Origin of the sequence: Marinobacter sediminum, assembly GCF_016820575.1 — a bacterium.
GTDB classification, from domain to species: Bacteria; Pseudomonadota; Gammaproteobacteria; order Pseudomonadales; family Oleiphilaceae; genus Marinobacter; species Marinobacter sediminum.
The window spans coordinates 909,031-965,004 of the sequence record NZ_JAEMQH010000002.1 but is presented as its reverse complement, the minus strand read 5'-3'; the positions used below and the strand labels follow the sequence as shown (position 1 = coordinate 965,004).

Genomic DNA, 55,974 nt, shown 5'->3' with positions numbered 1-55,974 from the left:
GGATACCGACAGCGAGGTGCATGTGATCGAGGCCCTGCACAAGCTGGCCGAAGCCGGTAAGACGCTAATTTTCTCAACCCATCACCAGGCACTGCTCACTCTGGCTGACCGGGTATTACTGGTGTCTGAAGGGGAACTGCGGGATGCGTGAGCTGCTGCCCTGGTTACGCCTGATTTTTCAGCGCTGGGGCCGGCTCTCAGTTGGCGGCCTGCTGCTCCTGATCACTGTGATTTCAGGTATGGGGCTTCTGGCGCTGTCGGGCTGGTTCATCACGGAGACGGCACTGACAGGCCTTCTGCTTGCAGCTGGAGTTCAGGCCTCAATCAACCTCTACACGCCCGGTGGTGGAATTCGTCTGTTTGCCATTGTCCGAACAGTCGGGCGCTATCTGGAGCGGGTCTATAACCACGATACGGTGTTACGCCAGCTGTCTGATATTCGAACCCGGCTGTTCCGGCAACTAGCGGCCACGCCTCGCAGTCAGCGTCTTGGGCTATCGGGCGCCCAGTGGCTATCGAGATTAACCCGCGACGTAGACGCTCTGGATACACTGTATCTTCGCCTGATCGCGCCGACTGCTCTGGCCGCAGTGGTCAGCCTGCTGGCCGTGTTTCTGGCCGCGGTTCTGTTCGATGTCCGGCTCGCCCTGTGGCTAGGATTGTTGCTGGCGAGCGCCCTGCTCTTTTCAACCATCGGGACGCTTTTACGAACGCGACAGACTTCCCGTCGGCTCAGCGATAGCGAGGAGGATTTGCGCACCCATATTATTGAGCACCTTGAAGGCTTTGCTGAGCTTACCGCCGCCGGGCGCACGGGTAAGCATGCGGCCTGGCTGATGCGCCAGGCACACGGGTTTGCCAAGGAACAAGCGAAAGTAGACCGGCGTGTAGGTTGGAACCAGGCGTTTACGCATTTGCTGATCAACCTTGCCGCTATAGCCGTGCTTTGGGCCGGGTTTGGGCTGTTTCAATCTGGGCAAATTTCAGGGCCGGTGCTGGTGTTGTTGCCCATTGCCCTGCTGGGACTGGCCGAGGTTTATGGGGGCCTGCCGGAAGCCTTTGGCAAGCTGGGCGCCAGCGAGACCGCCGCCATCCGCCTGAACCGGGATTCCCTGAGCGGTCCCGGCGAGCAGAAAATCCCTACCAACGAGCCATCAAAAGGCACGGCGCTGGTCGCAACAGAGCTTGGCGTGCGATACGACGATGCTCCGCCGATCCTCATGCACTTCAACCTGAACGTTGCCTGCGGGGAGCACCTGGGCATCATTGGTCACTCCGGAAGCGGGAAATCGACCCTTGCCGATGTACTGGCGGGTCTGGTGCCCGCGTTTCAGGGCGATATAGCGCACCTTCCACTGAGTTACCTGACTCAGAGCACGGTGCTGTTCGAGGATACCTTGAAAGCGAATTTGCGGGTGGGCGACCCCACGGCGAGCGATGCTGCACTATGGCGGGTATTGGAGCTGGTCGAATTGGGTGAGCGGTTCGCAAGTGAATCTGATCTGCTGGATACCTGGCTCGGCAACAGCGGAAGCCGGCTGTCCGGTGGCGAAGCCCGCCGGATTGCTTTGGCCCGGGTACTGTTGAATCCGGCACCCTTGCTGATACTCGACGAACCTTTTACCGGGGTAGATGTGCCCACTCGGGAGCGCATCTGTCATAACCTGCGTTGCTGGCTGAAAGGGAAAGCGGTGATTGCGCTGGGCCACGGGCCGGATGCCCTACCGGACACCGACCGCGTGATTCACCTGATTTCCTGAACCCGGTCATTAGCGGGTTTCCAGAACCTCAAAGGTCAGGCCCGCCTTGCTGGTCAAGCGGTCCATCAGACTACCATTCAGCAGGGAGGACGGCGTCCAGAAACCGCCCTCTTTCTCGGCGGGAATGTCGAAGGCCAGGCACATTCCGGCTTCGCCCAGCATCTTGCCGGTTGAACCGTAGCCCGGGTCCTGGTCGCCGGTTACCTTGGTGATGATGGTTTTGCCGTCCTGGGTACGGCCCACAAAGCGCAGGTCGTAGTACCCGGCTTTCTGGGCTTCCGGGCCGGGCCCTTCGCCGGGCTGCGGCACGAACTTCTCTACCAACCAGCGTGTGGGTTTGATCGCCGACGCCGTGAAGAAAGCGCCAAGGCCGCCGGTGATGCTGTAGGCGGCCAACCGCCCCTTCATGCCCCGGCCCGTCATCATCGCTTCATCGTAGGTGAATTCCTTCCCGTAACGCGCGTTCTGTAGCCCGTTGGAACGGTGGACGATGCGGGTGTTGATCGCACCCATCACAAACGGCGCCAGCCAGACGTCGAAAGTCTTATCGTACTCGGCGCCCTTGAGGCTGGGCTGGCGAGCCTCGGAGCGATGTCCCGCTGGAGAAATTGAAAACGGGTTAGCCAGTTCTTTGCGCAGTTTGGGATCCGCACCGGCTTCTTTGGCGATGTTCATCATGGAAGCGACGGTGCCGCCGGAGAACTCGCCCTTGAGCGCTTTTACCCGCATCCGGACATCCTGGCACGGTTCACCAAATGTCTGCTCGGCTTGTTGCTGCAGGAACCAGACACCCATATCGGACGGAATGGAATCGAAGCCACAGCAATGCACGATGCGTGCACCGGAGGCTTTGGCCTCGTCCTCATACCGGTCGACCATCTTGCGGATCCATTGCACTTCCCCGGTAAGGTCGCAGTAATCCGTACCTGCACGCACGCAGGCCTGAACCAGCGGCTCTCCGTACAGGGCGTAGGGGCCCACGGTGGAGATAATCACTCGGCTCTGGGCACACATGGCCTGAAGCGCCTGCTCATCAGCGGCATCGGCCAGGATGACCGGAAGATTTTTGGCCTTGCTGCCGAGATCGTTTTTCAGGGTATTCAGTTTGGATTCGGAACGGCCGGCTATGGCCCAGTTTACCGTTTTCCCTAGTCCGTAGGTCTCAAGCAGATATCGGGTGAGGATTTGGCCAACAAAACTGGTGGCGCCAAATACGACCAGATCGTAGGTCGTTTCTGCTGATTTAGTCATTGCTTATCCTTTGCGTTTTATATGATTAGGTTATGAACCGATCGTGCGTTGCGCGCGGGCATCCATCACGACCATAAACACTGCAACACCCAGACCCCAGAAGCCGTTAAGCAGCAGGCCACCCACCCAGGTCTGAGCAGACGCCTCAAGGCCTTTTAAAGGGAACACCACCAGCATGGCAACGGCGGTTGGCCCGATCGCACCCACCAGAACATGGCCGAGCCAGTACTTGGCCCCGGCCAAACGGCCAACAAGAAGCCAAAGCAACATACCCCAGAGCCCACCGAAGAAAGCCAGGGAGAGAACTGAGGGTACGCCCAGTGGCGGCACTGGCGATAAATTGAACGGTGCCATTGGCACCATGTCAGCCAGAAAGAACACCATGAACAACCCCTGGTGAAAGATCAGGGTTGCAATAAAACCGGCGAAAAAAGCCTTAATCCAGACCATAATGGGTCCCTGTCAGTGAATTATTCTTTAGTCTTAAGTAGTTGATTCTGCACAGCACCGCAACACACTGCAAATGTTATTGCCGATGCTGTGTCTGCGCCTGCATTCCATGCAAACCAAGTCATTCCCGTCGGCTGGGCCAATCGCTTACAGTCGTTAATCGGGCACACTGAGTTGCAGAACTCATGATGACGCCGAGGAGGTATAGATTGATCACAACTCTGGTGATAGTAAGCCTGATTCTTGCCGTCTTCAGTGGCTTTCTGTGTTGGCAGGTCATTGAGCAACGAAGGATGATCGGGCAGATGATGGAGTCCGACGACATTGACGGCGAAGCTCCCGACCCCGAGCTGGTGCTAACCCTACGAGTACTGGATCCCATCGCCATCGCCAAGCGGGAATCCCGCTCGGGTCGCATGCTTGCCGACAAGCTGCCGGTCATGGTGCGGAAAATGGTTTACCAGGAAGTGATGAAAGAGCTGGAGACCGAGATGGCGGAGCGGGAAATCGATGTTCAGATGCACATCGAATACCGCTAAGGGGCAATCGATATGATGAGCACTTCCCTGATCGTTCCGGCAATCCTGCTACTCGCTTCGCTGATCGCGCTGGGCTTCACGCTGAGCCAACTACAAGCTTCTCGACGGCAACTGAGGATTCTTAACGCTCGACGGATTGCCGCCCAGAGCAACATCCAGAAACGCCGGATGGAACTGCAGGAGGTCCGCAATCGGGCCAAACTGCTTGAGGACACGGTTTCCGGCGGCACCAGTGCTGTTGAAAAAGTTCATAGGGCGATTTCCAGCACCACATTTGGCCTGATCGACCTATTTTCCCGAGACGAGGAATTCCGCCAGAGCGCCCGAAAAGCGCGTGAAACCCACGATCAAACCAGCAAAACGGTGTACAAAACCGTCCGAACCACCAACAAAGCCCTGCACATTCTGGCCGACACCCTGATCATCGGTAAGGCGGAAAAACAACTTGCCTCGAAAAGGCCCGGCGCAAGCGACACCCCCAAGACCGGTAAATGATCCGTCTGGCGGCTATCAGAGCTTGGCGTAGTGCTGCAACACAACGTCTACCGTGACCGTCAGCTCGCTCAGCTTTGCCGCCCTCTCCCGGCCCTCGGCGCTGGCACGATAAAGATGTGGCGTCATCGCCAGCAAATCCGCAATCACCTCCTGCCCCCTCAGGGTCAGGGTGTGGCGAACCGACTCCGATGCGGCCAGTTTGAAGCCTTCCGGCGCGGCCTCATTCCTGGACTTTTCCGGTTTTAGCTCCGGGTAGATGATTTCCCGCAGCTCCCGAAGGTGATCCGGTCCTGCATCTACCTGCAACACAAGACCACCTGATTTCAGGACCCGATGGAATTCACCGTAAACCGGAAAGCCGAACAGGCACAGCACAGCATCCAGCGTGCAGGGCAATACCGGCAGGTTGGCGTTACTCCCCACCACCCAGCTCATCTGTTTGTCCTGCTTGGCAGCAGCCAGCACCGCCCACTTGGAAATATCCAGACCAACTACCGCAACCTCGCGGCTTTCTGGCTGAGATTCGGCCAGGCGCCGAGTGTAATAACCCTCACCACACCCGGCATCCAGTAGACGTACCACGTCCGATTCCGGCAAGCCGCCGGCCACAATTCGGTTCACAGCATCAGAGATGGCATCGTAGAAGCCGGCATTCAGGAAACGCTGGCGCGCGGCCACCATCTCTTTGCTGTCGCCAGGCTCACGGGACCGCTTCTTTTGCACCGGCAACAAGTGCACATAGCCCTGTCGGGCGATGTCAAAGCTGTGCCCGGATTCGCAGCGCCAGCTATTGCCATCGCGGTGCAAAGTCTGGCCATCGAGTGGACACGCCAGTGCGTCAAAAGGAGTGAGGGGCATGGGAAAGATTCCGGCTATCAGGATGGTTCGGTGACTCTGGCAGGTCTATTTTATGACCGCCCAACAAAAAAGGCACCCGAAGGTGCCTTTTTCAAGCGTCCAGAAAGTTACAGAACTTTCTTCAACTCTTCTTCCAGCTGCGGTACTGCTTCAAACAGATCCGCTACCAGGCCGTAATCAGCCACCTGGAAGATCGGTGCTTCTTCGTCCTTGTTGATCGCGACGATCACCTTGGAGTCAGACATACCAGCCAAGTGCTGGATGGCACCGGAGATACCCACGGCAATGTACAGCTGCGGAGCAACAATCTTACCGGTCTGGCCAACCTGCATGTCGTTCGGTACGAAGCCAGCGTCGACAGCAGCACGGGATGCGCCAACAGCAGCACCCATCAGATCGGCTACCTGCTCCAACATTTTGAAGTTGTCACCGTTCTGCATGCCACGACCACCGGAAACAACGATACCGGCGCTTGCCAGATCTGGACGGTCAGACTTGGCCAGCTCTTCGCTTACGAACTGGGACAAGCCAGCGTCTTTTACAACGTCCAGCTGTTCGACAGCTGCGGAGCCACCTTCACCAGCGACTGGGTCGAAAGCGGTCGGGCGAACCGTGATTACTTTGATGCTGTCACTGGATTTTACAGTGGCAATCGCGTTACCTGCGTAGATCGGGCGCACGAAGGTATCTTCGGACTCCACACGCATGATGTCGGACACCTGCGCAACGTCCAGCAGTGCAGCAACCCGTGGCATAAAGTCTTTGCCCACGGTACCGGCAGCGGCCAGGATATGGCTGTAGCCCTTGCCTACTTCGGCAACCAGCTCACCCAGGTTTTCACCCAGGAAGTGGCCGTATGCAGCGTTGTCGGCAACCAGTACCTTGTTAACGCCTTCAGCCTTGGCAGCAGCTTCTGCAACGGCACCGCAGTTCTCGCCGGCAACCAGTACGTCGATGTCTCCGCCGATGGCCTTGGCGGCCGCTACAACATTCAGGGTAGCCTGCTTCAGGCTGCTGTTGTCATGTTCAGCAATTACAAGGATGCTCATTTAGATCACCTTCGCTTCGTTCTTCAGTTTATCGACGAGCTCTGCAACGTCTGCCACTTTCACGCCGGCCTGACGAGAAGCAGGTGCTTCAACCTTCAGTGTGGACAGGCGCGGGGCGATGTCGACGCCCAGATCAGCCGGGCTCATGGATTCGAGCGGCTTCTTCTTCGCCTTCATGATGTTCGGGAGCGAGGCGTAACGCGGCTCGTTCAGGCGCAGGTCTGTGGTAACAACCGCCGGCAGGTTCAGAGACACGGTCATCAGACCACCGTCTACTTCGCGGGTTACGTTGACCTTCTCGCCTTCAACAACCACTTCTGACGCAAAAGTGCCCTGCGCCATGCCAGTCAGTGCTGCAAGCATCTGGCCAGTCTGGTTGTTGTCGGAATCGATGGACTGTTTGCCGAGAATAACCAGCTTCGGCTCTTCTTTCTCGACAACACTTTTCAGCAGCTTGGCCGCTTCGAGGGACTGAACCTCTTCGTCGGTTTCCACGTGGATACCACGGTCTGCGCCCAGGGCCAGTGCAGTTCGGATCTGCTCCTGTGCAGCTTTCGGGCCGATAGAGACCACCACGATTTCACTGGCAACACCCTTCTCTTTCAAGCGAACCGCTTCTTCAACCGCGATTTCACAGAACGGGTTCATTGCCATCTTGACGTTGGCGAGATCAACACCGGTGTTGTCCGGCTTGACGCGCACCTTTACGTTGTAGTCGATTACTCGTTTTACAGCGACCAGAACCTTCATAGATTCCTCGTTCTTCTACGATGGGTTTAAAGACTCGCAATCAGAAACACTCTTTTGCGACCCCGCAGCTGCGGACCTCGGAGTATTCTTGATTCCTGTAGTTTCGGTATGAAGCCAGAATTATGGGTCTTCACGCCGAACGTTACAAACAGCTTCCTCACGCGGGGCCTGCTGTCACGGCGGACTAATACTGCAGGCAAAGGGTGAACGGGTCAATAGGCCCGCTCGACGCGTCAGGAGCGATTTTCAGGCCAATCAGCCGTTGTTGACTCGGCCGGGCAGTGAGACGATACTAAAAAACGCCTCAGAACACACGATGTTTCGGTGTACACGTACAATGCCAAAGGAGAGGCAGAATTTCAAACAAACGTTTGTTTGATTCAGCAAATACGATATCCTTTCGGTTAATAGTCGGTGTGATCGGCTTTGGGCAGTCGTCTATAGGCAGTTTTACCGGTATGATGGCGCCCCAGAATTCCGCCTGCGGGCACACAATATCCATTAAAAGAAGTTTGAGGAGACCAACGTGGAACGCGAATCGATGGAGTTTGATGTTCTTATCGTCGGCGGCGGGCCTGCAGGCCTGTCGGCAGCTTGCCGTGTCATGCAGTTGGCACAGGAAGCTGGCGAAGAACTCACCGTATGCGTGGTAGAGAAAGGTTCCGAAATCGGCGCGCACATCCTTGCCGGTACCGTGTTCGAGCCCACTGCCCTCAACGAACTCTTCCCGGACTGGAAAGAGAAAGGTGCCCCGCTGAACACACCGGTCACCCGGGATGACATTTTCCTGCTGAAGAACCAGGAGAAAGCGACCAAGATTCCGAATGGCTTTGTGCCGAAAAACATGCACAACCACGGCAACTACATCATCAGCCTGGGCAACCTATGCCGCTGGCTGGCTGAACAGGCCGAGCAGCTGGGCGTTGAGGTTTACCCTGGCTTTGCTGCCTCCGAGACCATCATTGAAGATGGCCAGGTTAAGGGCATCATCACCGGTGATATGGGCGTAGCCCGTGACGGTTCCGAGAAAGACGGCTACATGCCAGGCATGGAGCTACGCGCAAAGTACACTCTGTTTACAGAGGGCTGTCGTGGTCACCTGGGCAAGCGCCTGATCAACGAATTCAAGCTGGACGAAGGCAAGGATCCGCAGCACTACGGTATCGGTATCAAAGAGCTGTGGGACATTGATCCTGCCAAACACGAGCCAGGCCTGGTTGTGCACACCACTGGCTGGCCGCTGAGCGAAAGCGGTACGACCGGCGGTTCTTTCCTTTATCACCTGGAAAACGGCCAGGTTTACGTCGGCCTGATCACTGATCTGTCCTACAGTAACCCGCACCTGAGCCCATTTGAAGAATTCCAGCGCCTGAAGCTGCACCCGGAAGTCTCCAAGTACCTGGAAGGCGGCAAGCGCGTGTCCTACGGCGCTCGTGCTATCAGCAAGGGTGGCTACAACGCCCTGCCGAAGATGAGCTTCCCTGGCGGTCTTCTGCTTGGCTGTGACGCCGGCACCCTGAACAGCTCCAAAATCAAAGGCTCCCACACTGCCATGAAATCTGGCCTGCTGGGCGCGGAAGCAGTCTTCGAGGCCCTGAAAGAAGGCAAGAGCGGTGAGGAAATCACCAGCTTCCAGCAGCGTTTCGAAGACAGCTGGCTTTACAAGGAGCTATACGCGGAACGTAACTTTGGCCCGGCCATGCACAAATTTGGCAACTTCGTCGGTGGTGCGATCGCATTCGTCGAGCAGAACATCCTGCGCGGCAGTCTGCCATTCACCTTCCACGACACAACACCGGATTACGCCACGCTGAAGCCGGCCTCTGAAGCCAAGCAGATCAGCTATCCGAAGCCAGACAACAAGTTGACCTTCGATCGCCTGTCCTCGGTGTTTATTTCCAACACCAACCACGAGGAAGATCAGCCGGTTCACCTGAAGCTGACCGATCCGGACATCCCGCTGAACGAGAACCTGCCGAAGTACAACGAACCGGCACAGCGTTACTGCCCGGCCGGGGTTTACGAAGTTATCGAGAAAGAAGACGGCAGCGGAAAGAAGTTCCAGATCAACGCCCAGAACTGTGTTCACTGCAAGACCTGTGACATCAAGGATCCTGCACAGAACATCAACTGGGTAACGCCGGAAGGTGGCGGTGGTCCCAACTACCCGAATATGTAAATTCGGTTAGCGAAAAAACGGCCCTTTGTTGGGCCGTTTTTTTGCCCTGATTTTCTTCCAGGCATAAAAAAACGGCTCCAGTTGGAGCCGTTTTCGCAGAAACTTCAGAAAAGCTTAGTGAGCGTGACCGTGCTCTTGCTCTTCGTCAGTCGCATCGCGCGCTTCGACAACTTCTACGTCGAAGTGCAGGGTCTGGCCTGCCAGCGGATGGTTGGCATCGATAGTAACGGTTTCATCGCCAACTTCTACAACGCGAACTACCTGGGGGCCGCCCGGAGTCTGCGCTTGGAACTGCATGCCAGGCTCGATGGTGTCGACGCCTTCAAATGCAGAACGGGGAACCGGCTGTACCAGCTCTTCGTTCAGCTCACCGTAACCTTCAGCCGGCTCAACAGATACCTTGACCTGGTCGCCAGGGTTCTTTTCATTCAGTGCACTTTCCAGTCCACCGATAATGTTCTGAGCACCTTCCAGGTATGACAGCGGCTCACGACCTTCTACACGGGAGGAGTCAAGCTGCTCTCCCTGATCATTGGTGAGCGTGTAATGGATGGTGACAACACGAGGTTGGGCCATGTGATCTCCTTGCGTGTCGCAATGACTGTTTAATTGAATTAAGGCAATCGAAAGTGATCTTGAACAGCCGGACTGCACAGAGGGACTGACGACCACCGGGCCTCGTTAGAGAGCCAGGCTCGTAACAAGTATGAAAACACAGTTTAACAACTGACTGAATGCGTTTTCTACCGTCATTGATGGGGACGCGGTAAGGGTTTTCAACCACCCTACCCGATTTTGTAGAAATTTCCGTTACTAAACACGCCGAGCTCAGGCCCAGCCTGCCCCTGACGTTCAACCACATGCTCTGCCAGATCGTAAAAAGCAGCGGTTAACAGTCTCGCTGTAACACCGTGGCGCACATGAATGATCGGGCGCGGCTCATCAGTGCCAGAGTAGCTGCCTACCTCCAGCGGGTGGTCATCACCAACCGCAAGAACTTCGCCAACGTTGGTGGTCAGCTTGATGACCTGTTCTGCCCCGTCAGCTTCCACTGTCAGGGAATGAGCCAATAAGGGGGCATCTTCCACCTGGATGCGCCATTTTTCCACCGGCGTGACCAGATAAAACTCGCCATCGTCTTCACGACGCAGGATGGTTGAGAACAGACGTACAATAGCCTCACGGGCAAGCGGCTCACCCTTGTAGATCCACTGACCGTCCCGGGACACGCGCAAATCCATGTCGCCGGACAACTCGGGGTGCCACTGATCAAGTGGCGGCAGTCCTGATTTGCTTGCAGTTTGCTCAACCTGACTGGCAATAGTTTCCGGATTCTGACTCATGCAACAACTCCCGCTAACATCGAAAGAACGGCTATAAGCCGCGCATCCACTCTGCCCGGAGCGGTGCCGCTCCGGGGTTGGTGATGGCGAAATTGACCTGCTCGAGCATTTTCTCTTTATCCCGCCCCAAGGTGCCCTTTAGAACGAGGTAGTTTGAAGCGTGGTCGCTCCGAAAGATCGTTCGGTCGAGATCCAGATGTTCCAGGAACAATCGAATCTCTTCGAACAAGCCCTGCTGGGACAGGGGTACGAAGTCATCCCCGAATCCGGATCGGAATCGCTCTTCCCCCTGAGGGAAACTAACGACCAGGGTCGACAGGTAATCGGGCTGGGTTTCGTTACACAGGGTTGCGGTGTTAATGGCGTGCTGCCGCGACAGACTCTCCCCGCCCAAGCCATTGAGCACCATCACCGAGCTGGTCAGGCCAGCTTTACGGATCTTCACCAGCGCCGAACGGGTGGATTCCCAGGATTCGCCCTTGTTTACCCGGTTCAAGACCTCGTCGTCTCCCGACTCCATGCCCACGTACAGAATCTGCAGACCGGCTTCTTTCAGCTGGGCTAGCTCTTCCACGGTCTTCTTGGCCAGATTACGGGGCAGACAGTAGCTGGACACACGCTGCAGGTCCGGAAATGCAGCCCTGAGATCAGCGAGAATTTCCAGCAACCGGCGGGTCGGCAATACCATTGCGTCGCCATCAGCGAGAAAGACCCGCCGCACGCCACCCAGGCTGCGGGCCGCCTTCTCAATGTCGGCGCGGACATCCTCGGGCTTGCGGGCCCGGAATTTCTTCTGGGGCTGCGTGTACATCTCGCAGAAGGTGCATTTGTTCCAGGAGCAGCCGTTGGTAACTGGTAATATCAGTGACTTGGCTTCACTTGGCGGTCGAAAGACCGGCTCGACGTAATCAATGGGGAAACTGTACATAAGAGTGACTCAGCACATCACAGTGGGTGCGTTAGAACGAAAATTAGGGCAGAAACTGGGCTTTCAAGTCGGCACAACCGGGTCCGACCACCGGCATATCCAATACCACCGCCTGGGAGGTCATGAACGGGATGCCATGACGATGACCATCCACCAGCAACGTTGAAAGACTGCCGACCAAAGGCATGTGTGCCACCAGTAACAGCGGCGAGGAGTTGTGCTCCAGCAGCGCCTCCAGGCATAGCCCGGGGTCATCGTCCGGGGTCAGGAACGGCTTTTCCTCCACCGGACAATTCAGGATTTCGGACACGATGGCTGCGGTTTCGCGCGCCCGCACATACGGACTGGTCCAGATCAGCTTTGGCCGCCAGGGCGAATCCGCAATCTGAGCGGCACACTCGGCAGCATGAAGCCGGCCGACTTCCGTCAGCTCCCGCTCCTGGTCCAGGGTATGCCAACCCGCTTCACCATGGCGCATCACGAGCACTTGCACTGGCAATCCTCCGGTACGTGTGCGTTACTGAGTGATGGTGCGGGGCAGAATGAACTCCACGTCGGAGTTCTGCACCGCCATCATCAAGCTGTTAATGACTGCCTTGATCGACGCGTTGCCGTAAAGGATTTCATACAGACCGCGAACCAGCGGCATATAGATGCCAATCGCCTCGGACTTTTCCTTCACCAGCTTCAGGGTGTAGATACCCTCGGCCACCTGGCCCAGCTCGGCAACGGCGTCATCCAGGTTCTGGCCTTTGCCGACAGCGTAACCAACCCTGAAATTCCGGCTCTTGGATGAGGTGCAGGTCACGATGAGGTCGCCAACACCCGCCAGCCCCATAAACGTCATGGGGTTTGCCCCCAGGCTGACGGCAAAGCGACTCATCTCTGCCAGGCCACGGGTAATCAGCATGGCCTTGGCGTTCTCGCCCATGTCCAGGGCCGATGACAGGCCCGCAACGATGGCGTAAATATTTTTCAAAGCACCTGCTAATTCAACACCATAGATATCAACGTTCGCGTAAACTCTGAAGTATTCACAACCCAACAAATCTTGAGCGGTGCGGCGTACATCCGGGTCCTTGGCGGCAATTACCGTGGCGGTCAGGTCGCGGTTAACGATTTCTCCAGCCAGGTTGGGCCCACTCAACACACCAATACGGCAGCGGGGAATCTCCTCCTGAAGAATCTCACTCATCAGTTTGAAGCCGTGCTCTTCGATGCCCTTCGTCAGGCTGATAACAATCTGACCATCGCGGAACTCATCAGAGTGTTCCCGAATTACAGCTCGGAATGCTTTGCTGGGAATGGCGACAAATACGATCTCGGCCTTGCCGACAGCTTCGGCCAGATCGGTGGTAGGCAGGACATCTCCGCTCAATTTAACATCGGGCATGTACCGACTGTTGATGGAGGTGGTGTCGATTTCCTCAACTTGGGCCGCATCGCGCATCCAGAAATGCACGCGATGACCGTTTTCCGCCAGCACCTTGGTCATTGCGGTACCAAAGCTGCCGCCGCCAAGCACCGCTACGTCGTGCACCGGAACGGCGTCCCCATTACTTTGAGGTCCATTTTTCTCAGGCATAGTTAATCCGTTGTGTTATCTAGTCGGGTGAGAATCTGGAAGATGCCGAGTCGGCACAATGCCTTTAACTGGGCTCTTCACACTCAAGGGCACGCACCAGACTCTTGAACTCTTCCCTGTTTCGACTGTTCAGGCCCATTAATACCTTGTGAGCATCAAGGACTTTATCTCGAACTTGTTGTTCGCTGGCTTTCAGTACAGGGATTTCTTCAAGCTCTTCAATGCGGGACGCGGGCTCCCTGACAATGATGAATATCTTGTCGAACCCCATGGAAGTGATGATGCGGGTAATATCCGGATTGGTGGAAATCAGAGTGGCCAGAAAATGACTCTGCTGCTGAGCAGCCATGCCGATCTTGGCCAGCAAACCCAGCGTGGTGCTGTCGATAATCTCGGTTTCAGTGAGATCAATGACCACCGTCTTGAATTCGGGATCCTGGGTAATGGACTCAACCAGATTATCCAGCGTTGAACACAGGTTCAGCCGGATCTCTCCAATAAACTTCAGGACATAAATGCCCTGTTTTTCAGCTTGCAGGATCTTATAACCAGCCATGCTTCACACTGCCACTATTTCGACGACCTGTTGACTGAATCCATTATGGCGTCAGATACCGAGACGATCGCTATATCATCCGGTAATTCCGTGATCTCGTCGAGATTTAGAGCCTCGCTCAGGGAGCCGATAGTGTGACGACCTCCCGACACGAGTTCAAGTAGTGTCCTTTCCTTTTCATCCAGGCTTTTTGCCGGGATGACCTCTAAAATTCCGTCCGAGAACAGAGTTAACCGAAACGGTTTGTCTAGGGAGATTTCGTAAACCTCCCACGTTGGTGTCTCAAAGAGCCCTACTGGCAGCCCGCTTCCCTCCAAGAAAGCCGCGTCTCCACCCTCGAATGAAAGAATCGGCATCGGGAAATGGGCCCCAACAGCATACGTCAATGTACGCTCAGCGATGGAAATAATGCCAACAAATACGGTTACGTGTTTTCCGAGCCCGGTATCCAGCAATTCCGAATTAATGCGTTCCAGTAAACGGTCGGGGTACAGTATGTCATCACTGGAGTGTCTGCGAAGATTGCGCTGCAGACGATTGGTCAGATTCTTTAGCAACACGGTTACAAACGCAGAGCTCGCCCCATGGCCGGAGACATCGGCGATGTAGACCAAAACCTGATTCGGCGAAATCTGGAAATAGTCCAGAAAATCGCCACTCAGATACAGCGACGGCTTGATCAGGTGGTCTATCTTCAGCCCTAGCAGATCCTCGACCCGGTCCGGAAGCATTTTTAGCTGCACTTTTCGACCAGCCCGCTGATCGGCCCGCAGTTCGGCGATGCCATTACGCAGGTCGCGATTCGCCTCCTCCAGCTCGTGGCGATACAACTGGTTGAGCCGATTCACCCGAACCCGATCAAACAGTTTCTCGATCACATCGTCCAGTGCGCCCTTGTCGTTATTGCAGGGCTTCAAGACAAAGTCGGCCGCGCCGGCCCGAAGCGCAGCGACCACATCGGCACTGGATTCACTGGTGGAACAGCAGACAATGGGGGAGAAGACGTCCGCCTCTTCCAGCCGCGCGGCCAGGCCTTTGATCGATTCCGGCGGCAGATCGGCGAAGATCACGTCGGGAGCATTGTCGTCGAACAGGGTCTTGGCAGAGGCAACACTGGGGTATCCGGAAACGTAAAAGCCTCGGGCTTCCAGATAGCGGGACAGATCCGTGCGGGCCGTTTCATCGGCGTCAATAATGAGAATGCGCTCAGTGCGCGAGGTCATGGCTACTGCCCTAAACTACCAGCGATAAAAGAAAAATTGGCTTTAATAAGCCTATTCTGGCACGACCCTGTGATATAACAAGGCCAGTTTGATGAATTTGGGGGTAATCCGGTGATGAGACGAGCGGTAAACGACTTACTTGGCGCTTATGACAAGCTGATCATGGATCCGGTGCATGGCGGAATCCCACTCTACCGGCACGAAATCCACGTGATCGACCACCCGCTGTTCCAACGCCTCAGGAACATCTGCCAGAACGATATCCTGAGCCTTGTCTTTCCAGGGGCCACCCATTCCCGTTTTCTGCATAGCATCGGCGTGATGCATGTGGGGAGCCGGATGTTCCGGTCCATGATTGACGCCTATCTGCGGGAGCGCCAGCTCAGCGACCTTACCGATCTCAGCCTGAGCCAGCTCGATGCCATCGACTACCTGGCGAAGACCATTCGGCTTGGCTGCCTGCTGCACGACAGTGGCCACTCAAGCTTTTCCCATCAATTTACCCAGGCTCGTCGCATTCGGGCGCTGATGTCACGCCCTGGCCGTTTTTCCGACCTCTGGCAAGGTGTGGACTTTTCCGCTTACCACAGTGAGGAGCCGGCAGAACTTGAGCACGAACATTACTCGGTTCGCGTGGCCCATGACGTCCTGTCCGCGGTGGATCTTGAACGCGCCGGCCTCCATGCCCGGGATGTCATCGGCATCATGGAAACCACCGACGTTACGCCCAGTGAAACCTTTTGCCGCCATGCCCAGACTTTCTGGGCCTTTATTGCCGGGGAAGACGCGGAATCCGCCTCACTGATCGGTCGCGATGTTCCGCGGATGGTCATGGACCTGCTGAAATCGATTGTCTCCGGTGAAATTGATGCCGACCGCGCCGATTACATGCTCAGGGACGGCTTCCACTCCTCAGTCACCATCGGCGGCTTCAATCTGGACCACCTGCTGAGCAACCTGCGTTTTGGTTGGGATGTGTCTGAGCCTTGGCTGGGCCTGGCAATCACCCAGAAAGGTCTCGGCGCGCTGGAGGATTTTGTCTACAGTCGCCATCAAATGTACCGGAAGGTCTACGCCCACAAGACTGCGCTCGGGTTTGACTGGCTCTTAAGGGAGGCGATTAATGAGGTGCTCGAGGACCCAGAGAATTTCGACTGGGTGGACACCTGCCTCAGCGATATGCGTTACTTCGCGGAACTGACCGATAACTTTTTTTGGGAAGCGTTCCGGAAAGTGGCCCGCAAGCATCCCGGCAGCTTTTCGTTCTGCATCGTAAACCGGATCAAGCTGAACCACCTCGATACCCGAGAGGACCTGAGCCAACGTGGCATTGAACGCCATAGCGCCTGGCTGGCGCAGGAATTGGGGCTGGATGCGGAGAAAGTCGTCACCTGCTCAATGCGGGCCCGCTTCTCCAACATTCAGGACAACTTTAATGGTATCAAGGTACTGACCCGTGCCCCCATCACCCGGAAACGATCGATTAAGAAGATCACGGATGTCAGCGCTTTCTTCAGCAAATTCCGCGATGGCACCATCACGCATTTCTATACCCGGCCGGCGGTGACTGCCACCGATAACCGCGATCGTTCCGGGAGCGAGTTCTAGCCTTCTCCCGTTATCGCCGCGACCAGGCTGCTGGCACTGTCAAAAGCACCCTCCACTCGCCCACCGGACAACCAGTCCCCGGCGATGCCGATGCTGTCATCGGCAAACCACAGGTGCCCGGGCTGATCGCCATCCCGAGAGCGGGCATACAGCCACCGGTGCGTTACCAGGCTGTCTGGCTCGGTACTGAACCCGGTCAAGTCCCGGAAAGCATCGACCATAAGTTCCGCGACCCGCTCGGCCGGGGTTTCCACATGTTGCTTGGTCCACTCCGGGTTGGCGTGCAGTACCCACCAGTGTCCGTCGTCATCTCGTCCGGGCTTGCTGGAGTTGTTGGCAAGCCAATAAAGCACCGGGTGTTCAACCCTCATACCCTCGTGGTGGCACCAAGGCGAGGTTTCGAAATGGGCTGCAACCGCCCAGCATGGCAGCACCTTCTGTACCGGCTCATCCAGCTCCGCCACAAGGCGGGAAAGCTGACTGTTTGCCAACAGGGTTTGGGCCTGTGCCGGGGGCGCGGTAATAATGACCTGGTCAAATTCACCCAGGAAGTTGCCTTCGGTATCGACCAACAGCCATTGATCGCCCGAACGTTCGAGCCGCTCGACCCGGGTTTCAGCGGTTACGTCGACATGGCCTGACAATGCTCGGGTGATTGCGGTCATTCTGGGCGCACCGACGTAGCGGGGTTCATCCGGAAAGTTGCCCCAATTGCCGGACTCATCAAGGAATCCAAACCGACCCTGCCAGATCGCGAAACTCTGATCGCCTGCGAACTCCCGTAGAAACGGCAGAAACTCAGGATTCCGGGACGTGAAGTACTGGGCGCCCACGTCAGCGGAGCCGCCCGGTACCCGCTTCGCGGCAAGCCTGCCACCGGGACCTCGGCTTTTCTCGAACACCTTTACGTGATGTCCTTGTAGCTGTAACCGAATTCCGGCCGTCAAACCGGACAAACCTGAACCAACGATGGCTACCCGGCGTATAACAGGCATCTGAGCTGACTGATTATTCATGGTCTAGTGTGCATCCAAAGTAACAAGTTAAAACGTACAACCCTGCAAGCGTTTCGTTCAGACCTCTTGAATGATCGCGCTCTCAAGATTCATTTTAGGAAACAAAGGCAAACAGGGTATGACCCGAGTGCAAAACTGGCTTACAAACATTCTGAGGTGGTTCGACGCCTCTGCGGGTTCGGATCACATCGATACCAGCTCCCGCGCCTTCAACTTTATCCGTGTAATTCCGTTCCTGGCGCTGCATGTGGCGTGCTTTCTGGCACTTTATACCGGGGTCAGCGCATTCGCGGCGACGTTCGCGTTCGTCTTTTTTCTGGTGCGGATGTTTGCCATTACCGGCTTCTATCATCGGTATTTCGCTCACAAAACCTTTAAAACCAGCCGACCGGCCCAGTTTGTCTTTGCCCTGCTCGGTGCCAGTGCGGCCCAGCGCGGGCCATTGTGGTGGGCCGCTCACCACCGGCATCACCACCAGCACTCCGACCAAGAGCAGGACCTACACTCCCCACATCAAGGCGGATTCTGGTGGTCTCACGTGGGCTGGTTCACTTGCGATGCAGGCTTCGCCATGGACGAGCGCCGTGTAAAAGACTGGATGAAGTTCCCGGAGCTTCGATTCATTAATCGGTTTGACGCGGTCGTGCCGGCCGTAGCTGCGGTAAGCATCTTCGGGCTCGGTGAAGCCTTGGCGCATTGGGCGCCGGGCCTGGGTACTAACGGGTTACAGCTTCTGGTCTGGGGCTTTTTCATCTCAACCGTGGCTCTGTTCCACGCGACCGTCTCGATCAATTCGCTTTCCCATGTCTGGGGCAAGCGCCGTTTCGAGACGTCTGATGGTAGCCGCAACAACTTCTGGCTGGCGCTGCTGACGCTGGGCGAGGGATGGCATAACAACCATCATCGTTGGCCGCAGAGCGTACGCCAGGGCTTTCGTTGGTACGAAATCGATGTGACTTGGTATGGCCTGTGGCTGCTGTCCCGATTCGGCATTATTTGGGACCTAAAGCCAATTCCCAAACATATTCAGGAAGAAACCCGTCAACTGGACAAAGCGAGGAGGACACGAACATGAGAACCGCCTCAGCCATAGAAGTCGGATCGCAGGATTCCGCGGTTCCAGCCACTCTGGCTCAGTTCACGCAATTGTTTAACGAATTGGACAAGGGAAACCTGAACAAGCTGTCAGAAGTCTACAGTGAAGATGTGCAGTTCCGGGATCCTCTCGCTGCTGTTCGCGGTTTGGATCAGCTTACCCACTATTTCGCCGGGGCCTATGCCAACGCCATTAGCTGCCGATTCGATTTCTCCAAACCGGTAACGCATGGGGACACCGTCGCCATTCCCTGGATCATGCACCTGCGCCACAAGCGCATCAAAAGGGGTCGCGAAATCATGGTGGATGGAATCAGCCACCTGCGGATACGGGATGGCAAGGTCTGTTACCACCGGGATTATTTCGACGCCGGTCAGTTGCTGTACGAGAATCTCCCCCTCGTTGGCCGCGTGATCCGTTTCATAAAGGGATACGCCGGATGAGTGAACGTCTGCAAAGCAAATCCAACATCTGGATCACCGGAGCGAGCTCTGGTATTGGCGAGGCTGTAACCCAGGCGCTCACCCGTGGCGGCCACAATCTGGTCATAACCGGACGTCGCCAGCAGCCGCTGGAGGACCTCAAGTCCGCGGCACCGGAGAGAATCATAACCGCCGCAGGCGACACCACCAGCAAAGAAGACCTGAAGTCGATTGCTAACGTGCTCGAGGATCAAGGCGATCTGCACATGGCGATTCTGAACGCGGGTACCTGCGAGTATCTGGACATCACCCACTACGACAGTGATGTGATCGAAAAGAACATTCACACCAACGTGATTGGCACCGCTCGCTGCGTGGACATTGCCCTGCCCGCTCTGCGCCGGACCCGCGCCAAGGGCCTGCCAGCAACGCTGGTGATTGTCAGCTCATCGGCCTGGTGGTTTCCGTTCGGACGAGCCGAAGGCTATGGCGCCTCAAAAGCGGCGTTAACCTATTTTGCCCACGCCTTGAGAGCAGACTTGGCTAAAGAAGGCATCGACGTGGTCGTTGTATCGCCGGGCTTTGTAAAAACGCCCCTGACCGACCGCAACGACTTCCCAATGCCCTTTCTCGTGACTGCAGACGATGCTGCGGAACGGATCGTGGCCGGCCTGGCCAAGGGCAAGAATGAGATCGCCTTCCCCAAGCGCTTTACGTGGATGCTTCGAACCCTCGGGGCGTTGCCGCAGAGGGCGATTGATCGCATGGCGGCGAGCATGGCACGGAAGAGCACGAACAAATAACTAGGAATCCTCTGAATGACTAACGAACGTCAGCGTATTGCTGTCATTGGAGCCGGCGTTTCCGGCCTTACCGTCGCCTGGCAATTGGCTGAAAAGCACGATGTCCAGCTATTTGAGGCTGGCGATTACGCCGGCGGTCATACCAACACCGAGCGGGTGGAAGCGGGCGGCCGCACCTGGCCGGTCAATACCGGCTTCATCGTGTTTAACGACTGGACTTATCCGAACTTCATCAAGCTGATGGACCGCTTGGGCGTCGCCTCGGAGGTCAGCGACATGAGCTTCAGTGTGGATTGCAACGCCTCCGGCCTCCAGTACAACGGCACCAGCTTGAACACCTTGTTTGCTCAGCGGAAAAACCTGCTGAACCTGCCGTTCCTGAAGATGATCCGGGAAATCCTGCGGTTCAACAAGGAAACCAAGGAGGATCTGGATTCGGGCGCCATCGATGATGACGAAAGCCTTGGCGAGTATCTGAACCGTAATGGTTATTCCCGTTACTTCCGTCGTTTCTACATCGTACCCATGGGGGCGGCCATCTGGTCAGCACCGGAGATCGTGCTCGAACAGTTCCCTATTCGCTTCTTCCTGCAGTTTTTCAATAACCACGGCATGCTATCCGTGGATGACCGGCCAACATGGCGAGTCATTTCAGGAGGCTCGGCCCAGTACGTTGCTAAAATGATGGAGCGCCTGGGCGATCGCACTCACCTGAATAGCCCGGTTGAACGCATTCAGCGAGACGACAGCGGTGTCGATGTGACCGTGGGCGGAGAAGTGCACCGGTTCGACCAGGTGGTACTGGCGTGTCACAGCGATCAGGCCCTGGCCATGCTGGACGACGCCACCGAAAAGGAAAATGAAATCCTGGGCGCCATCGGATACCAGCAGAACGACGTGGTGCTGCACACCGACAGCAGCGTTCTACCCGATACCCGGCGCGCGTGGGCGGCCTGGAATTACTACATTCCGACCCACAGCACCGAGCCAGTCTCTGTGACTTACAACATGAATATCCTGCAGAACTTTGATGAGGCTCCGGAGACCTTCTGCGTGACCCTGAACCGCAGTCACGATATTGCCCCGGACAAGATCATCAAACGGTTCAGCTATGCTCATCCGGTTTTCACCATGGATGCCGTGGCTGCGCAATCCCGTTACGACGAAATTGGCAACCAGAACCGCACCCATTTCTGTGGCGCCTACTGGTTCAACGGTTTTCATGAAGACGGAGTGCGCAGCGCCCTGCGTGTGACCAAGGCGTTCGGGCTGGAGTTGTAGCAGTGAACAGCCAATGGCTTGAGGGTACAGTTCGCCACCGCCGGAAATTTCCGGTCAGCCACGAGTTCCAGTACAGCACGGGCATGCTAGCGCTGAATCTGGACGAATGGGACCAGGTTACGCAGACCAGCCCGCTGTTTTCCCTGGAACGCTTCAACTGGCTGTCACTGCGTCGCAGCGACTATTTTCAACCTGAGGCTGGCTCACTCTCCGAAGCGGTCCGCGATCAGGTTGAAACCGCCACCGGCTGGCGTCCCGACGGAGCCATCGAGCTGGTGACCCACCCTCGATACTTTGGGTACGTGTTCAACCCGGTCAGTTTCTACTTCTGTTACCGCTCAGGCGATAAGCCGCTGGATGGCCCGGTGCCGAAGGTCATCATGGCCGAGATCTCCAATACGCCCTGGCACGAACGCCATGTGTATTGCATGGAAACACTGAACGAAGCCCCCAACGCTCAGGGTTGGCACAGTGAACGGTTTGAGTTCAGCAAACGCTTTCATGTATCGCCGTTCAACGGCATGGAGCAACACTACCAGTGGACATTCAGCTTCAAAGGTCCCGACCTCCGAATTCACATGAATGTGCTGGAAGCCGAAAAAAAGCATTTTGATGCCACCTTGGTAGTCCATCGCACCCCCCTAACCCGTAAAGAAGTACATAGAAGTTTGCGAAAGTTTCCGTTCGAGGCGGTCAAGGTGACGGCCGGGATTTACTGGCACGCCCTGAAGCTGAAAGTAAAAGGCGCGCCGTTTTACACCCACCCGGACAAACTTGCCGCAGACAATCCAGCCCACAAGCGGGGCGCCAGCGATGCCGGCCTGGAAGTTACCAGTGCCGAACGCAGTAACAATAAATCTGGAAGGGTAAGTTCATGGAGAACCTGAATACTTCAGTACAGGCCACCGAAGAGCGGGCGAACAGCAAACCATTAGTTAGTCGCATCGCCAGAAATCTGGTCGTACAACAGCTAAACCGGCTTGAAGATGGCCTGCTGACTGTTCGGGAATCCGGCTATGAGGATCTCGTGTTCGGAGATGGCGACACCCGGCACCAACCCGCAGAACTGATCATTCATGATCACAGCACCTGGCGGGATCTGCTGACCGGCGGCAGCATTGGCGCGGCCGAGGCCTATGTAAGCGGCGACTGGTCTACGCCAGATCTGGTTGCTCTCCTGCGCTTCTTCACCCGCAATGTCGATCGAATGAACGAATTCGAAGATCGGTACAGCTGGGTGACCAAGCCTGCCCTGAAGGGCCTGCACTGGCTCAACCGGAATACCCGGGAAGGCTCCAGGAAGAACATCAGCGCCCACTACGACCTGGGCAACGACCTGTTCGAACGGTTCCTCGACCCCACCATGATGTACTCATCAGCCATTTACCCCTCTCAGGAAGCCACCCTGGAAGAGGCGGCGGTTCATAAGCTGAACACCATTTGCCGCAAGCTGGATTTGAAGCCCGGTGACCGGGTCATCGAAATCGGCACTGGCTGGGGCGGATTCGCGATTCATGCCGCCAAGCACTTCGGCTGTCACGTAACCACCACCACAATTTCCCAAGAACAGCTGGAATTGGCGAAGGCCCGGGTGGTGGAAGAAGGCCTGCAGGAGCAGATTACCCTGTTGTTTGACGATTACCGGGATCTGGAAGGCCAATTCGACAAACTGGTCTCCATAGAAATGATCGAAGCCGTTGGCCCCCAGTTCCTGGATAGCTACATTGCCCAGGTCAGCGGCCTATTGAAGCCGGACGGACTGGCGCTAATTCAGGCCATCAACATGCCGGAGCAGCGTTACGTGCGCGCGCTGTCCAACGTGGATTTCATCCAGCGCTTCATCTTCCCGGGGAGTTTCATCCCCTCATTCGGCGCCATTCTTGAGTCCGTGCGCAACCAGAGCAACCTGGTACTGACTCACGCCGAAGACATTGGCTTCCATTACGCCCGCACGTTGAAGGACTGGTGTGAACGGTTCATGGCCCAATCCGATGAGCTGGACAGCGCCGGTTATGACCTGGCGTTCCGGCGCCTGTGGCATTTTTACTTTGCCTACTGCGAGGCCGGCTTCAGCGAACGCGCCATCGGTGTCTCACAGATTCTGCTGGCTAAGCCTGGCAACAAACGAGCGAACATCCTAAGCCTATGATCCGCTCAGAAACCGCCCGCAATGTCTTGAACTTTGTCGTTTTCCAAACCGGCTGGCTGATCTGTGTCCTGTATCCGGGCCTGGCAGCGGTCGGGCTGGTGCTGGCCTTCCTGGTGCTGCACTTTGTGCTGGTCAGCCAAAAGCGAATGAGCGAACTCCAATTCATTGGCCTGGGCACGGTCCTTGGGGCCGCCCTGGACTTGCTATGGTTCCGTACCGGCATTTTGGCGAGCGTGGACGGCGAGGTGTTTTTAACACCACCGTGGCTGGTGGCAATCTGGGCCATTTTTATGACCACCCTGAACCATTCCCTGAGCTGGATCGGCCGGAAAACCTGGCTACCCTTCGTGCTGGCGCCGATGGCGGGGCCGTTTGCCTACTGGTCTGCCGCCCAGCTCGGTGCAGTCACATTACCCGCGCTGATTCCGTCGCTGATTGCCTTGGCAGTTGGCTGGCTGGTGGTGTTCCCACTGTTGTTGTTCCTCAGAAATTCGCTGTATCCGGAGCTTCAGCCATGAACAGGACACCCATCAAGGCGCTGATCTGCTCGGTGGTTTCCTTGGCGGTTATGCCTGTGCTGGCGGCCGACATGGAGTTTACTGGTACAGCAAAAACCGAAACCGGGTCTACTCTCTACCAGGAGAAACACCGGGTGACTGGTACTTGTCAGGAAGGCGTGTTCCAGCCCCAAGAACACCAGATTGGCTATTATCGCCCAGAGGCGGATGAAACCTTCGCTTCAAAGGACTTGGCCTATCCGGAATCGGTCATCCGCCCAACCGTCGAGTTTCTCCAGCCTGATTTCAGCGAATCGCTTTCGATTCGGTATCCGTCTCCGAGCAGCCTTGCTATTGAGTGGCAGAAGGCGAGCAAAGAACTCAAACGTTATGACGTTACCTACAACCAGGACGTGGTGGTGGACGCAGGCTTCGACACCTTTGTCCGGCAGCACTGGGGCGAAGTAACCAATGGCAAATCAGTAGAGTTTCGGTTCCTGGCGCCGACGCGGGGCGAGCACTACGCATTTGTCCTTGAGCCTGTAGAAAGCGCCAGGGTGGTGTCTGATCATGTACTACAAATCCGCGCCACCGGCATCGTGCTGCGGTTTTTGGTGGAACCCATCATTCTCGGCTACAACGCCGACGGCGCCCTAACCGACTATTACGGCCTCACCAACATTCGGAAAAACCTCGACACCAACCACACCGCACACATTCGTTATGCGGTCGAAAAATACCCGGATTGCGCTCTCACTCCATAAAACTGTCGCCTGAGCCAAGGAATACCCCGGCATTCAATGTGTTAAACTCCGGGCGGAACCAACGCCGGAGACCCAGTGCCCATGATGTTCGTGTCGTTTAACGTCAACAGTATCCGCACTCGCCTGCACCAGCTCGAAGCGGTGATCGCGAGCCTGAACCCCGACTTTATCGGCCTTCAGGAGACCAAGGTTCGGGACGAGGAGTTTCCCGTGGAGGCCATCCGCGAGTTGGGCTACCACGTGCATTTCCATGGCCAGAAAACCCATTATGGCGTGGCCCTGCTGTCCCGGATGGAGCCTGACGAGGTCATCAAGGGCTATTCGTCAGACGGTGAAGACTCCCAACGACGCTTGATCACTGGACGCTTCACGGTGAACGGTGAGCGCCTCACCGTTATAAACGGCTACTTCCCCCAGGGCGAAAGCCGCGACCACCCCGTCAAGTTCCCCGCGAAAGAGAAGTTCTACGCCGACCTGATGGCCTACCTTGATGAACTCAAGCAACAGGGTGGCCACGTAGTGTTAATGGGCGACATGAACATCTCGCCAACGGACAAGGACATTGGGATCGGCGCTGACAACGCCAAACGATGGCTCAGAACCGGCAAGTGCAGCTTTCTGCCTGAAGAACGGGAGTGGCTGGGTCAGGTTGAGGCTCGTGGCTATACCGATGTGTTCCGGCACCTGCATCCGGATGAGGCTGACACCTTCAGCTGGTTTGATTACCGCAGCAAAGGCTTTGAGCGTGAGCCCCGACGAGGGCTGCGCATCGACCTGATCATGGCCAGCGATAGCTTGTTGCCCAAGGCCACAAAGGCTGGCGTATCCTATGACATCCGCGGAATGGAACGCCCCTCGGATCACTGCCCTGTATGGGCGAGTATCGAACTCTAGGACCGGATTGTCCGCAACATGGCCAAAATAAAGACACGCGATCGCATCCTCGACACCAGCCTGGCACTGTTCAACACGGTCGGGGAACCCAATGTGACAACCCTGCTGATCTCTGACGAGATGGACATCAGTCCGGGCAACCTTTACTACCACTTCAAGAGTAAGGGGGACATCGTTGAGGAGCTGTTTGGCCATTTCGAGGAGGAAATGCTGGACCTGCTGGCGGTACCTGAGGACGTTGACATCAGCCTCGACCAGCAGAGCTTTTTCCTGCACCTGCTGTTTGAAGCCGTTGCGCGGTATCGTTTTATCTATCAGGATCTGGTCAATATCCTGTCCCGCTATGATCAGTTGCAGGTACGCTTTAAACGACTACTGAAAAAGAAGACCGCTGCGTTCCGGGTGATCTGTGAAAGCTTCCGGCGTCAGGAAAAGATGGGCATTGAGGCTGAACAGCTTGACTCGCTATGTGAACAACTTACCCTAACCGCATGTTATTGGGGAAGTTTTGACACCCTATCCCATCTCGACAACAGGGATAAGGTGGATCCGGGCCGTGGCGTTTACCAAATGATGAATCTGATGATTCCATACCTCGCCCCAGACGAGCAGGCCCATGCCCGCCTGGTTAGTCGCGACTATCTGTAGCTATAGCCCAATTCTCTCTAGGCCAACTCTAGCCCACTAAATCACTCTTCTTCGTCGCGGTCGCCCCGCAGACGCTGCAGTTCCGCTTCGAGTGCCGTAATACGGTGTTCCAGCGCCTCAATTTCTTCACGACGATGAATGCCCAAGCGACGCAATGCACCAGACACCCGCTCGTCGAACAGGGTCTCGAGTTTATCCCAGGTCCCTGTGGCGCGTTCGCGCACTCCGCCAACCCGGTCTTCCACCGTCTTGATCTGCTTTTCTACGACACCGCGTGTTTTGTTCTCGAGCTGCTCACCCTCTTGAACCAGGCGCTCAAAGAATTTACCGGTGTCTTCTTCGGCCTTGGTGTAAGCCCCGAGGCCGGCCAGCCAGATCTGGCGCGCAGAATCTTTGATCTTTGCGGCCAGTTGCGGATCGTTCTCCGGCTTTTTGTCGTTCTCGTCAGACATGCTCAAACCTCAGGGGATTAAAAATTACGATGGATGCCCAGTATATTACACCGCGAATCCAATTTCAGTGGGCCTGAAAGCCGCACCGGAACAGGTCGCAGTATAAACAGGCATTCCATATGACAAAATGTTTTCAAACGAACTTGGCTGCGGCTTGAAGTGTTTAAAATATAGACAATACTTGCCTATACCGACGTCCCTGCTGACGCCGGTTTGTCTGGAAGTCTTTCATGGATACTACTCGCACGCCTCTGCCCGGCCCACACGCCGGGCTTTTTTTGCTACTATCTTCCGCCTTCACACCTGATTTTCGAAAGCTCATTTTTCACTCCCTGGAGACTCCCAATGATCGACGTTGCCTGGAGCGACTTTACGCCCTGGACGGCCCTGGCAGGCGGACTGCTGATTGGCCTCGCTGCTGCCCTGTTCCTACTGCTCAATGGCCGAATTGCAGGCATAAGCGGCATTTTAGGCGGGCTTCTCTCACCCTCCCGCGGCGACATTGTCTGGCGGCTTGCCTTCATGGCCGGACTGATTGGTGCTCCGTTAGCCTGGCTCATGGTGGCGGACCTGCCTCCCATTGAGATCAACGCGGGTTATCCCAGCCTTGTCATTGCTGGCCTGTTGGTGGGCGTGGGCACCCGTTACGGCTCGGGCTGCACCAGCGGTCACGGCGTGTGTGGGCTTTCGCGCCTGTCTCTTCGATCTTTGGTGGCAACGCTGAGCTTTATGGCTGCCGGCTTCATCACCGTTTACATCATTCGCCATCTACTGGGAGCCTGACACCATGAAATACAACCTTGCATCGCTGTTCGCCGGGCTGATCTTCGGTTTAGGGCTAATTATTTCCGGTATGGCCAACCCTGAAAAAGTACTCGGATTCCTGGACATCGCCGGGCTCTGGGATCCGTCTCTGGCCTTAGTTATGGCAGGTGCCATTATCGTCGGGGTCGTCGCGTTCGCTGTTGCGCGCCGGCGCACACTGTCTTTTCTTGGCTTTTCGATGAAAATTCCGACCAGCACCCACATCGACAAGCGTCTGATTATCGGCGGTCTCAGCTTTGGGGTGGGCTGGGGAATCGCCGGCTTCTGCCCTGGACCGGGACTGGTTGCTTTGGGCGCTGGTGAGATCAAAGCGGCGGTTTTTGTCGTAGCCATGGTGGCAGGCATGGCGGTGTTTGAGCTGATCGAACGACAGCGCGTAAAAACCTGATCAATTCTGCTAACTTGATACCCGACCGCTCTGACACTCACAGTGGTCTGTGCGATCATAGAGTTAGATTCAACAGCGTTTTCGGAGGCAGTAATTAATGGATATCAGAAAGATAGACGACACCATCTCAGTGGCACCGCAAATCACTGCGAATGACGTCGCCGAGATCGCGAGACTCGGGTACAAAACACTGGTTGCCAATCGCCCAGATCAGGAAGAATTTGGTCAGCCGGCCATGGCCGACCTTGAAGCGGCGGCGCAGGAGCATGGACTCAGCTGGGTCTTTATGCCGGTGGAATCCGGGCACATTACCGATGCCGACATCGATCAGTTCGCGCCAATGATCCGCGAAGCAGACAAACCCGTATTGGCCTTCTGCCGATCGGGAACCCGCAGCGCGGTGCTCTGGGCATTGAGTGCGGCGCGCGATTCGTCAGCCCAGGATATTGTCTCCAAAGCTCGCAACGCCGGCTACGACATCAGCGGACTGGCATCCCGTATGGCCCAGCAAGCCGACCTCAACAAATAGTCGGATCTGCCCCTAGCCACACGACCAATCAGGAATTACCTATGCAGTTCAAAGGCTCTGAGAACTTCAGCCACAGTCAGCCGGAGAGGCTTGGCGTGCTTGTTACCAACTTGGGCACTCCGGATGCACCAACGCCGTCCGCACTCCGGCGCTATCTGGCTGAATTCCTCTCAGATCCGCGCGTTGTAGAACTGCCCCGCCCGCTGTGGTGGCTAATTCTGCACGGTGTCATTCTGAGGATTCGCCCCAAGCGCAGTGCGAAGGCCTACGCGGGCGTTTGGCAACCGGAAGGCTCTCCCCTTCTCACCCACACCGCCAAGCAAGCAGAAGGCATCCGAGAGGCACTGAAACAGAAGTATGGCCCCAATGTGGTGGTAGGGTTTGCCATGCGCTACGGCAACCCAGCGATCTCCAAGGTGCTGGATGAAATGCAGGAACAGGGCGTACGCAAGCTACTGGTACTGCCGCTGTACCCTCAGTATTCGGCTTCGACCTCGGCCTCGACCTTTGACGCCGTAGCCAAGGATTTCGCCAAGCGCCGCTGGCTACCGGACTTCCGGTTTGTCGCGCACTACCCCGATTACCCGCCCTACATCGAAGCCATGGCGCGGCACATTGAGTCGCACTGGGCCAACCATGGCCGCAACGACAAGCTGGTGCTGTCCTATCATGGTGTGCCCCTGAAATACCTGTTGAAGGGCGACCCCTACCATTGCGAGTGCCACAAGACCTCACGCCTGCTAGCGGAGCGTCTCGGCTTGAGCAGCGAAGATTACCTCACCACCTTCCAGTCCCGATTTGGCCGGGAGGAGTGGCTAAAGCCCTACACCGACGAGACGCTGAAGGCCCTGCCAGGCAAAGGCGTACACTCCATTGATGTGTTCTGCCCCGGCTTTTCGTCCGACTGCCTGGAAACCGTTGAGGAAATCGACGAGGAAAACCGTGAATACTTTATAGAGAACGGCGGCAAGGCCTTCAGCTACATTCCTGCTCTGAATGCCACGCCCGGTCATATCGAGGCGCTGGTGCAGCTAATTGAGGAAAACCTTCAGGGATGGCAAGTGCCGAAGAATGACGCCGATGAATTGGCTGAACGCCAGAGGCTGGCGGATGAGCGGAAAGAGGCTACCTTCCCGGGCCGAGACTTCACCTAACGCCTTTAGCGGAAAGGGGCCAAACCGGAAAGAGACAAGCGAATGTGCATCGGGTGGGATTGCCCGGCAGCCGCAAGGAAGAACGGCGGTTGCCGGGTAGGGTAAAGTCAGAAACCGTCGCTCTTAGAACTCAACTTTTTGGAACATCACATCGGTAAATTGAAGGCTTCCTGCCGGGAGCTGGTCGAAACGAAGTTCTGCTCGAACAAGGCTTGTCAGATCCAGCTCACTATCGAAGATCGGAAGCGCATCCAGCCGGAACGGCACCATATTATTTATAGTCTTGCCTCCGGTATCTCTCGCTGAGACAGGTAAACCAGGGGGTGCATAGAGTGCGTCACTGTAGTCGCTGGCAAGCAGGCTAACGGACGTGCCGTTAGCATCACTTAACACCAAGGTGAAATCCTGACCCAGCAAGTTGTCCGGGGTTGTGCTAACGCCCACGCGCAAACTAAAGAAATCCATTTCACTTACATCCAACCCCGTTTCTGAGAGCACGAAAGAAACGTTAGCCGACGCACCCAGATACCCAAGCGAAATCTGGGGCGCCCCAGAAATCGTCGCTGGCGAGATGCATCGATCCAAATTGCCATCAGCAAGATCGTCCCGACTATCCAAGCCACCACCGAAGCTCGGGCTGCACCAGAAAAGAACGTCGGTCGCGCCGGAACTGTTGGCGTTTTCAAGGTTGTTCTGCTCGAGAGACGAGGCGTCTAGGGTGTCATCCACGATGATGATCGAGTCTTTTGGTTGCTGAAAAGATAAGTGAATAAGCTCATCACAGGTTTCTACACCTATCGGGCACGCACTTTCCGGCAGACGCTCCTTTCCACCCCAGTATCCGGCAAATTGCGTTTCACCGCCTACGAAAAGACGCAAAAACGATGCAATGAGAAATTCGCCATGCCGCTCCTGGTCTTCACGCGCATAACGCCCTTCAAGCGGTGATGCCTCCGAGCAGTACGGATCAAAACCATTGAGTGTCGCATCATCATTGAACCAAAAGCTGTTGTAATAGTTATGGTTGGCGCCAATTGACGTGATCATGAATTGCGCACCGTCAACATTGTCCGGATTGTAACGCAGGTTATCGTACATATAGATGCCGTGCGGGTTAGCGACATCGCCGTCACAGTATGGAGATAGGGTCACCCACGCTGTATTGGTCGGAGCTTCCTGATCGAAATCGGTCGGTGCCAGCGAAAATACGCCTCGAATGTCGTGAATTCTGGTGAACGAGTCCTCGCCGTTATTACGATTGTTGATGGCAAAGTCCCGATTGTAAGAGACTGCCTTGGCAACCGCGTTACCGCCTCGAGAGTGCCCCATCAACCCCACTCGGTTAATGTCTGTTACTCCGAATAGGGCACTGAAATCACTACCATGTTGGTCGAACCGAAAAGCGGAATCCGGGTTGTTGGCGATATCACGAACAATATCCAAATGATGCAGAAGCAACTCGGCTCGTGCGGTAATACCCGCATCATTAGAGCTTCCGCCATCTTGAGCATTGATATCATTGGCGTCCACCGACAAGACAACATAGCCATGACTCGCCATGTTTTCAGCTATGTAGTCATAGCCCTTGTCTGAACGAATAGGCTCAAGGCCATCGGCCTGACAATCAGTTCCGGAAGACTCGCTACCGTTTTCATTGCCTGTTGTAGAACAGGTAGAGTGCCGACCGTGCTGAAACAAAATCACGGGGAATCCGGCCTCTGGAGCGACAGCTCCATCTGGCAAAGCGGGAAAATGGATAACACCCGCAACATCGACCTCAAAGGTCTCAGTACGGCGACCGCCATCATCAATTCGGGAGGTAACCTCCATTGGCGCGTAACGATAATCAATAGGTCCGGAGATTTGGTAGGAACCCAGATCGTCCACAGCAGGTGCCGCGCCATCAAAGCGTGCAGCACCGCGCGCAACTGCTTCAACAACATCCTTCGGCTCTGTATTAACCCGCTCGCGGGGGACGGTGTTGCTTGCAGAATTACCGGACCCACCGCCGCACGCGGTAAGGATTGAGGCTACGACAGCCAAGCTAATCACACTGGTTTTCATTCGGACATTCCCAAGTTGGAGAGACAACTGAGGAACAGCAAGTAGCAAGCCAAAAGTCGCTTAGTCTTTATTTTACAGTTGTTGCAGAGCGATTTTGTGGACCAATGACGATTTAGAGATGAAGCGGAACAGTGCCAATGTGATGCGTCATATTTTCAAACGCACGTTTTAAGTGCGCGATTGAACGAAGCTGTGCCGAAAAGGCATAAGCTTCACCGTAGAGGGATGCTAACCAAGGAAAAACACGCACGGTTAATGTAGAAACTATTCTAAAAGGGCAAAATCAGCGGTTGTGACAGTCAAGGAGGGGGGGAATCGCTGAGACATGGAAAAATGGCGGTGGGCCAGGGATTCGAACCCCGGGAAGGCTACTAACCTTCGGCGGTTTTCAAGACCGCTGCATTCAGCCACTCTGCCAGCCCACCGTTTTTTCCATTACTGCCTTGCGACAGCGGGGAGCATGATACCGGAATTGCCTGCGCTGTCAACGCCTCACCTGAATCCGGCATGAATTTCTAACATTACCGCCATTTAATGAAATCCATACGCCAGTTTCGTGTCGTAAACGATTGAAAGTTGTGATTCTGACACTATGATGGAACACAGTATCCAGACGTTATCAACGGAGAAGACAATGGAAGACAGACGATTCGGCGCTCAGAACAATCAGGGAGCTTATTCAGCACCCCAGACCGAGCGCGCGACGACCGGTATCAGCGCAGATGCCATGAATGTGTTGCGAAACACCTACATGCTCCTGGGCATGACTCTGGCGTTCTCGGCACTGACCGCATTCCTGAACATGAACGGCACCCATCCTGGTTTTCTCATCACCATTGTGGGTTACATCGGCCTGCTGTTCGCCACTTATAAACTGAAGAACAGCCCGTGGGGCATCGTAACCACCTTCGCACTGACCGGCTTCATGGGTTACACCCTGGGCCCGATCATCGGTGCATTTGTGGCCGCTGGCGCATCCCAGATTGTTGCTCAGGCCCTGGCCCTGACGGCTGTCGCTTTCGTGGGTCTGTCTGCAACGGCGATCATCACCAAGAAAGACTTCAGCTTCCTGTCCAGCTTCCTGACAGCCGGCGCTTTTGTCCTGATTGGCGCCATGCTCCTGGCCTTCTTCATGGAAAGCTCTGTACTGCAACTGGCAGTTTCGGCCGGCTTCACCATCTTTGCCTCGATCATGATCCTGTTTGAAACCAGCCAGATCATCAAAGGCGGTGAGCGCAACTACATCATTGCGACAGTTGGTCTGTATGTATCCATCTACAACCTGTTTGTCAGCCTGCTGCACCTGCTGTCTGCCTTCAGCGGTGACGACTGAGCCGAGGCTGAGTCCATCGTCAAGCGAGCCCCGGCCTTTGCCGGGGTTTTTGCTTTCTGTAAACTGAAAACTTTCTGGCCAGATTCATCACCATGACCCACTCCACGCCCGACAGCGAAAAAACGTCATTTACTCTGGTTATCACCGGAGCGCCCTACTCTTCCCAGGCGCCGCAAACCGCACTCAGCTTCGCCAAGGCCACCGTAGCAGCAGGCCATACCATTGACCGGGTCTTTCTTTATGGTGATGGTGTACACCTTGCCTCAGCGCTGGTAACGGCCCCGTCCGACGAGACCCATTGGCCAAAGCAGTGGGCGGCGTTCCTTGAGGAGCATGAGGTTCCTGGGGTTGCCTGCATTGCATCGGCCTTGCGCCGGGGACTGGTGGACAGCCACGAGCAGAAACGCTACCAACTCGGTGCTAACAACCTGCTGGCGCCGTTCGCCATAGCGGGCTTGGGGGAATGGGTCGAAGGTAGCATCAAGTCGACCAGGACCATCTACTTCCACGCGGGAGCCTGACTATGGGTATGCTCATCATCATCGATCAGCCACCGTACGGCACCTGGGCTGGCCGTGAGGCGCTGGATATGGCCTTTGCCCTGGCTGCCTTCGACCAGCCGACCAGCCTCCTGTTCACAGGCGCTGGCGTAAACTGGCTACGCAAAGCTCAGGACACCGCTGATATTGAGCAGAAATCCCTGGAAAAAAACCTGGCTGCCGCCCCTATTTTTGGTATTGAAGCGATCCTGGCCGACCGAACTGCGTGCCAGCGCTACAACCTCAACAGCGAGGCCATGATCGACGGGGTGCAGCTGACCAATGCCAGCGCGGACCTGCTGGGCCAATACTCCCAAACCGCATTCGCGGGATAACTTGCTTGATGAACAACCACTGGGACAGCCAACGATGAACCAATTGCACACGCTGCACATACTCAACAAAACCCCGGACCACCCGCGATTTAGCGAGTGCCTGGGCACCCTGGGCCCGGACGATGCGGTGGCATTGACGGAAAATGGCGTACTCGGGCTGGTCGCATCCAAGGCACTCGGTTTGGTACAGACCTACGCGCTTGAAAGTGACCTGAGTGCTCGCGGTTTATCCGACGACAACCTGGAGGCCGCAACCATCGATTACTCCGAACTGGTTAACCTGACCCTGCAAGCAGAACGTGTCATCAGTTGGTGAGTTATGACTAGAGCCACTCCCGAGAGAAATAACGAGGGTTTTCTGGAAGACGCCTGGGCCTGGGACCCGGACGTTGCAACTGAAATCGCCGCTGAGGATGGACTTGAACTAGATAGAAATCACTGGGAAATCATCAACTTTCTAAGAGATTTTTACAAAGAACATGAAATTTCACCGCCCTCAAACAGACTGTTCGTTAAGGCGGTCAAAGACGCCATGGGCGAAGAGAAAGGCAACAGCATCTATCTGATGCAGCTGTTTCCCGGCACCCCGGCAAAAACGGCCTGCCGGATTGCCGGCCTGCCAAGGCCGACCAACTGCCTTTGATGCTCAGCGCCTAGAGGGAGCGTCTGGCTTCGGTTTTTCGCGACCTTGCGCAGACTCGCGCTCCAGATCCGAGGCTGTTCCAAGGAAGCTGCTCAGGCCATTCTCAAATAGCCCCGAACCAAACTTGAGGAACTGGCGGGTAGACTCCCGGACCGTGTCATCCAGCGCACTCTCTGGCAGCTCCCTGACGGCCTCGGAAACGCCTTTTTTCACGCCGCGAGTCACCTTTGGCTCGATGTCCTGAGTCGCCTTGATCAACTCGGCGACTTTCCGGTCGAGGTGCGGGCGTGCTACGAAGCGCCAGAACCCCGCCAAAACCAGAATTACGGTCACCGCTGTCACGAGCACCTGCAGCGCTATATCTGCCCAAGCTGTCATAACGTTTCTCCCGCTCCACGAGCCTAGATGGGTATTCGGATGTCCAGAGCAACCAATGATACAAACTGGGCCAGGCCGGCCAGCGCGCCAAAAGCACCGCCGACCAGCATCAGCCGGAACTCTTCCTCACGAAAGGCCGGGCGCAGGATATCCTGAAACTCCCGGGGCCCAAGTGCCCGCATCTGCTCTGCAAGCACACCGGCTACAATCGGCGCCCGCTCTCGGTTAAAGGCCCGATCACTGAAAACGTCCCGGGTTGCGAGCACGGCTTTCTGGCTCATCACTTTCTTCAATTCCGTGTAGCCCGTCATTCCCACCGTTACCTGGGCTGTCAGTTTCATGACTGCCGAGTTATCAAGCAAGGGCCTCAGGTGCTTTTGAATAATAGCGCGGGTGCGATCGCCACGAGCCCCGTTCAGCATGGCATCGGCGACCTTCTCCACGGTAATGAGCTCTTCAGCCACCAGCCTGGCCCAGACATCGCTGATTTCCGGTTGCCGACGTAAAAACAGGCCCTGAATTTTCCAAAACAGGATTCGACGAGGCTGAAGTGGCGCGAAAATCAGGTTGATAGCCAGCCAGTTGGTTATAAAACCAATGGCAAAGCCGCCGACCGGAAGCAACCAGGGCTCGGGATACCGGGACCACAAGGGGATCAGTGCAGCGCCCAGGATCCCACCAATAATCGCGCCGCGGTTGATCACCGATCGCAATTCAACGGCTCCCGCCTGCTGAAAGATGCGATTCATAAGGTCCGGGTGCTGGCGAAGTTCGCGGCTCAGCAAGGCCTTGAGATCAACGAGATCGTCCAGATCGTCACCAAAATCTTCAACCATCTCTTCTATCCGCGCCGGCAACTGCTCCCTCGCCCATTGATACACCCGCCTTTTTAAGAAAAGAGGCAAATTGTCCCATAACACCGGCTGAATCTCGTACATAACCTCATCAATGTATTCATCCAGTCGCGGCGTCAGTTGCGAAATGACCTGCTCAACAATCCGCTGGGGTTCCAGTTGCTGATACACCGATTGCAAATCGCCAAACTGCTGGAGTGTGCGATCAATGCAGATGTGCGCCATTTTCTCCGCCTTGCGGGGAATCACGCCCTGCCAGCCGATAGAGCCAACTCCGATGAACTGAACGGGATAAAAAGACATCTGGATGGCCAGCCAATTGGTGAACCAACCAACGAGGGCAGCCATTAGGGGCAAGGAAAGCAGCGTGATGTCGAACAAATGAAACCCCGATTCCGGATGTTGCAACCGATACTGAGGATGAAAATGGCCAAGGTGGAGCTATAGCGCTGTGAAGTCAGTAGCTGATATTGCAGTGCTTGAAACCGGGAGACATTGGCCGTGCAGCCAGAAAAAACCCGGTAATTGGGCAGCACCCTTGATCGGGCGCTGACCCGCCGCCCATCGAAGGCTGGCGGGTGCGGGCAGAACTTTTACTGGTAGTAGGCGTTTTCGGTGTTGGTATGGTCCGTCACGTCGCGCACTGCGGTAATTTCTGGAACCCGCTCTTTCAGCGTGGTTTCAACACCCTGTTTCAGGGTCAGGCTGACCGCCGAGCAACCCTGGCAACCGCCACCAAAGCGCAACACCGCCACTGATTCATCAACGATTTCGACCAGGGAAACATCTCCGCCGTGGGCCGCCAGGTTCGGGTTGATCTCGGAAGCCAGGACATAGTTGACGCGATCCGGCAGCGGAGCGTCATCGGACACGTTAGGCACCTTGGCGTTTGGAGCCTTGATCGTGAGCTGTCCGCCCATCTGATCCTTGGAGTAGTCCACAAACGCTTCTTCCAAGAAAGGAACCGAGTTGTGATCGAGGTACAGGGTAAATTTTTCCAGATCGACCTGTTCGTCGGTCGGAACGACCTCGTTAGGCGGGCAATAGGCCAGGCAGGTCTCGGCATTCTTGGTGCCGGGCTGGGTCACGAAGATACGCACTCCCATGCCTTCAACGTCCTGCTTTTCGATGAGTTGTGCAAGATAATCCCGTGCGGGATCTGTCACAGTAACCAATGCCATGTTGTAAACCCGTTTGAAAGTTTGAATTTATTTTAAGGGACTTCGTCGGAACATGAAAGACCAAGTAAAATACTAGGTCTTTATGAGGCTAATGACTTCTACCTACGCCATGCCCCGGCCGCGCTTTAAAAATGAGCACTTCATAATCGTCATTCGTACTAAGACGGACTTGCGCATTTTTGCTATGATCCCGCGCAGTTGACGCAAATACTACGTAACAAACGACTTCCGGAAGTATTGATATGACCGATCGCAACACCCGCCTGGAACAACTCCAAACCGCTCTGAAGGAACGTATCGTAGTGCTTGATGGCGGCATGGGCACCATGATCCAGAATCTTAAGCTGGACGAACAGGCGTTTCGTGGCGATCGATTTGCAGACTACGACCGCGAGGTCCAGGGCAATAACGATCTGCTGAACCTGACCCAACCTGCCCTGCTCCGCACCATCCATGCGGACTACCTGGATGCCGGCGCGGACATTATTGAGACCAACACCTTCAATTCCACCCAGCTGTCGCAGGCGGACTATGGTCTGGAGAGCATTGCCAAGGAATTGAACGTAGCCGCCGCGAAGCTTGCTCGTGATGTGGCCGATGAGTTCACCGCCCGTAATCCGGACAAGCCACGCTTTGTGGCCGGAGCCGTGGGCCCAACATCGCGCACGGCGTCCATTTCGCCGGATGTTAACAACCCCGGCTATCGTAATGTTGATTTCCAGACACTGGTCGACAACTACTATGAGGCCGTCGAGGGCCTGGTTGAAGGTGGCAGCGATCTCATCCTGATCGAAACGATTTTCGACACCCTGAACGCCAAGGCGGCCATTTACGCCACCCAGCAATATTTTGAAGACAGCGGCATAGCCCTGCCGATCATGATCTCCGGGACTATCACCGATGCCTCCGGCCGTACGCTGTCTGGCCAGACCACAGAGGCTTTTTGGAACTCTGTCGCCCACACTCAACCGATCTCCGTCGGCCTGAACTGCGCACTTGGCGCGGATGCGCTCCGGCCTTACGTGGAAGAACTCTCGGCCAAGGCCGAAACCTATGTCAGCGCCCATCCCAATGCCGGCCTGCCCAACGAATTTGGCGAATACGACCAGACTCCGGAAGAAATGGCGGAGATCATCGAAGGCTTTGCCCGCGATGGCTTCCTCAACATCATCGGTGGTTGCTGCGGCTCCCGTCCTGAGCACATTGAAGCGATCGCCAACACGGTTGCCAAGTACCCGCCCCGGAAGATCCCGGAGCGCAAGAAAGCTTTGCGCCTGTCTGGTCTGGAACCGTTTACCGGCGATGAAAACACCTTGTTCATCAATGTCGGCGAGCGCACCAACGTTACCGGCTCCAAACGTTTCCTGCGACTGATCAAAGAGGAGCAATACGAGGAAGCCCTGAGCGTTGCCCGCGACCAGGTTGAAAACGGTGCCCAGATCATCGACATCAATATGGACGAAGGCATGCTGGAGTCGAAGGAGGTCATGGTCACCTTCCTGAACCTGGTCGCCTCCGAGCCCGACATTTCCCGGGTGCCCATCATGATCGATTCCTCCAAGTGGGAGGTGATCGAAGCCGGTCTGCGCTGTATCCAGGGCAAGGCGGTGGTGAACTCCATCAGCCTGAAAGAAGGCGAAGAAGAGTTCATCAAGCGCGCCAGAGACTGCATGCGCTACGGCGCTGCCGTGGTGGTCATGGCCTTTGATGAACAGGGCCAGGCGGATACCTACGAGCGCAAAACTGAAATCTGCAAGCGCTCTTACGATGTCCTGACCGGGATTGGCTTCAATCCCGGGGATATCATCTTTGACCCCAACATCTTTGCTATTGCTACCGGCATTGAAGAGCACAACAACTACGCGGTCGATTTCATCAACGCTACGCGCTGGATTCGCGAGAACCTGCCGCACGCCTCCATCTCCGGCGGCGTCAGCAACGTGTCCTTCTCGTTCCGTGGTAACGATGTGGTGCGCGAGGCGATTCACTCGGTGTTCCTGTACCACGCCATCAAGGCCGGTATGAATATGGGTATTGTGAACCCGGGCCAGCTGGTGATCTACGATGAAATCGAACCGGAGCTGAAGGAACGGGTCGAGGATGTCGTGCTCAATCGGCGTGAAGATTCCACCGACCGACTGCTTGAAATTGCCGAGCGCTTCAAAGGCAAAGGCGGCAAGACCCAGGAAGAAGACCTGGCCTGGCGCGAATGGCCGGTAAAAAAGCGGCTTGAGCACGCTCTGGTGAAGGGCATCACCAACTACATCATCGATGACACAGAGGAATGCCGGCAGAACGCCACTCATCCGATTGAGGTCATTGAAGGCCCGCTGATGGACGGCATGAACGTAGTCGGTGACCTGTTCGGCGACGGCAAGATGTTCCTGCCCCAGGTGGTGAAAAGCGCCCGCGTGATGAAACAGGCGGTGGCGCACCTGATTCCCTTCATCGAGGCGGAAAAGACCGAGGATCAGAAGGCCAAGGGTAAAATCCTCATGGCCACGGTTAAAGGCGATGTCCACGACATTGGCAAGAACATCGTCGGGGTGGTGCTGCAGTGCAATAACTACGAAGTCATTGATATGGGCGTTATGGTGCCCTGCGACAAGATCCTTGAGACCGCCAAAAAGGAAAACGTCGACATCATAGGCCTGAGTGGTCTGATCACGCCGTCGCTGGATGAAATGGTTCACGTCGCGCGGGAAATGCAGCGTCTGGATTTCAACATCCCGCTGATGATCGGGGGCGCAACCACCTCCAAGGCCCACACCGCGGTTAAGATTGAACCCCAGTACAAGAACGATATTGCGCTCTACGTATCCGACGCTTCTCGCTGCGTGAACGTAGCTTCCCAGCTGCTCAGTAAAACCGGCAAAGAAGGCCTGGTGGAAGCGGCCCGCGTGGAGTATGACGAAATCCGCGAGCGCAGGAAGAACCGTGGCGACCGCACCAAGCTGGTGTCGCTCAAGGAAGCGCGGAATCGAGCACCGGAAATCGCCTTCGATGACTATACTCCGCCGAAGCCAGCCTTCACCGGCATCAAGGTGTTCGAGGATTATGATCTGAATGAACTGGTGGACTACATCGATTGGACTCCGTTCTTCATTTCCTGGGACATGGCCGGCAAATATCCCGGCATCTTCGACGATCCGAAACGCGGGGCGGCAGCCCGAACCCTGTTCGACGACGCCCAGAAGATTCTGCGCCAGATGATTGATGAAAAGCGGGTGCAAGCCCGTGGCGTTATTGGCTTCTGGCCCGCCAATCGTCGCGGCGACGATATTGTGGTGTTCAAGGACGAAGAACGTTCCGAGGAATTGACCGTGCTTCACCACCTGCGCCAGCAGGATGAAAAAGCACCGGGCAAGCCGATGATGGCGCTGTCAGATTACATTTCGCCCGAAGGTTCGGAGACCTGTGATTACGTGGGCGGCTTTGCAGTTACCACTGGTATTGGCGCAGAAGAGTTTTCCGTGGAGTTCAAGGACAACAACGACGATTACAACGCCATTATGGTGAAAGCCCTTGCCGACCGTTTGGCGGAAGCCTTCGCCGAGCGCATGCACGAGCGGGTTCGTCAGGAATTCTGGGGCTATGCGGGTGATGAGACGCTCAGCAACGAAGATCTGATCAAAGAGCGTTACCGGGGCATTCGCCCTGCCCCTGGCTATCCGGCCTGCCCGGAGCACACTGAGAAGGCCACACTGTTCAGCTTGCTTGAAGCCACATCAACGGCCGGTATCGAGCTGACTGAGCACTTCGCCATGTACCCGAGCGCAGCCGTTTCTGGCTGGTATTTCGCCCACCCAGAATCGAAGTACTTTGCGGTTGGGAAAATTGGCGCTGATCAGGTTGAAGACTATGCTGAACGCAAAGGTATCTCCAAGGCGGAAGCCGAGCGCTGGCTGGCACCAAGCCTCGCCTACGATCCAGCGGAATGACAGGTAACTGACACCTGACAAACTGGAGTGCCGCCAACACCGAACCCATGCGGTTAGCGTTGCATTAAGGGAGTCCAGTTAATGACGGACAAAACGTCGGACAGGAATGACGCCAAGGACGACTATCCGGACGGTTCAAACCGTCCGGGGCGCCCGGGGGTGCTGAAAATCATGCAAAGCATTCTTGCCGGCGCATTTGGTGTCCAGTCGGACAAGCGTCGGCAAGAGGATTTCTCCAGCCACAGTCCGTGGCCCTACATAATTGCCGGGGTGTTATTCACCGTGAGCTTTGTTGTAGGGCTCATCCTGATTGTTCAGGTAGTCCTCGCGGGCCAGTGACCTATTGCCCCGATACCCAGACCACCGCAAACGCAACTACCAGCATCACCAGCAGAACGGAAGCGACTGCATCTACCTGACTGTCTGAACGTGCGGATTTCTTCATCGGGTGTACCTCTCTTGGGTTCGCTACTCGGAATTTTTTATTATTCACAGGGCATCGCGGATCTTCTCCGATCCTCTCTAATTAAAGCCCTGAAACTGCCAATCGTCCAGTCTGCTCACAACGTCCGCTTATCGCCTAAATCGATAAACATATCTTGAAATAATCATTTTAAGAATAAAAACACGGTGCTATCCTCGCGGTCAGCTATAAGGCATACCCCCTGTAACTCCAACTCGCGGGGCTAGCCGCAACAACGTTTTCAGGCAGGATCTTCCATATGTACGTATACGATGAACACGATCGGCAAATTGCAGCCGAACGGGTTGCGCAATTCCGGGACCAGACCGAACGCGCCCTGGCTGGAGAACTGGCCGAGGAAGAGTTTCTTCCCTTACGCCTGCAAAACGGCCTGTATGTGCAGCGCCTGGCGCCGATGCTGCGCATAGCGGTGCCTTACGGCATGCTGCGTGCAGACCAGCTGCGTCGACTGGCCCGCATCACCCGGGATTACGACAAGGGCTACGCGCACTTCACCACACGCCAGAATGTGCAGCTGAACTGGCCGGCGCTTGAAGACGTGCCCGACATCCTTGCCGAGCTGGCAGAGGTAGAAATGCACGCCAACCAGACCAGTGGCAACTGCATTCGTAATACCACCACCGATCAGTTCTCCGGCGTTCAGTCCGACGAAATCGCGGACCCGCGCCCGTACTGTGAAATCATTCGTCAGTGGTCCACCTTCCACCCGGAATTCGCCTTTCTACCGCGGAAATTCAAGGTGGCCGTGAACGCTTCAGAGAAGACCGACCGCGCAGCCATCCAGGTGCACGACATCGGCCTGCAAATGGTACGTAATGACGCCGGCGACCTGGGTTTCCGGGTGCACGTGGGTGGCGGCCTCGGACGTACGCCAATGGTTGGCCCGGTTATCCGTGATTTCCTGCCGGAAGCGGACCTGCTGACCTACCTCGAAGCCGTACTGCGCGTATATAACCGCTATGGTCGCCGGGACAACAAGTTCAAGGCGCGCATCAAGATTCTTGTGAAGGCGCTAACCCCTGAAGCCTTCGCCGAAAAAGTTGAGGCCGAGTGGTCGCACATCAAGGATTCGCCAAGCCGCCTGACCCGCGACGCCATCGATCGCATTCAGGCGTACTTCACCGAGCCCGATTACCAGAACGTCGACCATGACACCGAGCTGTTGGCCAAGCAGCGCTTTGAGCATCGCGGGTTCGATCAGTGGCTGAGCCACAACGTCGATACTCACAAAAAGCCCGGTTACGCGATCGTGACCTTAACCATGAAAGAAACCGGCACCCCGCCGGGCGACGTGACCGATCGGCAGCTGGAACAGATTGCCGACCTCGCCGATGAGTTCAGCTTCGGAGAAGTCCGGGTCACTCACCAGCAGAATGTGGTATTGGCCGACGTTCGCCAGGATCGCCTGCTGGAACTTTGGCAGGCCATTGTGCCCATGGGCTTCGGCACCGCCAACCTGAACACCCTGACCGACGTTATCTGCTGCCCCGGCGGCGATTTCTGTGCCCTGGCGAACGCCAAGTCCATTCCAGTGGCAGAAGCCATTCAGCGTCGGTTTGATGATCTGGACTACCTGTATGACCTGGGCAACATCGACCTGAACATCTCCGGTTGCATGAACGCGTGTGGTCATCACCACGTTGGTAACATCGGTGTGCTGGGGGTCGATAAGAAAGGTGAAGAGTTCTACCAGATCAGTCTGGGCGGCTCTTCTCACCACGACGCGACCATCGGCAAGATCCTCGGGCCCTCCTTTGCCCGTGAAGACATGCCAGATGTCGTGGCCAAGATCATTGATGTTTACGTCGACAAGCGTACCGAGGAAGAAAGCTTCCTGGACACCTATCGCCGCGTTGGAATTGATCCCTTCAAGGAGCGGGTTTATGCCTGATGTAATTTCCCAGGACGGCAGCATCCGACAGGATGACTGGATCGTTGTGCCCCGCCCGGCCGAGGGCGAATCTCTCGACACTCCCGAGCAGAGCAAGGCTCTGATTCCAGCCGACCTGTGGCTGGCGGGTTATGAGCACTTTACCGGTCGTGATGACATTGGCGTGTGGTTTGATAGCCACGATGAACCCGAAATGCTCGCCGGAAAATTCCAAGAGCTGTCCGTCATCGCAGTGAACTTCCCGAAATTCAGCGACGGCCGCGGCTACAGCATTGCTCGTCTGCTGCGTGAGCGTTTCGGCTATGAAAACGAGCTCCGTGCGATTGGCGATGTGCTGCTGGACCAGCTCCAGTTTATGAAGCGCTGCGGCTTTGACGCCTACGTGCTGCGCCCGGACAAAGACATCAACAAGGCGGCCCGCTGCCTGAACTTCTTCAGCCAGGGCTATCAGGCGGCAACCGATACCGACTTGCCCCTGTTCCGTCGCCGGGCTTCCTGAGAACGCCCAGCACAAACAAAAAAGCCTGCCACTCGGCAGGCTTTTTTATTCCGCAGATTTTAGCGGCTGTGATGAAGAACAGTCTTGCCAACCGAAGCGCCGCCCAGAAATGCCTTCAGCGCCGCATCCAGTTCGGACCGACCGATATCCCGCGCCGACTGCTCAGTTTTCGGGCAGGCCCAATCACCGGAGAACTTGGCCCAGACTGCCCGCTTGTCCGCCAGCGGAATTTCCACCGAATCGACCCCAAGCAGGTTCACGCCGCGAAGAATGAATGGAAGCACAGTCGTCTGCAGCTGCGGGCCCGCTACCAGACCACAGCAGGAGACAGAGCCGCCCGGCTTGATCTGCTTCAGCAACTCCGCCAGCGGCGTGCCACCGACGGTGTCGATAGCATTACCAAAGACCGGCTTCAGCATCGGCTTCTTCTCTTCGGACAACGCATCGCGACCCACCACCTCACTTGCTCCCAGCGCTTTAAGGTCGGCGGCGTGGTCGGCCTTGCCGCTGATCGCGACAACCTCAAAGCCGAGCTTGGCGAGTAATTCCACCGCGACACTGCCAACCGCGCCACTGGCGCCGGATACCGCTACCGGGCCCTGGGCCGGCTCAGCTCCCATGGTCAGCAGCTTCTGCACACACAAACCGGCGGTCAGGCCGGCAGTGCCGTAGATCATCGCCGTTCGAGCATCCCATCCAGCCGGCATGGGTACGCACCAGCCTGCCGGCACGCGAATGTATTCGCCAAAGCCACCATCGGTATTCATGCCCAGATCAAAGCCGGTAACAAGCACGGCCGTGCCCGGCGCAAGCTTGCCTGAGGCGTCTTCCACCACTTCACCGGCGGCATCAATGCCAGGTGTGTGCGGGAAACTGCGGGTTACACCCTTGTTGCCAGATGCAGACAAGGCATCTTTATAGTTCAGGGACGAATGGGAAACCCGGATCAAAACCTCGCCTTCTGGAAGGTCCGCGATGCTCAAGGTCTGTTCGCTGCCTATGTAACTTCCGTCCTGCTCCTCAACGCGCCAAGCCTTGAAATCGGTGTTCATTGTCATCGTTGTTTCCCACCCTTCTTGAACTATTGAATTTTCTGGTTCCGGAAGGCACTCAAAACCCGCCAGACTGTGTGTTCCAGCGCGGCACTGGTCGCCAGACCAAGCTTTTCCGGAAGCGTGCGTTTCCGCTGGTACGCTACCGAGACTACGTCTGCCCGATCACAGGCCTCAATGAGATATTCGTCGGAGGTCTTGATCTCATCGATCAGCTGAATGTCCAGAGCGCGCTTACCAAACCATATATCACCATTGGCAACCGCATTGATATCAACGGCCGGACGGCGCTCACCCACGTATTCCTTGAACAGAACATGGGTGTCTTCCAGATCCTCCAGAAACTTCTGCCGGCCCTTATCGGTATTCTCGCCAAAGACCGTCATGGTGCGCTTGTGTTCGCCCGCAGTCAGCACCTCGAAGTCAACGTCGTTCTTCTTGAGGAAGCGGTGGAAGTTCGGAAGCTGGGCAACTACGCCAATTGACCCGAGGATGGCAAAAGGCGAAGCAATGATGCGATCGGCTACGCAGGCCATCATGTAGCCACCACTCGCCGCCACCTTGTCGACGCAGGCTGTCAACGGCACACCCTTGCTGCGAATGCGATCGAGTTGCGCCGCTGCCAGGCCGTAGGAGTGCACCAGTCCGCCGCCGCTTTCCAGCCGCACCACAACTTCATCCCGCTCTGGATCAGCCACGCTGAGCACGGCAGTTATGGATCTGCGCAGTGGATCGGTGTCACTGGCTTTGATGTCGCCATCGAAATCGAGCACGAACACTCGCGGCTGGCGCTCCGGTTCGGCGGCTACCTCTTTATGCTTGGCTTTTTCGGCCTTTTTCTTGGCCTTCTGCTCTTTTTTCTGACGCTTCTCGAACGCCTTGCGCTCAGCATCGGACATGAGCCGGGCCTGGATGGATTCCCGGAGTTTGTCGTACTTGTCGTTGAGCTTGCGAATCTTCAACTCGCCGTCGCCGCCATGGTCTTCCCGCTCTTTCTGTGCCGACGCAATGATCACGGCGACCACAACGATCGCGGCGACGGCAAAGGTGACGACCTTCGCCAGGAACAAACCATACTCAGTCAGGAACTCCAAAGTGCTTCTCCGTGTGGTTAAAACGTGAATGTGTAACTTACCGAATTTGTGGTAATAAGCAGAGTAAAATAATTAAAACAAGCGTTCGATCGAGCTTGACACAACCTGACACTCACCATAAAGTCGCATAGCGAGGTCGGCTCCAGACGGATTCCCGCTCAGGCTCATGCAGCCCGGGACATCGACGCCGTCACCATGACAAGACAACCACCATTAAGGGTATAAAAATGTCGGTAGCTCAGGTATTTGAACAACTCGAACAGAACTTCAACGCAGATGCAGCGCAAGGCCTGGACCTGGTATTCCAGTTCAACATCGAGGACGACAAGAACTATCACCTGGTCATCAACGATGGCACCTGCCAGGCGCATGAAGGCGAACACGACGATCCTTCCGTTACCCTGATCATGAGCTCTGAAACCCTGCACGGCATCGTTTCCGGCGAAACCGACGGCATGCAGGCGTTCATGGCCGGCCAGCTGCGCGCCGAAGGCGACATGATGCTCGCCACCAAGCTCGGCGAACTGTTCAAGATGGGCTGATTGCCCTCGCGAGCGGTGAAAAAAAACCTGCGCAACGCGCAGGTTTTTTATTGGGCGAACAAAACACTATTCATCCCACAGTTGAACCGCTTCCCTGGCCTGCTCGTTAACGGGCACCGCTACTAAGCCCGAGGCCGACAGGCGAATGTCAAACATCGCGCCGTCACGCATCGGCATGAAGGTCGCGTTGCCGTAAACACCTTCCACGAACGGCATGTTAAAGGTTTGGTCCAGCTCCCACAGGTCCGGCCAGGATGCCTCACCCAAACCGATCACCGACCGCGGTCCTGAGCGCTCCTGCTCAAGCGACGTATAGCGCCCGCTCAGCCGCTCAAGACGGTACCCAGGCGCAATCCCAAGCCAACGCAGCGGCCCCGAGAACCGAATAATACGAGCATCCACCTGCCATTGATCGCCGGTCAAGGTCTCGGTCACGGTGGTTTTACCCGGCGCCTGAAGTCTCACGTACCAACGCTGCTCAGCCTGACGCTGCGTGGATACCGTTGCAACTGTCTGCATACCTTCAAGTGATTGGTAACCGGCAACGTTGATGGCAATGACGAGGGTGTAGACGCCTACCAGCATCAAACCGAACACCGCCATACCTTTGAGCCATCCCAGCAACCATTTCGGCCGCAGGAAGAACAGCAGACCTGCTATGACCAGAAGCGCGCCAAAGACGGTCAGCACTGCGGTTGCGAGTTCATGAGACACAGCTTAAAGACCTACATCGTCCAGGGACGTTTGTGCGAGCTTGAGGAGATCGGGATTACGCTCTTCGCGCCGGCCGATACTTTCAATGTAATACTCAAGCGACGTCAGGGCGTCTGCCAGTGCTTCCAGTACCTGCATAGGCGGTGCCTCTCGGGCATCCAAGAGCCGCTCCTGAATGGATGCAGCTACCCGCTCCAGCACCGATGCCGCCGCAGGATCATTGACCATGTGTAGCCCGCCCCAGATGCTGTGCAGTGTGGCGGGGAGATTGGCCAGGTGCAGCTTATCGTAGTCGGACTCCATGAACGCCGTAATAGCTCGTTTCGCCAGCGTCAGCGCGCCCCGCGCTTCGTCGGCTACCACAAACAGTGCCTCGCTCAAGTACACCGATTCATCCCGACCGCGATGTCCTCGGGCCAGAGCATCGGTTTCCGAGGTAATGCCACGGGTGACGATTTGCAACACGGCATCTTCAATACTCAATACAGAGTCAGCCAGAACGTACAGCTCATCATCATCGGGCAGTCGTGATTCAGCTTCCCAGCCACGCAACCGTGAGGCTTCTTCCTGGGCTACGGTTGCCAGCTTGTTCAGATCCAGCATGACCAGAGTGTTTGCAAGACGCTCAAGAGCATCAGAAATAGACGACAGCTCCGCCAGGTCCGGCTCGATGCCACGCTCAATGATATCGAGCTTGTCCTTCAGTTGGTTCAGTTCGTCCTGAAGAGCTTCCGCTAGAGATCGGAGCACATCGCTGCCGGGGCCGTACAGTCGACGGGCATGGGCTTCGAGCATGGCATCCGGGTAGTCTGCCGGAGTGAGCTGATAAGCCGTCAGCACCTGGGTTACTTCGGGATTGGCGGAACCACTGCGATATAGCAGGTAAACCAGATCACGCACCAGGGAATCAGGCGCATCTTTAGCGGTTGCGACCTTGCCGACGTACACGACTTCACGGGCGTACTTTTCAATCCGCATAAACATGCGCTTGCGGGCCTTGGTGAAGGGCATTACACGGTCGAGCATGGTGTCGGCCACAATCGAGACCAAACACCACAACTGCCCCATCGGAGCGCCCTGGCAAAGACGGGCCAAACCACGGGAGGCCCGGGCAACCAGTTTTTTGCTAACCACGTCGTTGCGATCACGAAGGATGCTGAGGAGTGCCACCTGAAAGGTCAGGCGCATCCGTCGCGCCATGACTTCAAACTCAGCGTTATCGCCTTCAAACACCTGCATCGGGAGACCGGCACAGAAATCCGGCCGCTCCTTCACATCAACATCAAAGAAACAGGATTCCGGGTAAGGCTTTTCCCGGCGGGCCTCACGCAGATCGTTGATGACCGGGAGCAACAGCTCCGGATGGTCTTCACGCTGCTGGTGATAGTACTCAACGTATCGACGGAGGATGAACAGCGCACTGTTCAGGGTGGTGAGCAGGATGTTTTTATCGTCGTTGGCACCAACAGGAACATCGTTGGCCATGCTGACCGCTTCCTGGCATAGCAAGGTGCCACCACGAAGCTCGACAAGAATGAAGATACCGCGAAGCTGATTGATGAAGTCGACACAATTCTGAAGGTCTTCACCACTCTCACGGTTTTCCTGAAAGCGTTCAAGGCTGGATTCTGCCTGTTTGATGGTTTGTTCGATTTCACTCTTAACCAGATCAAACGACTGCGATTTCGTCGCCAGAGACGATTGAACCATAAACGCTTCCTGTTAATTTGCGGAGACTACCGCTCCCTGATACGACTGCGCCCGTCAGGTGGAACGACAGGTGTTGTTGTTAGAGGCCAGCTCAACCCTCGCTGGCTCATACACGCAAAAGTGACCAATTGTTCGCGAAAACTGGCGAACTAACCATTACTTATAACACAAAACTCAAGTACCTCAAGAAAGCCAGAATGTAACATTTAGTACAAAGCGAACCTGCTCTCACTCACTTTGTTGGAGCTTGCCCCACACCGTTTCACCGGCCTGCTTCTCCAGCATTGCCATGAAGTCCTCGTGGGCGCCGTGCTCGTCCTCAGAAGCGCGAATAACATTCAGCGCCGGACGCTCCGCTGGCAAACGTCGGATACCAGTGCCAGAACTGCCCTCCTCGGCTCCAGCATCCAGCGACAACGCAGTCTGGCCACCGGTCAACAGCAGGTAGACGTCGGCAAGAATCTCGGCATCCAGCAGGGCGCCGTGGAGATCCCGGTTGCTGTTGTCCACACCGTAGCGCTTACACAGTGCGTCGAGGTTGTTTTTCTGCCCGGGATGTTTCTTACGGGCAATCGCGAGGGAATCCACAATCCCGCAGTGGTCCGCGGTCTTCCGGACCGGCTTCAGCCGGGCAAACTCGGCATCCATGAAGCCGACGTCGAACGCCGCATTGTGAATGACCAGCTCGGCTCCCTTGATGAACTCAAAGAAGTCGTTGGCGACCTCGGCAAACTTGGGCTTGTCTTCCAGGAATTCGTTGGTGATGCCGTGGACGGTAATGGCCTCGGCTTCTACCTCACGCTCCGGATTGATGTAGACGTGATAATTCCGCCCCGTCAGTTGGCGCTCGACGAGTTCCACGCAACCGATTTCGATGATCCGATGACCATCGTTTGGATCAATACCCGTGGTTTCCGTATCCAGTACAATCTGTCTCATGACTCACTCAATTCAATAGGTCGTGCTCAGGCGCGAGCCAATTCGGCTACGCCTCGGTTGGCCAGTTCGTCGGCCAGCTCGTTATCGGGGATACCAGCGTGGCCTTTGACCCAATGCCAGTTAACGTCGTGCCGGGCCACTTCTGCGTCCAGCTCGCGCCAGAGGTCCTCGTTCTTGACCGGTTTCTTCGCTGAGGTTTTCCAGCCGTTGCGCTTCCAGCCGGCCATCCACTCGGTAATGCCCTTACGCACGTACTGGGAATCGGTATAGAGCTCCACCGCGCATGGCCGCTTTAACGCAGCCAGCCCACGAATCGCCGCCATCAGCTCCATCCGGTTATTGGTGGTGTTCGCTTCGCCACCGTGCATGGTTTTGCAGGTCTCACCATAACGCAGAACAGCACCCCAGCCTCCAGGCCCGGGATTTCCCTTGCAGGCCCCGTCGGTATACAGAATCACCTTGCCTGACATCACGTCTCCCATTGATTAGACACTTTCTTCCGGCACGCATTGCCCTCTGGACGCACCGACTGTTCTGGCTCCAGACAGTGCGATAACCTTGGCTTGGCGCCAGGCCGGCCGTCGGGGTATTTGGGCATAAACGCGTTTTTTGGCAAGGATACAGTAATACGCACCGACCGGCAGGATTCTGTTGCCACCGAGCCGCGCATCAATCCGGCTAATCGCTTTGCGGCCGCTTCGTTGCAGCGGCAACCGCAGGAAACGTGTCACCGACGCCTCGACATTAAAGCCCAGCAGATGGAGCCAATCTTCCATGCGTCCACGCATCAGGAAACGGCCACCCCAGGGCCCCTCGTTATGCCGTGAAAGCAGGCGACGCATACCCCACAGGCTCATCGGATTAAATCCGATCAGGGCCAGATTACCTTCACCGCGTAACACTCGGGCCGCTTCCCGGATCACTTCGTGTGGATAACGACTAAAATCGGCGCTGTGGTGCAGAATGACAAGGTCCATGGAATCGGCGCTGAATGGCAGTTCATGGGCATCGCAAACCGCAACCTGATCCGGAATCTGGGGATACCAGCGAGGTGTCGTGATGATCCGCTGCACAAAGTCGGTGCCAGTGGCCAACGGCAGCCGATGGCTCACGCCTACCTGTAGTTGTCGTGCCCCGGTAAATCGACCCAACTCCTTGTCGAGCATTTGTCGCTGATCCGCCAACAGAGCCCGTCCGAGCGGCGTCCCGAACCAGCGTTCGAAACTCTCGTGACGTGCAGGAAAATTAATCGCTCCCGATTCATTCATGCTCTGTCACTCCCGAAATCAGAACCCGCTGTTGGGGCCGTTGCTGTATTGCTCTATCATATCAGTCACACTCGTTTTGCACATGTGGGGCTTTATGTTAACCATCTCTGCCATCCCGGCCTTCAGCGACAACTATATCTGGTGCCTGTCGAACGCCGACAACCGCAAAGTCCTGATTGTTGACCCGGGCCAGGCAGCGCCAGTGCTAAAACACCTGGCCGCTCAGGACCTTGTTCTCGACACCATCCTGATCACCCATCACCACCCCGACCACGTTGGTGGTGTCAACGAACTGATGCAAGCCTTTCCGGACTGTGAGGTAACCGGGCCGGCCGAGTCGCCTTTTAAAGGTTCTACCAGCAAGGTCCAGCCGGGCGATGAGGTGCAGTGGGAAAGTATGACCTTTCAGGTGCTGGGCGTTCCCGGTCATACCCTTGACCACATCGCTTACTTCTCAGATTCCGAAGTAGATGGCCGCCCGGTTCTGTTTTGTGGCGACACCCTGTTCGTGTGCGGCTGCGGTCGTTTATTCGAAGGCAAGCCAGAGCAGATGCGCCACTCCCTGCAAACCTTGCGGGCACTGCCTGACCGGACTGCGGTCTATTGTGCCCACGAGTACACCCTGGCGAACCTCAAGTTCGCCCGCAGCTGGCTGCCTCAGGATGAGGGCCTGAAAGCCTTCGAGGAACGCTGCATTGAGCGCCGTGCTCAAGAAAAACCTACGGTGCCCTCGGTGCTGGCCGAAGAAAGACAGCTCAACCCCTTCCTGCGCTGGGATGATCCGATGGTGGTTGATGCAGCCCGCAACTACTGTGCCCAGAACGGTTTGCCGGCAGATTCGGAAAACGCCATCTTTGCCGCCATTCGCCATGGCAAAGACAACTTTTGATCGGTTAACAAATCCTCTCACAGACGTAACGAGGGTGTTCTTGACCACTTGAAATGAGCTCCCATAGAATCATCCCAACTTTGCGCCTGTAACTCTTTAAACCTACCGGATTTTCCAAAGAGGGAATCCGGTTTCAACCGTGAGCCGGAAGTATTCTATGTCGGTCAAACGCTTGTCTTTGCTCTTTTTCACCGGTGCGCTGGCCTCCGGCTGCAGCCTGTCTGATACGCCGGATAACAGCTGGGCAAGTCCCACTGCCTGGTTCAGCGACAGCGAATCCGGCGACAGCGAGACCAACCCCCTTGATACTGAGCAGGTAACCGTGGCCACCGGCGACGAAGACCTGAAACAGTCGGTTGAAGCCGGAAATGGTGAAGACGCTACAGCGGACGCTGCGCTCGACGACGCCATCGCGCCTGAACTCAGATCCACAGCCCGCGAAGCCCGCGAGAAACTGGACGACCCCGGGCAGAAGATTGTTAAGGAATCGGCGCAACCCAGCGACCTGTGGAGCCGTCTTAGAGCTGGCTTCGCCCTCAATCACGATGTCGATAACCAGCGTGTCCAGGACCAACTGAACTGGTACGCCAGCCACCCAGGCTACATCGACCGGGTAGTAGAACGCGGAAGCCGCTATCTGCATTACATCATCAATGAAACCGAGAAACGCGGCCTGCCAGCAGAATTCGCCCTGTTGCCGGTAGTGGAAAGCGCGTTCGACCCCTTTGCCTATTCGCACGGACGCGCCGCCGGTCTGTGGCAATTTATCCCATCGACCGGTAAATACTTCGGCCTGACCCAGAGCTGGTGGCACGATGACCGGCGTGATGTGGTGGAAGCAACGGACGCGGCCCTTACCTACCTGGACAAGCTCGCCAACCGCTTTGATGGCGATTACACCCTGGCCCTCGCCGCTTACAACAGCGGTGGCGGCACGGTTTCCAGCGCGATGCGAAAAAACCGGAAGAAAAACCAGCCCCAGGATTTCTGGTCTCTGGATCTACCCCGGGAAACCCGGCACTACGTGCCGAAGCTGATCGCGCTGGCCAAGATTTTCGACAAGCCTGAAGACTACGGCATTGAGCTTCCGGCTCTGGAAGACAAGCCCTACTTCGAAATTGTCGATACCGGCTCCCAGATGGATCTGGCCCAGGCCGCTGATCTGGCCAAGGTTGACGTGGATGAGATTTACCTGCTCAACCCCACTTACAACCGCTGGGCCACCAATCCGGATGGGCCCCATCGGCTGCTGGTACCGACTGAAAACGCCGATACTTTCCGGGCCGCCCTGGCAGAGATTCCGCGCAGTGAACGGGTGTCCTGGCGGAACTACAAGGTACAGTCCGGTGACAACCTGAACACCATTGCCCGAAAGTTCTCGACCACACCGGCAGTTATCCAGCAGGTGAACAAACTCAACTCCGATCTCATTCGGGTCGGCCAACGGCTGATGATTCCGTCCGCCAGCAAGGGCTCAGACACCTATGCCCTCAGCGCTTCCCAGCGCCTGGAACGGAAACAGGATCGCAAACGCGACGGCAACAAGGTTCGCTACACCGTTCGCCGTGGTGACACTTTCTGGGATATCGCCCGGGAGCACCGGGTATCGGTACGCCAGGTGGCTGCCTGGAACGGCATGGCGCCCGGTGATCCGCTGATCCCCGGCAAGGAACTGGTGATCTGGTCCAAGACCTCTCAGCCGACCGTGGTTGCCAGCAACAATGCACGCGGCAAGGCCATGGTTCGTAAAGTCGGCTATCGGGTGCGCAAGGGCGATTCGCTGTCGACCATCGCCAACCGGTTCTCCGTGAATGTGCGGGACATCGCAAGCTGGAATGATCTGAACACATCACGTTATCTGCAACCGGGACAAAGTCTGGTACTCTACGTCGATATTCGGAACAGTCCCTGACCGGCTTGATCGCAGGTTCAGGAACTTTCCCTAACTATAAGAATCATAACGGTTCGATTAGGAGCCATGGGTGCGCCAACCTGGCAGACGGTGCGCCCGCCTAACCCTCCGGAACGTGCGAGACCTATGACCAGCAAACGGACAGCCTCATACCTTACGTCGCTCCTCTCCTCTTTCGCTTTCATGGCATTCACTGCCCCCACATTCGCCGCTGAAGACAGCGCCGGTTCAGTCGAAGCCCGACATGGTATTGCCATGCACGGCGCCCCCAAATATTCACAGGGATTTTCTCACTTCGACTACGTGAACCCGGAAGCGCCCAAAGGCGGCACACTGAAAATGGCGGTGGTGGCCAACGGCTTCGATTCCTTCAACCCGTTTGATATCCGGGGTGTTGCGGCGGCCGGGATCAGCACCTATCTGTACGACACCCTGATGGTGTCATCAGACGATGAGCCCTTCTCTGCCTATGGCCTGATTGCCAAGTCGATTGAGACACCCGAAGACCGCAGCTACGTTGTCTTCAATCTCCGGGACCAGGCGCGGTTCCACGACGGTGAGCCAATTACTGCCGAAGACGTGAAGTTTTCCTTCGAGATCTTAACCACCAAAGGCCATCCTTTTTTCCGTAATTACTACGCCGATGTTGCCAAGGTAACGGTGGAAAATCCCAAGCGTATACGCTTTGACTTCAAAGCCACCACCAACCGCGAATTACCGCTGATTCTGGGGCAGATGCCGATCCTGCCAGCCCATTACTGGGCTGAGCACGAATTTGGTGACAATGGCCTGACGCCCCCACTGGGCAGCGGCCCCTACCGGATCGGCAAATTTGAGGCTGGTCGCTCGATCGCCTACGAACGCGTAGAAGACTACTGGGCAGAAGATCTGCCCGTGCGTCGGGGTCGGTTCAATTTCGACCGCATCCGCTACGACTACTACACCGACGACACCGTGGCACTCGAAGCGTTCAAGGCCGGCAGCTTCGATTTTCGGGTTGAGACCTCGGCCAAGAACTGGGCCACGGCCTACTCCGGCGAAAAATTTAAGAACGGTAAGATCATTGCCGAAGCCGTCGATCATCAGCGTCCGACCGGCATGCAGGGCTTTGTATTCAATACCCGCCGTGAGGTGTTCAGCGATCCGCGGGTCCGGGAAGCACTCGCCTACGGTTTCGATTTTGAATGGGCCAACAAGAACCTGTTCTATGGCCAGTACACCCGAACCAACAGCTATTTCGAGAACAGTGAGCTGGCCTCTTCGGGCCTGCCCCAGGGCCGGGAACTCGAGCTCCTGGAACCGTTTCGCGACGAGTTGCCCGAAGACGTCTTTGCCGAGGTGTACCAGCCGCCGGCAACCGACGGCCAGAAAGGGGTGAGAGCCAACCTGCGTGCGGCTCTGGAGCTTCTGCGTGACGCCGGTTACGCCATTGTGGACGGAACCATGGTGCATCAGGAGACCGGTGAAGCCCTGGCGTTCGAGATTCTGCTATTCCAGAAAAGTTTCGAGCGGGTGGTACTGCCCTTCAAGAATAACCTCGCGAAACTCGGCATTGCAGTGACCGTACGGCTGGTCGACAGCAACCAGTATATTCAGCGGGTCCGCGAGTTCGACTTCGACATGATCACCCAGGTGTTGCCACAATCGGATTCACCCGGTAATGAGCAGCGTGAGTACTGGCACTCTGACAATGTTGAAGCCATCGGCTCCCGCAACTACATGGGGGTGGGCCATCCAGTTGTCGATCAACTGGTCAGCCAGGTCATTCAGGCGCCAGACCGCGACGAGCTGGTGCATCGGACCCGGGCCCTGGATCGTGCGCTCCTGCATGGTCACTATGTGATTCCACATTGGCACTTGGCCAAGGATCGGGTCGCCTACTGGAGCCACCTGCAACGACCGGCAGAAACACCCAAGAACGGGGTTGATCTGGATAACTGGTGGGTGCAGCCCTGAGCATGGAATTCTAACCCTCGCTGTAATGGAAGGAACTTCCTTCGTAGGAACTCGCTTCATAGGAATTCTCTTCCAAGGGACTCTCTGCTAAGGAATTCTCCACTAAATGGGCATATACATACTTCGAAGGCTGGCACTGATTATCCCGACGCTGATCGGGATCATGCTGTTGAACTTCGTGATTGTTCAGGCAGCCCCCGGGGGCCCGGTTGAACAGCTGATCGCCGAAATGGAAGGCCACGGCGGCAGCGCGCTGGCCAGGGC

Annotated in this window: 59 protein-coding genes and 1 tRNA gene (2 of these 60 cut by a window edge); 34 read left to right on the top strand and 26 right to left on the bottom strand. The window is 56.3% G+C overall.

Annotated elements, in window-relative coordinates; genetic code table 11:
* A protein-coding gene (gene cydD / locus FGO67_RS11240; protein ID WP_338039559.1) for a thiol reductant ABC exporter subunit CydD crosses the window boundary here: on the top strand, window positions 1–151 show its 3' portion. The gene continues 1,577 nt to the left of window position 1, outside the view; 151 of the gene's 1,728 nt are visible here — the last part of the coding sequence; its start codon lies off the left edge, out of view; its stop codon occupies window positions 149–151.
* The gene (cydC, locus tag FGO67_RS11235; RefSeq protein ID WP_203300777.1) at window positions 144–1,760 is read left to right on the top strand and encodes a thiol reductant ABC exporter subunit CydC; all 1,617 of its coding nucleotides are present in this window, start codon (window positions 144–146) and stop codon (window positions 1,758–1,760) included. Before cydD ends, cydC begins: the two co-directional genes overlap by 8 nt.
* A gap of 9 nt (window positions 1,761–1,769) precedes the next feature.
* Here cydC and FGO67_RS11230 read toward each other — a convergent pair whose 3' ends face one another.
* Both FGO67_RS11230 and FGO67_RS11225 read right to left on the bottom strand, forming a co-directional pair.
* On the bottom strand, window positions 1,770–3,011 hold the full coding sequence (locus tag FGO67_RS11230; protein ID WP_203300776.1) for a saccharopine dehydrogenase family protein: 1,242 nt from the start codon (window positions 3,009–3,011) through the stop codon (window positions 1,770–1,772).
* A 30-nt stretch (window positions 3,012–3,041) separates the two neighbouring features.
* A complete protein-coding gene (locus tag FGO67_RS11225) occupies window positions 3,042–3,461 on the bottom strand; it encodes a hypothetical protein (RefSeq protein ID WP_203300775.1) in 420 nt (139 codons plus the stop codon).
* Window positions 3,462–3,670: 209 nt separating this feature from the next.
* Between FGO67_RS11225 and FGO67_RS11220 the strand changes: the two genes are divergently transcribed.
* Complete coding sequence (locus tag FGO67_RS11220) at window positions 3,671–4,000, top strand: hypothetical protein (RefSeq protein ID WP_203300774.1); 330 nt, start codon at window positions 3,671–3,673, stop codon at window positions 3,998–4,000.
* 12 nt (window positions 4,001–4,012) lie between these two features.
* The gene (locus tag FGO67_RS11215; protein ID WP_238942336.1) at window positions 4,013–4,495 is read left to right on the top strand and encodes a hypothetical protein; all 483 of its coding nucleotides are present in this window, start codon (window positions 4,013–4,015) and stop codon (window positions 4,493–4,495) included.
* A gap of 15 nt (window positions 4,496–4,510) precedes the next feature.
* Here the strand turns inward: FGO67_RS11215 and FGO67_RS11210 are convergent, their stop codons facing one another.
* From FGO67_RS11210 to FGO67_RS11200, 3 genes are all read right to left on the bottom strand, one after another.
* Complete coding sequence (locus FGO67_RS11210) at window positions 4,511–5,353, bottom strand: putative RNA methyltransferase (RefSeq protein ID WP_203300773.1); 843 nt, start codon at window positions 5,351–5,353, stop codon at window positions 4,511–4,513.
* 107 nt (window positions 5,354–5,460) lie between these two features.
* Entirely contained in the window at window positions 5,461–6,402 is a 942-nt protein-coding gene (locus FGO67_RS11205; RefSeq protein WP_203300772.1) for an electron transfer flavoprotein subunit alpha/FixB family protein, read from the bottom strand.
* Window positions 6,403–7,152 carry an electron transfer flavoprotein subunit beta/FixA family protein gene (locus tag FGO67_RS11200; protein WP_041338405.1) on the bottom strand — a complete coding sequence of 250 codons (750 nt, stop codon included), beginning with the start codon at window positions 7,150–7,152 and terminating at the stop codon, window positions 6,403–6,405.
* Window positions 7,153–7,678: 526 nt separating this feature from the next.
* Between FGO67_RS11200 and FGO67_RS11195 the strand changes: the two genes are divergently transcribed.
* On the top strand, window positions 7,679–9,331 hold the full coding sequence (locus FGO67_RS11195) for a 4Fe-4S dicluster domain-containing protein (RefSeq protein ID WP_203300771.1): 1,653 nt from the start codon (window positions 7,679–7,681) through the stop codon (window positions 9,329–9,331).
* A 114-nt stretch (window positions 9,332–9,445) separates the two neighbouring features.
* Here the strand turns inward: FGO67_RS11195 and FGO67_RS11190 are convergent, their stop codons facing one another.
* From FGO67_RS11190 to FGO67_RS11160, 7 genes are all read right to left on the bottom strand, one after another.
* The gene (locus FGO67_RS11190; RefSeq protein ID WP_203300770.1) at window positions 9,446–9,907 is read right to left on the bottom strand and encodes an FKBP-type peptidyl-prolyl cis-trans isomerase; all 462 of its coding nucleotides are present in this window, start codon (window positions 9,905–9,907) and stop codon (window positions 9,446–9,448) included.
* 209 nt (window positions 9,908–10,116) lie between these two features.
* Complete coding sequence (locus FGO67_RS11185) at window positions 10,117–10,674, bottom strand: DUF1285 domain-containing protein (protein WP_203300769.1); 558 nt, start codon at window positions 10,672–10,674, stop codon at window positions 10,117–10,119.
* Between the two features lie 31 nt (window positions 10,675–10,705).
* Window positions 10,706–11,602, bottom strand: coding sequence for a radical SAM protein (locus FGO67_RS11180; protein ID WP_203300768.1), 897 nt, complete (start codon window positions 11,600–11,602; stop codon window positions 10,706–10,708).
* A gap of 43 nt (window positions 11,603–11,645) precedes the next feature.
* Window positions 11,646–12,095, bottom strand: a complete 450-nt coding sequence (locus FGO67_RS11175) for a histidine phosphatase family protein (RefSeq protein WP_203300767.1) — start codon at window positions 12,093–12,095, stop codon at window positions 11,646–11,648.
* Window positions 12,096–12,119: 24 nt separating this feature from the next.
* On the bottom strand, window positions 12,120–13,187 hold the full coding sequence (locus FGO67_RS11170; RefSeq protein WP_203300766.1) for an NAD(P)H-dependent glycerol-3-phosphate dehydrogenase: 1,068 nt from the start codon (window positions 13,185–13,187) through the stop codon (window positions 12,120–12,122).
* A gap of 64 nt (window positions 13,188–13,251) precedes the next feature.
* Window positions 13,252–13,743, bottom strand: a complete 492-nt coding sequence (locus tag FGO67_RS11165) for an STAS domain-containing protein (RefSeq protein WP_203300765.1) — start codon at window positions 13,741–13,743, stop codon at window positions 13,252–13,254.
* Between the two features lie 14 nt (window positions 13,744–13,757).
* Window positions 13,758–14,966: a PP2C family protein-serine/threonine phosphatase gene (locus FGO67_RS11160; RefSeq protein WP_203300764.1), complete on the bottom strand. Its 1,209-nt coding sequence runs from the start codon at window positions 14,964–14,966 to the stop codon at window positions 13,758–13,760.
* Between the two features lie 114 nt (window positions 14,967–15,080).
* Between FGO67_RS11160 and FGO67_RS11155 the strand changes: the two genes are divergently transcribed.
* The gene (locus tag FGO67_RS11155) at window positions 15,081–16,574 is read left to right on the top strand and encodes an HD domain-containing protein (protein ID WP_203300763.1); all 1,494 of its coding nucleotides are present in this window, start codon (window positions 15,081–15,083) and stop codon (window positions 16,572–16,574) included.
* Here the strand turns inward: FGO67_RS11155 and FGO67_RS11150 are convergent.
* Entirely contained in the window at window positions 16,571–17,569 is a 999-nt protein-coding gene (locus FGO67_RS11150; RefSeq protein ID WP_338039558.1) for an NAD(P)/FAD-dependent oxidoreductase, read from the bottom strand. The two genes, FGO67_RS11155 and FGO67_RS11150, sit on opposite strands and share 4 nt — an antisense overlap.
* 139 nt (window positions 17,570–17,708) lie before the next feature.
* On the opposite strand from FGO67_RS11150, the gene FGO67_RS11145 reads away from it, so the two are divergent.
* The 10 genes from FGO67_RS11145 (at window position 17,709) to FGO67_RS11100 (ending at window position 26,144) form a co-directional block, all read left to right on the top strand.
* Window positions 17,709–18,665, top strand: coding sequence for an acyl-CoA desaturase (locus FGO67_RS11145; protein ID WP_203300761.1), 957 nt, complete (start codon window positions 17,709–17,711; stop codon window positions 18,663–18,665).
* Window positions 18,662–19,129 carry a nuclear transport factor 2 family protein gene (locus FGO67_RS11140; protein WP_203300760.1) on the top strand — a complete coding sequence of 156 codons (468 nt, stop codon included), beginning with the start codon at window positions 18,662–18,664 and terminating at the stop codon, window positions 19,127–19,129. Before FGO67_RS11145 ends, FGO67_RS11140 begins: the two co-directional genes overlap by 4 nt.
* Window positions 19,126–19,911 (top strand): SDR family NAD(P)-dependent oxidoreductase, encoded by a 786-nt coding sequence (locus FGO67_RS11135; protein WP_203300759.1) that lies wholly within the window; start codon window positions 19,126–19,128, stop codon window positions 19,909–19,911. The genes FGO67_RS11140 and FGO67_RS11135 overlap by 4 nt, the downstream gene beginning before the upstream one ends.
* Before the next feature lie 15 nt (window positions 19,912–19,926).
* On the top strand, window positions 19,927–21,192 hold the full coding sequence (locus FGO67_RS11130) for an NAD(P)/FAD-dependent oxidoreductase (protein ID WP_203300758.1): 1,266 nt from the start codon (window positions 19,927–19,929) through the stop codon (window positions 21,190–21,192).
* A gap of 2 nt (window positions 21,193–21,194) precedes the next feature.
* Entirely contained in the window at window positions 21,195–22,079 is an 885-nt protein-coding gene (locus FGO67_RS11125) for a DUF1365 domain-containing protein (protein ID WP_203300757.1), read from the top strand.
* A complete protein-coding gene (locus FGO67_RS11120; RefSeq protein WP_203300756.1) occupies window positions 22,067–23,341 on the top strand; it encodes an SAM-dependent methyltransferase in 1,275 nt (424 codons plus the stop codon). The genes FGO67_RS11125 and FGO67_RS11120 overlap by 13 nt, the downstream gene beginning before the upstream one ends.
* Complete coding sequence (locus tag FGO67_RS11115) at window positions 23,338–23,859, top strand: DUF2878 domain-containing protein (protein ID WP_203300755.1); 522 nt, start codon at window positions 23,338–23,340, stop codon at window positions 23,857–23,859. Before FGO67_RS11120 ends, FGO67_RS11115 begins: the two co-directional genes overlap by 4 nt.
* Complete coding sequence (locus FGO67_RS11110) at window positions 23,856–24,602, top strand: hypothetical protein (RefSeq protein WP_238942335.1); 747 nt, start codon at window positions 23,856–23,858, stop codon at window positions 24,600–24,602. The genes FGO67_RS11115 and FGO67_RS11110 overlap by 4 nt, the downstream gene beginning before the upstream one ends.
* 81 nt (window positions 24,603–24,683) lie before the next feature.
* Entirely contained in the window at window positions 24,684–25,496 is an 813-nt protein-coding gene (gene xthA / locus FGO67_RS11105) for an exodeoxyribonuclease III (protein ID WP_203301185.1), read from the top strand.
* An 18-nt stretch (window positions 25,497–25,514) separates the two neighbouring features.
* Window positions 25,515–26,144 (top strand): TetR/AcrR family transcriptional regulator, encoded by a 630-nt coding sequence (locus tag FGO67_RS11100; protein WP_203300754.1) that lies wholly within the window; start codon window positions 25,515–25,517, stop codon window positions 26,142–26,144.
* Between the two features lie 41 nt (window positions 26,145–26,185).
* Here the strand turns inward: FGO67_RS11100 and FGO67_RS11095 are convergent, their stop codons facing one another.
* The gene (locus tag FGO67_RS11095; protein ID WP_203300753.1) at window positions 26,186–26,596 is read right to left on the bottom strand and encodes a phasin family protein; all 411 of its coding nucleotides are present in this window, start codon (window positions 26,594–26,596) and stop codon (window positions 26,186–26,188) included.
* Between the two features lie 345 nt (window positions 26,597–26,941).
* Between FGO67_RS11095 and FGO67_RS11090 the strand changes: the two genes are divergently transcribed.
* The 4 genes from FGO67_RS11090 (at window position 26,942) to hemH (ending at window position 29,492) form a co-directional block, all read left to right on the top strand.
* A complete protein-coding gene (locus FGO67_RS11090) occupies window positions 26,942–27,379 on the top strand; it encodes a YeeE/YedE family protein (RefSeq protein ID WP_203300752.1) in 438 nt (145 codons plus the stop codon).
* Between the two features lie 4 nt (window positions 27,380–27,383).
* Entirely contained in the window at window positions 27,384–27,809 is a 426-nt protein-coding gene (locus FGO67_RS11085; protein ID WP_203300751.1) for a DUF6691 family protein, read from the top strand.
* 97 nt (window positions 27,810–27,906) lie between these two features.
* Window positions 27,907–28,338, top strand: a complete 432-nt coding sequence (locus FGO67_RS11080) for a protein tyrosine phosphatase family protein (RefSeq protein WP_203300750.1) — start codon at window positions 27,907–27,909, stop codon at window positions 28,336–28,338.
* Between the two features lie 41 nt (window positions 28,339–28,379).
* Window positions 28,380–29,492, top strand: a complete 1,113-nt coding sequence (gene hemH, locus FGO67_RS11075; RefSeq protein WP_203300749.1) for a ferrochelatase — start codon at window positions 28,380–28,382, stop codon at window positions 29,490–29,492.
* Between the two features lie 123 nt (window positions 29,493–29,615).
* On the opposite strand, the gene FGO67_RS11070 is transcribed toward hemH, so the two are convergent.
* Window positions 29,616–31,556, bottom strand: a complete 1,941-nt coding sequence (locus tag FGO67_RS11070) for an alpha/beta hydrolase (protein WP_203300748.1) — start codon at window positions 31,554–31,556, stop codon at window positions 29,616–29,618.
* 334 nt (window positions 31,557–31,890) lie between these two features.
* Window positions 31,891–31,981, bottom strand: a tRNA-Ser gene (locus FGO67_RS11065).
* Window positions 31,982–32,190: 209 nt separating this feature from the next.
* On the opposite strand from FGO67_RS11065, the gene FGO67_RS11060 reads away from it, so the two are divergent.
* The 5 genes from FGO67_RS11060 (at window position 32,191) to FGO67_RS11040 (ending at window position 34,406) form a co-directional block, all read left to right on the top strand.
* A complete protein-coding gene (locus FGO67_RS11060) occupies window positions 32,191–32,889 on the top strand; it encodes a Bax inhibitor-1/YccA family protein (protein WP_041338365.1) in 699 nt (232 codons plus the stop codon).
* A gap of 92 nt (window positions 32,890–32,981) precedes the next feature.
* Window positions 32,982–33,410 (top strand): sulfurtransferase complex subunit TusD, encoded by a 429-nt coding sequence (tusD, locus tag FGO67_RS11055; protein ID WP_203300747.1) that lies wholly within the window; start codon window positions 32,982–32,984, stop codon window positions 33,408–33,410.
* A 2-nt stretch (window positions 33,411–33,412) separates the two neighbouring features.
* Window positions 33,413–33,763 carry a DsrE family protein gene (locus FGO67_RS11050; RefSeq protein ID WP_203300746.1) on the top strand — a complete coding sequence of 117 codons (351 nt, stop codon included), beginning with the start codon at window positions 33,413–33,415 and terminating at the stop codon, window positions 33,761–33,763.
* Window positions 33,764–33,797: 34 nt separating this feature from the next.
* Window positions 33,798–34,079 (top strand): sulfurtransferase complex subunit TusB, encoded by a 282-nt coding sequence (gene tusB, locus FGO67_RS11045; RefSeq protein ID WP_203300745.1) that lies wholly within the window; start codon window positions 33,798–33,800, stop codon window positions 34,077–34,079.
* 3 nt (window positions 34,080–34,082) lie between these two features.
* Complete coding sequence (locus tag FGO67_RS11040) at window positions 34,083–34,406, top strand: TusE/DsrC/DsvC family sulfur relay protein (protein WP_203300744.1); 324 nt, start codon at window positions 34,083–34,085, stop codon at window positions 34,404–34,406.
* Window positions 34,407–34,409: 3 nt separating this feature from the next.
* Here FGO67_RS11040 and FGO67_RS11035 read toward each other — a convergent pair whose 3' ends face one another.
* The 3 genes from FGO67_RS11035 to nfuA all read right to left on the bottom strand — a co-directional run bounded on the left by FGO67_RS11035 (window position 34,410) and on the right by nfuA (window position 36,819).
* Complete coding sequence (locus tag FGO67_RS11035) at window positions 34,410–34,784, bottom strand: hypothetical protein (protein ID WP_203300743.1); 375 nt, start codon at window positions 34,782–34,784, stop codon at window positions 34,410–34,412.
* Window positions 34,785–34,807: 23 nt separating this feature from the next.
* Window positions 34,808–35,941: a DUF445 domain-containing protein gene (locus tag FGO67_RS11030; protein ID WP_238942334.1), complete on the bottom strand. Its 1,134-nt coding sequence runs from the start codon at window positions 35,939–35,941 to the stop codon at window positions 34,808–34,810.
* Window positions 35,942–36,231: 290 nt separating this feature from the next.
* Complete coding sequence (gene nfuA, locus FGO67_RS11025; protein ID WP_203300741.1) at window positions 36,232–36,819, bottom strand: Fe-S biogenesis protein NfuA; 588 nt, start codon at window positions 36,817–36,819, stop codon at window positions 36,232–36,234.
* 242 nt (window positions 36,820–37,061) lie between these two features.
* On the opposite strand from nfuA, the gene metH reads away from it, so the two are divergent.
* The 4 genes from metH to FGO67_RS11005 all read left to right on the top strand — a co-directional run bounded on the left by metH (window position 37,062) and on the right by FGO67_RS11005 (window position 43,634).
* Entirely contained in the window at window positions 37,062–40,760 is a 3,699-nt protein-coding gene (gene metH / locus FGO67_RS11020) for a methionine synthase (RefSeq protein ID WP_203300740.1), read from the top strand.
* Window positions 40,761–40,841: 81 nt separating this feature from the next.
* Window positions 40,842–41,099: a DUF2970 domain-containing protein gene (locus FGO67_RS11015; protein WP_203300739.1), complete on the top strand. Its 258-nt coding sequence runs from the start codon at window positions 40,842–40,844 to the stop codon at window positions 41,097–41,099.
* A 383-nt stretch (window positions 41,100–41,482) separates the two neighbouring features.
* Window positions 41,483–43,135, top strand: a complete 1,653-nt coding sequence (locus FGO67_RS11010; protein ID WP_203300738.1) for a nitrite/sulfite reductase — start codon at window positions 41,483–41,485, stop codon at window positions 43,133–43,135.
* The gene (locus FGO67_RS11005; RefSeq protein WP_203300737.1) at window positions 43,128–43,634 is read left to right on the top strand and encodes a DUF934 domain-containing protein; all 507 of its coding nucleotides are present in this window, start codon (window positions 43,128–43,130) and stop codon (window positions 43,632–43,634) included. The genes FGO67_RS11010 and FGO67_RS11005 overlap by 8 nt, the downstream gene beginning before the upstream one ends.
* Before the next feature lie 59 nt (window positions 43,635–43,693).
* Here the strand turns inward: FGO67_RS11005 and FGO67_RS11000 are convergent, their stop codons facing one another.
* Both FGO67_RS11000 and sohB read right to left on the bottom strand, forming a co-directional pair.
* Entirely contained in the window at window positions 43,694–44,692 is a 999-nt protein-coding gene (locus FGO67_RS11000) for a YhdH/YhfP family quinone oxidoreductase (RefSeq protein WP_203300736.1), read from the bottom strand.
* Window positions 44,693–44,715: 23 nt separating this feature from the next.
* A complete protein-coding gene (sohB, locus tag FGO67_RS10995; RefSeq protein ID WP_203300735.1) occupies window positions 44,716–45,780 on the bottom strand; it encodes a protease SohB in 1,065 nt (354 codons plus the stop codon).
* A gap of 227 nt (window positions 45,781–46,007) precedes the next feature.
* Between sohB and FGO67_RS10990 the strand changes: the two genes are divergently transcribed.
* A complete protein-coding gene (locus tag FGO67_RS10990; protein WP_041338351.1) occupies window positions 46,008–46,322 on the top strand; it encodes an SCP2 sterol-binding domain-containing protein in 315 nt (104 codons plus the stop codon).
* 66 nt (window positions 46,323–46,388) lie between these two features.
* On the opposite strand, the gene FGO67_RS10985 is transcribed toward FGO67_RS10990, so the two are convergent.
* The 5 genes from FGO67_RS10985 to FGO67_RS10965 all read right to left on the bottom strand — a co-directional run bounded on the left by FGO67_RS10985 (window position 46,389) and on the right by FGO67_RS10965 (window position 50,953).
* Window positions 46,389–47,036 (bottom strand): multidrug transporter, encoded by a 648-nt coding sequence (locus FGO67_RS10985; RefSeq protein WP_203300734.1) that lies wholly within the window; start codon window positions 47,034–47,036, stop codon window positions 46,389–46,391.
* A 3-nt stretch (window positions 47,037–47,039) separates the two neighbouring features.
* A complete protein-coding gene (locus FGO67_RS10980; RefSeq protein ID WP_203300733.1) occupies window positions 47,040–48,746 on the bottom strand; it encodes a FimL-related protein in 1,707 nt (568 codons plus the stop codon).
* A 228-nt stretch (window positions 48,747–48,974) separates the two neighbouring features.
* Complete coding sequence (dnaQ, locus tag FGO67_RS10975) at window positions 48,975–49,685, bottom strand: DNA polymerase III subunit epsilon (protein ID WP_203300732.1); 711 nt, start codon at window positions 49,683–49,685, stop codon at window positions 48,975–48,977.
* 26 nt (window positions 49,686–49,711) lie between these two features.
* Entirely contained in the window at window positions 49,712–50,155 is a 444-nt protein-coding gene (rnhA, locus tag FGO67_RS10970; protein WP_203300731.1) for a ribonuclease HI, read from the bottom strand.
* A gap of 15 nt (window positions 50,156–50,170) precedes the next feature.
* A complete protein-coding gene (locus tag FGO67_RS10965) occupies window positions 50,171–50,953 on the bottom strand; it encodes a class I SAM-dependent methyltransferase (RefSeq protein ID WP_203300730.1) in 783 nt (260 codons plus the stop codon).
* Window positions 50,954–51,047: 94 nt separating this feature from the next.
* On the opposite strand from FGO67_RS10965, the gene gloB reads away from it, so the two are divergent.
* The 4 genes from gloB to FGO67_RS10945 all read left to right on the top strand — a co-directional run.
* Window positions 51,048–51,842: a hydroxyacylglutathione hydrolase gene (gloB, locus tag FGO67_RS10960; RefSeq protein ID WP_203300729.1), complete on the top strand. Its 795-nt coding sequence runs from the start codon at window positions 51,048–51,050 to the stop codon at window positions 51,840–51,842.
* A 157-nt stretch (window positions 51,843–51,999) separates the two neighbouring features.
* Complete coding sequence (locus tag FGO67_RS10955; RefSeq protein WP_203300728.1) at window positions 52,000–53,754, top strand: LysM peptidoglycan-binding domain-containing protein; 1,755 nt, start codon at window positions 52,000–52,002, stop codon at window positions 53,752–53,754.
* Window positions 53,755–53,937: 183 nt separating this feature from the next.
* On the top strand, window positions 53,938–55,710 hold the full coding sequence (locus tag FGO67_RS10950; RefSeq protein WP_238942333.1) for an extracellular solute-binding protein: 1,773 nt from the start codon (window positions 53,938–53,940) through the stop codon (window positions 55,708–55,710).
* Window positions 55,711–55,816: 106 nt separating this feature from the next.
* On the top strand, window positions 55,817–55,974 hold the start of the coding sequence (locus FGO67_RS10945) for a microcin C ABC transporter permease YejB (protein ID WP_041338343.1). 928 nt of this gene lie beyond the right edge of the window; the window shows 158 of its 1,086 coding nt (coding positions 1–158); its start codon is at window positions 55,817–55,819; its stop codon lies off the right edge, out of view.

What these genes read in the sequence shown, in the direction of transcription:
- cydC (WP_203300777.1), top strand. Translation starts at nt 144, where the DNA reads ATGCGTGAGCTGCTGCCCTGGTTACGCCTGATTTTTCAGCGCTGGGGC.
- FGO67_RS11230 (WP_203300776.1), bottom strand. Translation starts at nt 3,011, where the DNA reads ATGACTAAATCAGCAGAAACGACCTACGATCTGGTCGTATTTGGCGCC.
- FGO67_RS11225 (WP_203300775.1), bottom strand. Translation starts at nt 3,461, where the DNA reads ATGGTCTGGATTAAGGCTTTTTTCGCCGGTTTTATTGCAACCCTGATC.
- FGO67_RS11215 (WP_238942336.1), top strand. Translation starts at nt 4,013, where the DNA reads ATGATGAGCACTTCCCTGATCGTTCCGGCAATCCTGCTACTCGCTTCG.
- FGO67_RS11210 (WP_203300773.1), bottom strand. Translation starts at nt 5,353, where the DNA reads ATGCCCCTCACTCCTTTTGACGCACTGGCGTGTCCACTCGATGGCCAG.
- FGO67_RS11205 (WP_203300772.1), bottom strand. Translation starts at nt 6,402, where the DNA reads ATGAGCATCCTTGTAATTGCTGAACATGACAACAGCAGCCTGAAGCAG.
- FGO67_RS11200 (WP_041338405.1), bottom strand. Translation starts at nt 7,152, where the DNA reads ATGAAGGTTCTGGTCGCTGTAAAACGAGTAATCGACTACAACGTAAAG.
- FGO67_RS11190 (WP_203300770.1), bottom strand. Translation starts at nt 9,907, where the DNA reads ATGGCCCAACCTCGTGTTGTCACCATCCATTACACGCTCACCAATGAT.
- FGO67_RS11185 (WP_203300769.1), bottom strand. Translation starts at nt 10,674, where the DNA reads ATGAGTCAGAATCCGGAAACTATTGCCAGTCAGGTTGAGCAAACTGCA.
- FGO67_RS11180 (WP_203300768.1), bottom strand. Translation starts at nt 11,602, where the DNA reads ATGTACAGTTTCCCCATTGATTACGTCGAGCCGGTCTTTCGACCGCCA.
- FGO67_RS11170 (WP_203300766.1), bottom strand. Translation starts at nt 13,187, where the DNA reads ATGCCTGAGAAAAATGGACCTCAAAGTAATGGGGACGCCGTTCCGGTG.
- FGO67_RS11165 (WP_203300765.1), bottom strand. Translation starts at nt 13,743, where the DNA reads ATGGCTGGTTATAAGATCCTGCAAGCTGAAAAACAGGGCATTTATGTC.
- FGO67_RS11160 (WP_203300764.1), bottom strand. Translation starts at nt 14,966, where the DNA reads ATGACCTCGCGCACTGAGCGCATTCTCATTATTGACGCCGATGAAACG.
- FGO67_RS11155 (WP_203300763.1), top strand. Translation starts at nt 15,081, where the DNA reads ATGAGACGAGCGGTAAACGACTTACTTGGCGCTTATGACAAGCTGATC.
- FGO67_RS11150 (WP_338039558.1), bottom strand. Translation starts at nt 17,569, where the DNA reads ATGCCTGTTATACGCCGGGTAGCCATCGTTGGTTCAGGTTTGTCCGGT.
- FGO67_RS11145 (WP_203300761.1), top strand. Translation starts at nt 17,709, where the DNA reads ATGACCCGAGTGCAAAACTGGCTTACAAACATTCTGAGGTGGTTCGAC.
- FGO67_RS11140 (WP_203300760.1), top strand. Translation starts at nt 18,662, where the DNA reads ATGAGAACCGCCTCAGCCATAGAAGTCGGATCGCAGGATTCCGCGGTT.
- FGO67_RS11135 (WP_203300759.1), top strand. Translation starts at nt 19,126, where the DNA reads ATGAGTGAACGTCTGCAAAGCAAATCCAACATCTGGATCACCGGAGCG.
- FGO67_RS11130 (WP_203300758.1), top strand. Translation starts at nt 19,927, where the DNA reads ATGACTAACGAACGTCAGCGTATTGCTGTCATTGGAGCCGGCGTTTCC.
- FGO67_RS11120 (WP_203300756.1), top strand. Translation starts at nt 22,067, where the DNA reads ATGGAGAACCTGAATACTTCAGTACAGGCCACCGAAGAGCGGGCGAAC.
- FGO67_RS11115 (WP_203300755.1), top strand. Translation starts at nt 23,338, where the DNA reads ATGATCCGCTCAGAAACCGCCCGCAATGTCTTGAACTTTGTCGTTTTC.
- FGO67_RS11110 (WP_238942335.1), top strand. Translation starts at nt 23,856, where the DNA reads ATGAACAGGACACCCATCAAGGCGCTGATCTGCTCGGTGGTTTCCTTG.
- xthA (WP_203301185.1), top strand. Translation starts at nt 24,684, where the DNA reads ATGATGTTCGTGTCGTTTAACGTCAACAGTATCCGCACTCGCCTGCAC.
- FGO67_RS11100 (WP_203300754.1), top strand. Translation starts at nt 25,515, where the DNA reads ATGGCCAAAATAAAGACACGCGATCGCATCCTCGACACCAGCCTGGCA.
- FGO67_RS11095 (WP_203300753.1), bottom strand. Translation starts at nt 26,596, where the DNA reads ATGTCTGACGAGAACGACAAAAAGCCGGAGAACGATCCGCAACTGGCC.
- FGO67_RS11090 (WP_203300752.1), top strand. Translation starts at nt 26,942, where the DNA reads ATGATCGACGTTGCCTGGAGCGACTTTACGCCCTGGACGGCCCTGGCA.
- FGO67_RS11085 (WP_203300751.1), top strand. Translation starts at nt 27,384, where the DNA reads ATGAAATACAACCTTGCATCGCTGTTCGCCGGGCTGATCTTCGGTTTA.
- FGO67_RS11080 (WP_203300750.1), top strand. Translation starts at nt 27,907, where the DNA reads ATGGATATCAGAAAGATAGACGACACCATCTCAGTGGCACCGCAAATC.
- hemH (WP_203300749.1), top strand. Translation starts at nt 28,380, where the DNA reads ATGCAGTTCAAAGGCTCTGAGAACTTCAGCCACAGTCAGCCGGAGAGG.
- FGO67_RS11070 (WP_203300748.1), bottom strand. Translation starts at nt 31,556, where the DNA reads ATGAAAACCAGTGTGATTAGCTTGGCTGTCGTAGCCTCAATCCTTACC.
- FGO67_RS11060 (WP_041338365.1), top strand. Translation starts at nt 32,191, where the DNA reads ATGGAAGACAGACGATTCGGCGCTCAGAACAATCAGGGAGCTTATTCA.
- tusD (WP_203300747.1), top strand. Translation starts at nt 32,982, where the DNA reads ATGACCCACTCCACGCCCGACAGCGAAAAAACGTCATTTACTCTGGTT.
- FGO67_RS11050 (WP_203300746.1), top strand. Translation starts at nt 33,413, where the DNA reads ATGGGTATGCTCATCATCATCGATCAGCCACCGTACGGCACCTGGGCT.
- tusB (WP_203300745.1), top strand. Translation starts at nt 33,798, where the DNA reads ATGAACCAATTGCACACGCTGCACATACTCAACAAAACCCCGGACCAC.
- FGO67_RS11040 (WP_203300744.1), top strand. Translation starts at nt 34,083, where the DNA reads ATGACTAGAGCCACTCCCGAGAGAAATAACGAGGGTTTTCTGGAAGAC.
- FGO67_RS11035 (WP_203300743.1), bottom strand. Translation starts at nt 34,784, where the DNA reads ATGACAGCTTGGGCAGATATAGCGCTGCAGGTGCTCGTGACAGCGGTG.
- FGO67_RS11030 (WP_238942334.1), bottom strand. Translation starts at nt 35,941, where the DNA reads ATGTCTTTTTATCCCGTTCAGTTCATCGGAGTTGGCTCTATCGGCTGG.
- nfuA (WP_203300741.1), bottom strand. Translation starts at nt 36,819, where the DNA reads ATGGCATTGGTTACTGTGACAGATCCCGCACGGGATTATCTTGCACAA.
- metH (WP_203300740.1), top strand. Translation starts at nt 37,062, where the DNA reads ATGACCGATCGCAACACCCGCCTGGAACAACTCCAAACCGCTCTGAAG.
- FGO67_RS11015 (WP_203300739.1), top strand. Translation starts at nt 40,842, where the DNA reads ATGACGGACAAAACGTCGGACAGGAATGACGCCAAGGACGACTATCCG.
- FGO67_RS11010 (WP_203300738.1), top strand. Translation starts at nt 41,483, where the DNA reads ATGTACGTATACGATGAACACGATCGGCAAATTGCAGCCGAACGGGTT.
- FGO67_RS11005 (WP_203300737.1), top strand. Translation starts at nt 43,128, where the DNA reads ATGCCTGATGTAATTTCCCAGGACGGCAGCATCCGACAGGATGACTGG.
- FGO67_RS11000 (WP_203300736.1), bottom strand. Translation starts at nt 44,692, where the DNA reads ATGACAATGAACACCGATTTCAAGGCTTGGCGCGTTGAGGAGCAGGAC.
- FGO67_RS10990 (WP_041338351.1), top strand. Translation starts at nt 46,008, where the DNA reads ATGTCGGTAGCTCAGGTATTTGAACAACTCGAACAGAACTTCAACGCA.
- FGO67_RS10980 (WP_203300733.1), bottom strand. Translation starts at nt 48,746, where the DNA reads ATGGTTCAATCGTCTCTGGCGACGAAATCGCAGTCGTTTGATCTGGTT.
- dnaQ (WP_203300732.1), bottom strand. Translation starts at nt 49,685, where the DNA reads ATGAGACAGATTGTACTGGATACGGAAACCACGGGTATTGATCCAAAC.
- rnhA (WP_203300731.1), bottom strand. Translation starts at nt 50,155, where the DNA reads ATGTCAGGCAAGGTGATTCTGTATACCGACGGGGCCTGCAAGGGAAAT.
- FGO67_RS10965 (WP_203300730.1), bottom strand. Translation starts at nt 50,953, where the DNA reads ATGAATGAATCGGGAGCGATTAATTTTCCTGCACGTCACGAGAGTTTC.
- gloB (WP_203300729.1), top strand. Translation starts at nt 51,048, where the DNA reads ATGTTAACCATCTCTGCCATCCCGGCCTTCAGCGACAACTATATCTGG.
- FGO67_RS10955 (WP_203300728.1), top strand. Translation starts at nt 52,000, where the DNA reads ATGTCGGTCAAACGCTTGTCTTTGCTCTTTTTCACCGGTGCGCTGGCC.
- FGO67_RS10950 (WP_238942333.1), top strand. Translation starts at nt 53,938, where the DNA reads ATGGCATTCACTGCCCCCACATTCGCCGCTGAAGACAGCGCCGGTTCA.